A 57,671-nucleotide genomic window follows, 5' to 3' on the forward strand; every position below is an offset into this window, starting at 1 on the left:
GATGGCAGACGGAATCCATGATCAACAAGCACTTGCTTACGTGCTTGGTCCCCGTTATACATCGCTCTTACTTGCGGAACCGATACGTGCGACTCATCCATAACGATTAAGAAACCCTCTGGAAAATAATCTAAAAGCGTATACGGCGTTGAACCTGCTGGACGAAGTGTTAAATGACGGGAATAGTTTTCAATCCCTGAACAAAAGCCCATCTCGCGCATCATTTCTAAATCATAACGCGTTCGCTGTTCTATGCGCTGCGCCTCTAACAACTTACCGTTATCATTTAATTCTTTTAAACGCTCTTCTAATTCTTTTTCGATATTTTCAATAGCGACCTTCAGCTTTTCTTCACGTGTAACGAAGTGAGATGCCGGGAAGATTGCTACATGATCACGTTCTGCTAATACTTCACCCGTTAATGCATTTACTTCTCGAATACGATCTATTTCATCCCCAAAAAATTCAATTCGAATACAATGCTCATCAAGTGATGCGGGGAAGATTTCAACTACATCTCCGCGCACACGGAATGTACCACGCTTAAAATCAATATCATTACGTCCATACTGTACATCAACAAGTTCACGAAGCAATTGATTGCGGTCCTTTTCCATACCAACTCGAAGCGAAACAACTAACTCGCGGTATTCTTCCGGAGAACCTAAACCGTATATGCACGAAACACTCGCAACGATAATAACATCATCTCGTTCAAATAAGGAAGACGTTGCCGAGTGGCGTAATTTATCAATTTCATCGTTAATTTGCGCATCTTTTTCAATAAACGTATCCGTATGTGGTACATACGCTTCCGGCTGATAATAATCGTAATAACTAACAAAATACTCCACAGAATTGTTAGGAAAGAAATCTTTCAGCTCACTATATAACTGTCCTGCTAACGTTTTATTATGAGCCATTACAAGTGTTGGTTTCTGCACTTCTTTAATGACATTTGAAATCGTAAATGTCTTACCCGTTCCTGTCGCTCCAAGCAACACTTGCTTTTTCTTTCCACTATTAATTCCCTCTACAAGCTTCTCTATCGCTCCCGGCTGATCACCTTGCGGGGAATACTCTGAGATAATTTCAAATGGATGTTCCAACTAAAAACCGACCTCCTCATAAAAATCTGTATTATTATTTTACCACGAATGCCCATAAAAAACCTAAAAAAACGAACAGATATTCGGTAAAGTTTTCGACAAGTTATATATAGAAAAAGGAAGGAATAAATACTTCCTTCCTCTACTAACTCTATTTTTTAAGTACATATAATAAGTCATATCCATTGCGCCCATTTTCATTCGTACAATCTATTAACCTATATGCCATTTCTGATTCACGTTGCTCTTTAACAATCCTTTTACAACTATCTTTATGTAACCCTTTATGGTCACCAGCAAATTGATCTTGTCTATTATCTAACACATAAAGTATATCTTTCTCACTATGCTCTAACGTTTGAAAAATCGGGTCACCTTCATGTGTATACTGTGCAATTCTTATTTTATCAACTTCCCCTTGTTCCACATTCCAAACGAACTTCTCGAATTTATCTAGATTAGAAATTTCCGCCCCTTTGCAACGACATCATTCTTCTTATCAATTGCACTGTTAGGTTGTGAACATGCTACTAAACTAAAGAGAAATAAGCATATAAAACTTGTTCTTTTTCCTATTGTTATCCTCTCCTATACAAACTATTGGTATACTAGAAAAAAGCTACTTTCCTCTATGAAAGTAGCTTCTTGTTTCCTTTCTCCTTCTTCGGAAAAATAACATATGAAAATGAAATCGCAGTATCCGCTAAAAGAATAATAGCCCATACTTTGCTTACACGGCTTGCTGTTTTATTTAAAACGATTCCTGACTCTAACCAATTTCCCCACTGTTCTACTGGAATAAGCCCATACATGAAGAAAAAGAATATATGAACCGCAATAAACAAAATAAGATGTAAAATCCAATTTTTTATTTCCTGCTTCGCATGCGCCATCCCTGTTACTTCAAATGGTTCTTCGATAATAGGCGCCGGTTCATTCCGCCACTTCGCAACTAATTTTTGTACATATATATCTAATTTCTTCAAATCCTTTTTCCCATAAAAAACTGCATATAATAAAATGATTACCGTAATGATTTGAAAATTAGAGAACTTCCCTGTTTGATAATAGTCCAATACCCCTAAAGTTAAAATAAACACTTCATTTATGAGTAGCACAATCCCCATAATAAAGCTCGCCTTTTTCAAGCGAAATCCATACCTTAGTAAAAAGAATCCGATAGCTGATAACCAAAATACAATCTCTGCCCCAATTAAAAAATACCAACGATATTCTGCAAGTATACTCATTTATCCCTCTCCCTTTCGTCATATATACGAAAAGCCTCATCCATATATGATAGAAGCTCTTCTTCAATTGGATACATACTCATTTTCTGTGAATCTTCTTTTGACTTTCTTACTTCCCACAATTTATCTAAAAATGCTTCATCACCATTTGCCATCTCTAAACACTTCTGCATTAATTTCTTTGTTGCGCCTTGTACCTCATCACATGATGCTTCCTTACCGTCTTTCATAAAGTTACGTAGTTGCTTTAATAAATTTACCCATTCTAAAACATTCGGGTCTTCTTCACTCATGTTCGGCAAATTATGAAGCAACTTTTGTTCTCCCTTAGAAAAAACTTCATTTTGAAACATCTCACGTATTCGCGGAGACTGTTTCGAAAGCTGAATGAGTTCAAACATAACTTTCCAATCCAGTTCTCCCTCCACATCCACTGAATAAACAACTGCCTGTAAAATACGTTCCATTCGATTAAATTTTTTCTGTTCTTCCTGTACAAATCTAAGTTGCTTTTCAAGCGATATTTTTAAATTGAGCTCATCCGTTATTAACATATTCGTAATCTCTTTTAATGAAAAACCCATTTCTTTTAAAAATAAAATTTGTTGCAAACGAACAACATCTCTCTCGCTATATAACCGATGTCCTCCATCAGTTTTCCCACTCGGCTTTAATAAATCAATTTGATCATAATAACGTAACGTCCTTACTGTAACCCCTGTTTCCCTCGTTAGTTCTTGAATTGAAATCAACTCCATCACCTCTTCTCCTTTATTATAAAAGGTGACGTAACGTAACTTTCAAGTAGTTTGTAAAAAAAATACAAAAAGCTGTTTATACCTTTTGTATAAACAGCTTTTATGGAAATAACCCCTTTTGTATAGCACGCCCACAAAATAAAATAATTGCCCCTACAACAACACTTGTTGCTGTTTTATGATAATGCGCTAAAATTAATAAATAGTATGATAAACCTGCAGCACCAATTATAATACATACACTTGGCACTGGATTACGAGAGAAGTTTTGTATTCCCAAAAACAAAGCAAAAATAGCCGTAGCGACACCTAATACCGGTAATCCCATCCCAGTTCCCCTTTTTCTATCTATTCCTTGTTGCTAACACACTCGTCGATGCCATACTTATTAATAAACCAAAAATAGCAATATATAATAACTCATTTACATGTACTACTTGCCTATCTAAATACTTATTTACACAAAGATACATAATGAACAAAAAAACGCAGCTTGTAATACAAATCGTAAAATATGACTTCATATTGTTCACAACTCGCTCATCAATTGACGATACTCTCTCTTCTTTCAAACGCTTTTGTTCTCTATATTCCGAAATGCCATATAAAATGACTAGTGCTACATTCGATATGAAGATCGTTCCCCACGAAATACTTAAAATCATTAAACTCACATTTAAAACAAGACCCGCTAAAAACAAACTTCCTATAAACCGTATAATATCTTGCTTACTCATACATGATCAGCCTCTTTTTGATTTCTATATTTCCATTTCGGCCAATAGTTCACAAAGAAATAAACAAACTGTCCTAATACAAATAAAACAAACGGCATGCCCGCATTTCCATAAACAATTAAATTATACAAACTCCATACCGCTAAACTCATTGTTAAAAACAACCCTAAATATTTAAACGCTTTATCCGATTGAAATCTCTCAAACTCATCTTGCATTTTCATTCCTCCTATCGCTATGCTCGTTTCCCCGCCATTACTCCTATAGTGAGACTACCAGCAAATAAGAAACTACATACAATGAATATTTCTGGAATCGGTATAGTAATTCGCCCTATCGCTTTGCTTGCAACAATATAAACAATAAGCAAAAGAAATGCGAATATAAATGAGACATTTACATACTTTCTTATATTTTCATTTACCCGCTCATCTATATCTGGAAGTTCTTCTTTTTTGTACTTCCGCTTTTTGCAATTCGTATACAATATCAGAAATACAATTGCTAAAATGTTACTAACTATAAGCGATAACATCGGTATGGATGGGTCCATAATACGAACTAAAACGTCCCCTCACATAATCCTAAGACAGTAGCGATATACAACTTTTTAGTGTCGTTCATTTTCTCTCCCCTTACTCCAGCGTAAATATTTCCTCTACCTTCATCCCAAAATATTTGGCGATTTTTAGGGATAGCTCTAGACTCGGATTATAATGATGGTTTTCAATCGCCACAATCGTCTGCCGCGTCACCTGCATCGCCTTTGCCATTTCCACTTGCGTTATATGATGTTGTTTTCGTAATTCTTTAATTTTATTTTTCACACCCATAGGCTCCACCTTCGAAAGTAAAGATATCTTTACTTTAATTATAAATATTTTCCAAATTCAAGTAAAGATATATTTACAAAAAAAGGTAAAAAAAGAGACATCTATAAGATGCCTCTTTTTTTTGCTACATAAATCCTAAAGCATACACAAGAACATACCCAAGAACAGATAGGCAAACCGAGCCAATCAATCCTGCCATGAATGCCCTACTTCCTAATTTACGGAACGTTTTAAACTCTACATTTAAGCCTAGCCCTGCCATCGCCATTGCAATAAGCATGTACGCAATTACTACAATATAGCCGGCAACAACTTCTGGGATAATCCCAATCGAATGCACCGCACTCATCGCTAAAAATCCGAAGATGAACCAAGGAATCGGAAGGTCGCGCCACGATCTTTTTTCCTTGCTTTCCTCGCTCTTACCAAACCATAATCCAATTAAAATCGCTACTGGCACAAGCATCGCTACGCGCGTTAACTTCACAATAACCGCGATGTCTACAGCCGTGCTACCTCCTGGCGCTGCAGCCGCGATAACGTGAGCAATTTCGTGCAGCGTCGCACCTGAGAACACACCGTAACCGTAGGGTGAGAAGCCAAGCACTGGGTATAATAGCGTATAAATAAGTGTAAATATTGTACCTAAAATTGCAATAATTGCTGCCCCGACTGCTGTTTCTTCATCTTTCGCTTTCACTTGCGGTGCAATTGCCACGACCGCTGCCGCTCCGCAAATTGCAGTCCCGCATGCTGTTAAAATTCCAAGTTTCTGTTCTACTTTAAATACTTTCGTTAGTCCATATACAACGAAAATTGTAAATGTAATAACAACCGCTGCGATGACCAATACTTTCGGCCCCGCCTTCGCAATATCTACAAGATTTAACCTCATTCCGAGTAAGATGATCCCAAAGCGTAGCAACTTCTTACTCGCAAAGTTCGTTCCCACTATCGCTTCTTGATGAATCCCGATTGCCGCGCGCCAAACCATTCCGATTAGAATAGCGATTACTAATTGTCCCATAATATTTAAAAATGGAAGCTCTGCTAAATATTTCGCGGCGATTGCGATTAATAACGTAATCCCAATACCTTGCGAAAATCCAAAGCCCTTCTTCTTTTGTATAACAAGTGTTTGTTCCACTTTGTACCACCCCAATAATCGTATTGGAACATGCATGTTCTTTCTAGTTACATTATAAGAGAGTTTTAATAATAAGTTTAATATCAATATTGAATCCCTATCATCAGAAATACTTATGATAAAATAAAAGCAAAAATAAAGGGGCTAACAAATGAACGTCGACATTTTAAAGATCTTTGTTACTGTCGTTGAACAAAAACATTTTTCGCGTGCTGCGGAACTATTAAACCTTTCACAACCTGGCGTTAGTATGCACATTCGCAACCTGGAAAATGAATTTGGGACTACACTTATTCAGCGCTCCCCAAAGCACGTCCAAGTTACGGAAGCTGGAAACATATTATACATACACGCAAAGCAGATGCTCTCCCTTTATGAAGATGCAAAACAGGAAATTAATGCGCTGCATAACGTCGTAACAGGGACACTTCGCATCGGCGCTAGCTTTACAATTGGCGAATACTTACTTCCAAAAATACTTGCGCGCTTTGCCAATGAAAATGCACACGTCGAAGTTCATACATTTATCTCCAATACGGAAGAAGTTTTGCAAAGCCTCCGCTCTAATCAAATTGATATCGGCTTAGTGGAAGGCCAAGTCGTATACGCTGACGTAGATGTTGAAACTTTTATGCAAGATGAAATGAAACTCGTCGTCCCGCCAAACCACCCATTGCTCCATATCAAGGGGATTAACGAAAATGCATTGCAAGACCAAGTCTGGGTATTAAGGGAGAGCGGCTCTGGCACACGTGCCTATAGCGATCGATTTATACACCAACATCATTTAAAAATGAAACGCTTCTTTACATTTAGCAGTATTCAAAGCGTGAAGGAAGCCGTTGCAGCCGGTCTTGGCATCGCTATCCTTTCAGATTGGACTGTTCGAAAAGAACTGTTGGCACAAGAAATATTCCACATCCCTGTTCCGAACGAAGAGCTAATCCGTCCATTCTCCATCGTGCGCGGCAAATATTTTATCCCGTCTAAAGCTATTCAAGTCTTTTTAAAACACGTAGATTCTTTTGCGAAAAAACAGAGTTGACCTTCACATTAGTGTGAAGGTTTACAATACATGTAAAAGGAGTGAAACACATTGCGAATTGGAGAGTTATCAAAAGAAACTGGGGTTAGCGAAAGGGCACTAAGACATTATGAAGAAAAGGGATTACTCCCTTCGAAACGCCTAGCAAATGGCTACCGTGATTTTGATGAAAGTGCAATCGAAAAAGTAGAGCTGATTCAAATGTACTTGCAAATCGGCTTAAATTTAGAAGAAACAGAACGAATGCTACGTTGCCTTGAAATCGAGCCACATCTCTACGAAAATCCGTGTAGTAGTATCCTTGCACTTTACGAAGACAAACTTGATGAGGTAACGAAGCAAATCACATTACTTTCCAACATTCAAACGAATTTACAAAAACACGTTTCACTCCTAAAACAAGCAAAAGAAAAGGGATGATTACATGTTTGTTATACATGGCAGTTCAAGACAAAACGGAAATACGGAAGCTTTAACACATATGGTGATTGATGGGATTGAAACAGAACAAATTTACTTGCGTGATCATATCGTCCACCCAATCATAGATCAGCGCCATGATGTAGAAGGATTTCAACCTGTAAATGATGACTACGAGCAGTTAATTGAGCGCATGCTAGAGCACGACACGATTATCTTCACTACACCACTATACTGGTACGGAATGAGCGGCCACATGAAGAACTTCGTTGATCGCTGGTCACAAAGCTTGCGTAATAAATCTCTTCATTTCAAAGAAAAAATGAAAGGCAAAAAAATGTACGTTGTCATCGTTGGCGGAGACAGTCCAAAACTGAAAGCATTGCCGCTTATCGCCCAGTTTCAATATATCTTTGATTTTGTTGGTTCATCATTTGAAGGGTATATTATTGGGGATGCGAATGGACTAGATGAAATCAAGAACGATGCTGAGGCGCTGGCAAAAGCACAATTGTATAATAATAAATTCAAAAATAGCAAACAGAAATAAGTTTGACAAATCCATTTGTATGCGCATACAATAAAAATAATATTATGAAAGGAAGGTACTTTGACCAATGAAGTTCTAATTCTCTTATTTATTTCATCCATCACAAATAGTGAACAAAAATGATGAAAACTAGCAGAGGATTAGTCTGTCCATTTGTCGATACTTTCTTTCGATACGATCATGTAAAAAATCGTTTATTTATGTACGATTTTTACATTGAAGGGCGACATTTATCCTCTCTAGTGAAACTAGGGAGGTTTTTTTATGACTATTTTAATCGCACGTAATATCGAAAAGAGCTTTGGTGATCGCACCATATTTACGTTACCATCACTAGAAATTCAAGCAAACGATCGTATAGGGATTGTCGGAGTCAACGGAGCTGGAAAATCTACGTTATTACAAATATTAAGTAAAGAAATAGAAGCTGACAAAGGCACAGTAACTCATCATAGTTCTATCGCCATTATCCCACAGCTTAGCGAGGGGATATCGGAAACCGCTTCTTCCCTCGCTAAGGGCAAATGGAATATTTCAAACGTCGCAAATTCAATGAGCGGCGGTGAACGAATGCGCCTAAAGATCGCCCATGCCCTCGAACAAGATGCAGGCATTCTATTTGCTGATGAGCCAACAAGTCACTTAGATATGTTCGGTACAGAGCAATTAGAAAAGGCACTTTTATCTTATAAAGGTGCACTTGTTTTAATATCGCATGATCGTGATCTTTTAGATGCCATATGTACAAAAATCATCGAAGTTGAAGACGGTACTATTCAAGAATATAAAGGTAATTATTCAAACTATCGAAAGCAAAAAGAACGTGAGCGAATACAAAAGCAAGCAGAATATGATCAATATATACAAGAAAAAAATCGGTTAGAACAGTCAATTTCACAAAGAAAGCAACGTGCTTCTAGCATGACAAAAATCCCAACACGGTTCAGTTCATCTGAATCTAAACTTTATAAGTGCAGCGGGGCTCATGGGCAAGAAAATGTTAGCAAAGTAGCGAAAGCACTAGAAACACGCCTTGAAAAGTTGGAACAGAAAGAAAAACCGAAGGACTTCTCTCAAGCTCAGTTTGACGTACAATACCACACACCAATTCATAGTAAAGCAGTTGTTCAGTTTAATAAAACAACGAAGAAAATAGGGGATCGCACATTATTTAAAAATATGAATGGAACAATTGTCCCTGGGGCAAAGCTTGCTATTTTAGGGACAAACGGAAGCGGAAAAACAACTTTGTTCAAAATGCTTCTCACGAACGAGCGTGGCATTCAGCTTTCGAAAAGTTGTAAAATTGGATACTTTGAACAAACATTATCTATTTTAAAAACAGATAAAACAATTTTAGAAAACGTTCTAGAAGAAACAAACTATACAGAATCGTTCGTTCGAACAATACTTGCACGGCTCCTATTCCGCCGTGAAGATGTTCATAAACCTGTGCACATCTTAAGTGGTGGAGAACGCATGAAGGTTGCACTCGCAAAAGTATTTTTAGGAAACTATAATATGCTTCTGCTCGACGAACCGACAAACTATTTAGACTTGGCAACGCAAGAAGAATTAGAAAGCATGTTACAGGAGTATCCTGGCACAATACTTTTCATTAGCCATGACCGTGCCTTTATTCGTTCTGTTGCAAACCATATTCTACAAGTAGATGAGAGCGAACCAAGAATATTCCACGGCAATTACGAGCAATACACAAAAAGAACCACCCAAGCTTCTGTAAACGTTACTGAACAAGAATTATTACGATTACAAACAAAATTAACAGAAATCATCAGCCGGATTTCTATCCCAAATCAGCATGATGACATCACATTTCTCGAACAAGAATACGAAAAATTATTAGTTCGAATTCGGCAGTGTAAAGAAGCGCTCTAATGTCTTCCCCATATATCGACGGGACCTTCCACATTCCCCAAGAAATATCGAGGCTTCGACATAGAATATCACCCTACCTATAATGTTAGACACAATAACAACAAAAAGCCGTGCACCAGCACGGCTTTTCACTTTATATACGGACAGCAGTCCCACTCACCGCAACCATTAGCATTCCTTCGCGAACTACTTCGTAGTCCACGTCGATACCAACAATGGCGTTCGCATTTTTTTGTCTTGCGAGAGTTTTCATCTCTTCCATTGCAATGTCGCGCGCTTCTTTTAATTTACTTTCGTAGGCGCCTGCGCGACCACCGACAACGTCACGGACAGAAGCGAAAAGGTCACGAACGATATTCGCACCCATGATTGCTTCGCCATTAACGATATCGATATACTCAATAATTTCTTTCCCTTGAATTGTAGAAGTTGTTGTTACAATCATGCTTTATAGCCTCCCATATAAGATTTCCACTTACTTATGGTGCACTAATTCAGCAGAAATTATATTTACGAACTAAACTGCGCCTCATACAATCGGCTGTAACCCTCGCCTCGTTTGATTAGTTCCTCATGTGAACCTTGTTCTGCAATACCGTCTTTATTTACAACGACGATGCGATCTGCATTTTTAATAGTTGCAAGCCTGTGAGCGATAACTAATGTTGTACGGCCAACAGATAGTTCTGCAAGTGATTTTTGGATAGCAAGTTCTGTCTCTGTATCTAGCGCAGAAGTTGCTTCATCTAAAATTAAAATTGGCGGGTTCTTCAAGAACATACGGGCAATTGCTAAGCGCTGCTTTTGTCCTCCTGAAAGTTTCACACCACGCTCACCGATAACTGTATCTAAACCGTCTGGTTGCGAGTAAATTAAGTCCTCTAGCTGAGCACGTTTTACCGCCTGCCAAATTTCAGATTCTGAAGCTTTTAAGTTTCCGTAAGCGATATTTTCACGAATTGTTCCTGAGAATAAGAAAACATCTTGCTGTACAATTCCGATTTGCTTACGAAGTGACGATAACGTCATCTCTTTGGTGTCAATGCCATCAATTTGAATTGATCCAGATGAGTGTTCATAAAAACGAGGCAATAAACTACATAGTGTTGTTTTCCCTGCCCCTGATGGTCCAACGAAAGCAACTGTTTCACCTGCATGTATTTTCAAACTAATATCGTTTAAAATCGGCTCTTTATTTTCATATCCGAACGTGATGTTATTGTATTGAATATCGCCGTGTACATGTTTAACTTCTATTGCATCTTTAGAATCTACAATATCCGGCTCTGTTTCCAGAAGTTCTACATATCTTTTAAAACCAGCGATTCCTTTCGGATAACTTTCAATAACCGCATTAATTTTTTCAATTGGGCGGAAGAAAATATTCGTTAATAAAACGAATCCAATAAATCCACCGTACGTTAATTCACCTTGCAGAACAAACCATGTACCACATATTAATACAAAGAGTGTTACAAGACGCATCAGCATATAACTAATCGATGAATTTAACGCCATAATTTTATACGCCATTAATTTTGTTGTACGGAAACGAGCATTATTTACAGCAAATTGCTCTTTCTCAAACTTTTCATTTCCGAATGCTTGTACAACGCGGATACCACCTACATTGTTCTCGATACATGCATTGAAATCAGCAACGTCTGAGAATAAACGTCTAAACGTACCTGTCATTTTTTTATTGAAGTAAAGTGCCAACCATAATAAGAACGGGATTACGAAGAATGTTAGAAGTGCTAACTTCCAGTTAATCATCATCATAAATGAAAATGCTCCAACTAAAGTCATAATGGCAATGAATAAATCTTCTGGTCCATGGTGAGCAATTTCCCCAATTTCCATTAAATCGTTTGTAAGACGTGAAATTAAATGACCTGTTTTATTATTATCAAAAAATCTGAATGATAGCTTTTGAATGTGATCAAATAATTTCTGCCTCATATCTGTTTCAATGTTAACCCCAAGCATATGTCCCCAATATGTAACGACATATTGCAAACCTGCATTTAACACATAAACTACGAACAAACCGAAACAAGCCCATAAAATAAGCGTCCAGTTTTGTCCTGGTAATAACTTATCAATAAATTGATTTACGATAAGCGGGAAACCAAGTTCGAGTAAACCTGCGATAACTGCACAGGAAAAATCGAGTACGAATAAACCTTTGTACGGTTTATAGTAAGAAAAAAATTTACGTAGCATATCTTTCCTCCCTTTTCCAAATTAAAAGACTCTCTAAATGATAATCATTATCAAATAATTATTCAAGTTATCCGTCTATGAAACTAAAAAAGTGAGAAAATCTATAAAAAAGCCTAATCCCTCATTTATATCAATGAGAAATTAGGCTTCATTTATATATATTACTTATCGTATTCAAATAAATGTGCCCACTTATAGCGTGCGATCCTTCTATTTTTTCACAAATACATCTTGTGAACAATTCGAAACTTGTAATACCTTCAACACACCTTTTGCTTTTCTACGTTCTTATCCGTTTATTTCCCACTGTGCAATAAACAGTTTAACTTGTAGATTTAAAGTTATATATTAACCCTCCCTAAAGTTTCCCCACTACATTTGGATTTGGAAATAGCGACGAACAGTTTCTTCAATCTCATGCTTTTCTAGTTTTTCTTTTGTTTTTTCTTTTCCATCAACGATAATTAGCGTGTCTCCTAACAAAGTGATACGCCCATTTTCTGTCACTCTTGAAAGGAAATACATCTTGTTGAACATTGATTCTGGAGCTGTTTCAGTTAAGACACAGATTGGATGAATGTTCAACAAGTTCCATTTATGGGAAGGCTGCTCAAATCGATATAGAATCTCCCATTCACCATCAGTCTTTTTTTGCAAATGATAAAACGATGTTGTTTCATCTTTATTTACTCGGTAAAGGCCATCACTATCTACAACTTCCTCTCCATTCAGCGGAACAGGAATTCGTGGCGAATTACCGCCCATACCTACATCCACCAAGTATTCTTTATTATCAATTGGTACGATTATGAATAAGTGAGCATTTTCAAGAGCCCAAATCCCTTCTCTTACATATACTGTTCCTGCCATAAGATACGGGTCAAAACCTAATTCTTTTAGCAGAAAATAAAATATTCCGTTTAACTCGTAGCACACGCCACCCTGCTTCGCATGAACAATTTTTTGATATAAATCTTCTTCACGCAAAGATAGCGGTTTTCTTGCCAAAATATCAAGATTCTCAAAATGAACGTTGAGTACATGTTGTTTTTGAAGATGAGATAAGTAAGGGAAACTTACCTCTCTTTTTTCAGATTGAATATGTTCTAAATATTTTTGAATATCCAAAAATCATCCACCTCATTTTTTTATTTATATTTCTTTTTATAATGTTTCTTTTCACACTCATATTATAAAATTGATTATTGATAAACAAAAATATAAAATAACTATCATATTAATAACTTTGAGTATATAAGAGAAGGTGAACACATTTTATGGAATTACTGCAGCTCAAGTATTTTAAGACAGTCGCTCGTACGGAACATATAACAAAAGCGGCACAGGAACTTCATATCTCCCAACCAGCTTTAAGTGTTACTATCGCTCGATTAGAAGAAGAATTAGGAGTTCCCTTATTCGATCGAGTCGGGAGGCAAATTCGTCTAAACACTTTCGGAAAAGCTTTTCTCAAGCAAGTAGATACAGCCCTTGAGGCACTGGAAGTAGGTAAACGACAAGTTACAGACATGGCTGGATTAGAACGTGGAAGTGTTTTAATAGCTACTACGACCTTAAATCGAGTATCTGAATTACTAGCACCTTTTCTAGACTTATATCCACATATTAACTTCCGCATAACGCAGGCATCCACAGAAGAATTGAAAGTTCAACTCCTTGAAAACGGCGAAATCGACTTTTGTCTTACTCCTTCACCTATTGATCGACTAGGAATCTATAGTCTTCCATTAATGACCGAAGAGATTGTACTAGCTGTGCCGAGTACACATCGTCTCAAAAATCGCCACCGTATCAAGCTAAGTGAAGTAGCAGATGATCCGTTCATCTCCCTAAAGCCAGGATACAGCTTCCGTGAAATTACAGACAAGTTCTGCAGGCGGGCTGGGTTTACGCCCAATGTCGTATGTGAAGGGGATGAACCTGCAGCCATCAGCGGCTTAGTGCGCACCGGTCTTGGTGTTGCCTTTTTACCAATTGCAGCAAAAAAGGAATTACCCCCACTGACGCTTCTCCATATTGAAGAGCCCGTTTGCCATTGGACGCCTCATTTAGTGTGGAATGAAAAACACTACTTATCACTTGCTGCACAAACGTTTCGCGAGTTTGTTGTACAACATTATGCTCAAGTAAAACCGTAAATTGTAACAAAAAAGAAGAGTCTGTATAACTACAATGTTATACAGACTCTTCTTTCATTTCATTTTAATGATTATATAGCTTCCGAATCCCACTCGTGCTCTTGCTGAACAAATACAACACCTAATTCATGATGTCCCCCGGCGTATAATGCCGTTTGAGCAAGACGAAGCTCACCATTTGTATCTACTACTTCTAATTTACAAAACGCTCCTGTCGTCTTCGTTTGAAGCGCGTCATAAAACTCTTCGGTACTTCTTGGAATGATTCCATTTACTTTCGTAATAACTTCTCCAGGCTTTAAATTCATCTCTGCCCCAATTGTATTCGGAATTGTATCTAACACAACAAGTCCATCATTACGTGCGGCAAAGTATGCTGGTCTTTTCTCGTCTGCAATTTTCTCTTGCATCGAGATTGTAAAGCGTCCAAGCATTGCGACTCCCATCGCGATAATTGCGAGTACGTGCCACCAGTAACTTGCGATACCTAAAACGAGTACGAGCCCCGCTAAACCATAGACGCGTCTTCCTGTAAATAATAAAGCTTCCGTCGGCTCATAACTTCTAACCTTTCTCATAAATCCAATTAAAAATGGAACGAGGAATAAAGAGTATGTAGTCGAACCTATTGAAACGACAGGCCACCAAGAAATAAATCCTGTCACCGCGTCTCCTGGTATAAGAATAAATACTGGTACAAGCCATAAACGATTGGATTCATGTAGTCCAATTCGTAGCCCACGCTTACCTTTGTTAATTTTCGGCGTAGAATAACGAACTGCATTTTTAGAGATTAATAAACCCTCTACAACGAGCATAACGCCTAGTAAAATAGCAAGGGATACAATCGTACCCTCTTCACCTTCTCCAAGCTGTAAGAAGGAAACTGGCATCTTAGACGATAACAACACGAGTGCAATCGCGATTCCGAAAGTATAAGCTACAGATAAATATCGATACATAGCAGTTAATCCGAATAATAACGTCCAAAGTAAAATTGCCCATAAACTCGCTTTTGAAACAACAAGCCCAAGCCCAATCGTAATAATGGATACGATTAATCCGTACCCAATACCTGCAAATAGAGTTGTTCGTAGTTCAAACCAAATATCATATACTTTAAAAGAAAAATCTTTTCGTTCTCGTAATATACGTAAGTATCCAACGAAGATACTACTAATTAAAAATACATAGACAGCAGGGTGTAAGAAAAAACGTCCAACTGCTCGTAGTATTTCAAAAAGCCATGCCTCCACGAATTCATTCACCACCATTTATATCATTCTTTCTTTTTATCTTATCATATTTAACACATAAAAAAATACAGGCATCAAAGTGCCTGTATTCTTTCTTATTTCGCTATTAATTTCAATGCCGTCTGTAATTGTAAATCATTTTCTCCAGAACGGATTTTTTCAATGATTTTAGTTTGAATCGCTTCAGCTGTCTTTTTATCAAGTTGTCCTGTTGCTTCCATCTCATTCGCATTTTGGAATGCTTTTAGTGCTGATTCTGTCTCTTTGCTAAAGTATCCATCTTCACGTCCTGGTACATATCCTAAGCTCTTAAGCATTTCTTGTGCGTGTTTTACTTGTACATCATTTGAATTGTATGAAAGTGTCTTTTCAATTTGAATTGGTGTCGCATGATAATAATCTGGTTGCTTCACTTCTACAGTTGGCGCGATTCCTTTTTTATGAATCCAATTGCCATCTGGTGTTAACCATTTAAACATTGTTAATTTAATATTGCTGCCATCTTTAAATGGAACAGCCTGTTGAACAGTACCTTTACCAAACGTTTTTTCACCAATTAAATCGTATCCTTCTCCTTCTTTTAGCGCACCAGCTAAAATCTCTGAAGCAGAAGCACTTCCGTTATCAATTAATACTGAAATTGGATATGACTTTCTCTCTTTCAGTTCCGTAGAGAATTTCTTCTTCTCACCATTTCGCTGTTCTACTTGTAGCATTGGTTTTTTATCTGTCATGATGTCTCCTAGTATATCTTCTACACTATTTAAATAACCGCCAGGATTACCACGCACGTCAATAACTAAGCCTTTTATGTTTTTCTTCTCTAGCTCTTTTAACTGATCCTTAAATTCTTTCGCAGTATTTTCAGCGAAAGAAGTAATTTGCATATAACCGATATCTTTTCCGCTATCTTGCTTTACGGAACTAAATACAGTGAAAATCGGAATCTTTTCACGCTTAATTTTAAATTCTATCGGATCAGCCACTCCTGCGCGCTTAATTTCAATTGCAACAGTCGTTCCTTTTTTACCACGAATTTTTAATACTGCTTCTTCACGTGATAAATCTTTCACACTATTTCCATCTACAGATAAAATTTGGTCATTCGGTTTAATTCCTATCTTTTCTGCTGGTGAACCTTTAATTGGCGATACGATAATAAGCTTACCGTCCGTCTTGTTCACTTCAGCTCCAATCCCTTCAAGTTCAGGATCCAGTGACTGACTAAACTGTTTTGCCGTTTCTTTATCCATATACGTGGAATAAGGGTCCTTCAGCGTAGACAACATTCCCTGTATCGCACCTTCGACTAATTTGTCGTCTTTCACGTCTTCCACATAACGTGAATCAATTAGTGCATACGCCTCATTAATCTTTACCAAATTTCCTTGCGCTGTGCCAGCATTACCATTCGATACTGTTTGTGTTACATACGCTGGGTTTATCCCAAACCAGTACATACCACCAAACATCCCGCCAGCACCAATTAAAAATGCAACAACCATTCCAATAATTGCAACTCTACGTTTCAATGCGGAATTCCCCTTTCCAGAACACACAGGTGGTGTAGCAAAAGGCATCACACGATGTGTGATGCCTTTACCTATTTCTACTATATGATAAGCTTGTACGAATTATGTTTGCAACTTTTTATACTTTTAAGAAGCGACGAATTGACATTACACTTCCCCACATACCGATTAATGCACCGATTAACATTAATAAACCAGCTAATTGGAATACGAATGGGTTGTATGGTAGAAGCTCGAAAATTGTTCCGCCAAGTTTTTCATTAAACACACCTTGCAACGAATTATACATAACTAAAATTAGGCCAATTGGAATAATTGATCCTAATACTCCTAGGAATAATCCCTCTAACAAGAACGGCCAACGAATAAACCAGTTTGTTGCACCAACAAGTTTCATAATTTCAATCTCAGTACTACGAGCATAAATTGTAATTTTAATTGTGTTAGAGATTAAGAACATCGCTGTGAATAGAAGACCCGCAATTAACGCAATCCCGATGTTACGACCAGTTTTTACAGTATCAAATAATTTTTCAACTTGACCTTTACCGTATTGAACATTACTTACAAACTGCATTTTCTCAATCTTTTTCGCAATTGTTGCCGTATCTGTTGGTTCTTTCGCCTTTACAACAAATACGTTTTTCAGTGGGTTATCTTGCTCAAATAACTCGAACGTTTTTCCACTATCGCCTAAGCTTTTAATTAAACGTTTCAACTCTTCTTCTTTAGAAGAATATTTAATAGAATCTACTTTCGCAATTTTACTCATATCTTCTTCTAATTTCTTTTGATCAGCTTCTTTTGCTGCTGGATCAACATGCACACGAATTTCTACATCTTGCTCTACTTTCGTCGCAAAATGGTTCATATTCATAATCGCTGTCAAAAAGACACCTACAAGTAATAATGTAACTGTTACTGCACTTACAGAAGCAAATGTCATCCATCCGTTACGGGATAGATTTTTCACACCTTCTCGCAAATGTCGACTAAGGGTTTTAGCCTTCATATCCGTATCCTCCCTCAATCTCGTCTCGAACAATTTTTCCGCCTTCAATTGCAATTACACGATGACGAATTGTATTTACGATATCTGCGTTATGTGTCGCCATAACAATCGTTGTACCACGCTCATTAATACGTTTAAAAATCTTCATAATATCAAGAGCTGTTTCAATATCTAAGTTACCTGTTGGCTCATCGGCAATTACAACCTTTGGCTTATTTACAATCGCTCTTGCAATCGCCACACGTTGTTGCTCTCCACCCGAAAGCTCATTTGGAAGTGCATCGGCACGCTCTTCAAGACCAACAAGACCTAACACTTCTGTAACGCGCTCACGAATCGCTTCCTTCTCTTCTTCAATTACTTCTAAAGCAAACGCAACATTCTCATATACCGTTAATTTAGGTAGCAATTTAAAATCTTGGAAAATCACGCCTAATTGACGACGGAAATATGGAACATCTCTTTCTGCTAATGTTTCAATTACAAGTCCATTTACATTAATTGATCCTGTAGATGGCTTCTCTTCACGATACATCATTTTAATAAATGTAGATTTTCCGGCTCCACTCGGTCCAACTACGTATACGAATTCACCTTGTTTAATGTTAACTGTGAGACCAGCAATGGCTTTCATACCATTTGGGTACTCCTTATAAACATTCGTCATTTTTATCATTATTTATCACCCAATACTTAATGATTTTTTTAGAAATACTTTTCTGTACATTTGAAAATAAAAGAAAAACCTTTATTTTCATTCGACCATTCTTGTTGAAGGTAGCTTCCATACATGCTTTTTATTAGCAACGCTACTCTATGTAATATATTTCATCAAAATTCTACAAACCCCATTGTAACATCAATCGGTTTCCAATTCGGATACAATTTTGTTACATTTATGTTACATCCTAATAAAAGGTAAACGAGCTCATGTAATTACTTAACTCGAAGCACTTTTCGGTCAAGTTATACAATCAGCTCGTTTATTAATTACGTTTCTTATTTATGCTCCGCTAACCATTCAGCTACTTTTTTCGCATCTTCACCTTGAATAATTCCTGGTGACATTGAACCGCGGCCTTTTTCAATAATCTTTTCAATCTCTGCTGCGTCATATTTCTGTCCTACTTTTCGTAAATCTGGTCCAGTTGCTCCTGATAAATCTTTAGCGTGACAACCTATACAACTTTTTTGGTAAATTTGCTCTGCGCTATCTGTGCTTGCAGATTGTTTTGATGGTTTACTCTCTTCTTTATTTCCACATGCTCCTAAAGCAAAAACGACCGATGTCCCCAGCGTAATAGCCAACAATTTCTTTTTCACTTCTATCGCTCCCCATTGTTGATATTCTTTTCATTCATAATTAGGCAATAGTTTTCATAACACATTCAATATTCATTATAAGCATTATCTTTATATAGAAAAACTAAGGTGTATTTCATATTTTTCACAAATATAGTGAGAAGCCTAATAAAATAAGCTTTCATAAATTGTTTCAATTCTGTGAACACCTTAGAAAGTTCTATAAAGAGCCTTTTTCTCCAATCAAAACTGAGAAATTCTATATAAAGTCCTACTCTATTACCACTTTGTTTTACTATTCTCTACCTTTTACAAAACAATATACGGCATTGTATTCTACATATAATCTCATCAAAAAGAGAAGTTGTCGTTTCCAACTTCTCTTCCTCTTTATTTCATCAATATAAATAAGATAAGCCTCTTTATATCCTCTTGGACCTCAGCATGTGCCAACAATTCTGTTGGCTTTTTCTCTTACTAAATACGAGAACGTAAATACGCATCAATAAACGGATTAATTTCCCCATCCATAACTGCTTGTACGTTACCAACTTCTGTATTTGTACGATGGTCTTTCACAAGAGAATACGGGTGGAATACGTAAGAACGGATTTGGCTGCCCCATCCAATTTCTTTTTGCTCTCCGCGAATCTCATCTAATTGTGCTTGTTGTTCTTCTAATTTCTTTTGATATAATTTCGCTTTTAGCATTTTCATCGCATGCTCACGGTTTTTAATTTGAGAACGCTCTGACTGACATGTTACAACCGTGTTTGTTGGTAGATGAGTTATACGAACTGCTGAATCTGTCGTATTAACGTGCTGTCCACCTGCACCACTTGCACGATACGTATCTATTTTCAAATCTTCTGTACGCACTTCAATTTCAACTTCATCATTGAACTCAGGTACAACTTCACAAGATACGAACGATGTATGACGACGACCTGAAGAATCGAACGGTGAAATACGTACAAGACGATGTACACCTTTCTCCGCTTTCAAGTAACCGTAAGCGTTATGACCTTTAATTAATAATGTAACACTCTTAATACCAGCTTCATCGCCTGGTAAGTAGTCAACCGTTTCTACTTTAAACCTACGTTTTTCAGCCCAGCGCGTGTACATACGTAATAACATAGAACCCCAGTCTTGTGACTCTGTTCCACCTGCACCTGGGTGTAATTCTAAAATAGCGTTATTTTTATCATAAGGATCGCTTAATAGTAACTGCAGCTCGTACTCATTCATTTCTTGAATTAAAGTTTTCACTTCTGATTCTAGTTCCTCATGTAAATCTTCATCATACTCTTCTTTAAGTAAGTCATGCGTCATTTCTAAGTTTTCGAACGTCTCATCTAACTGACGGAACCTTCCAACCATATCTTTCAGCGCATTCGCTTCATTAATTACAGCTTGTGCGCCTTGTTGGTCATCCCAAAATCCTGCGCCCATCATCGTTTCTTCTAATTCTGCAATTTGTTTTTCCTTAGTAGGAAGGTCAAAGAGACCCCCTAAAAGCCGCTAATCTCTTAGCCATTTTTTCTAGTTCTTGCCTAATTTCTACTAATTCCATTTCCTTCACCTCTATGTAATTGCTGTTACTTTCATATGAAAACAAGGGAAACTCTCTCCACTTATTACGGAGAGAGTTTAAACCTTTTCATTATACATTTTTGATGTAAAAGTTTGCAAAGCAGCCTGAACTACAGTTCCCTATTACTGCCCAATGCCACAACAGTTTTTATATTTCTTGCCACTACCGCATTTACATAAATCGTTGCGTCCCATTTGGTCACCTTTTACAACCGGTTTTTTCTTCGCGTCTTCGCCATCGCTTGATGGATGAACAGCTTCACCTTGAACAACTTCTTGACGCTCTAAGTTTTGCTCAATTTCAGCTTTCATAATGTAACGAGAGATTTCCTCTTCAATAGAAGCGATCATCGACTCGAACATTGCGAACCCTTCCATTTGGTATTCACGAAGTGGATCGATTTGTCCGTAAGCACGTAAATGAATACCTTCACGAAGGTGATCCATTGCATCGATATGATCTGTCCATTTCGTATCTACAACACGGAATACAACAACCTTTTCGAATTCACGCGTCTGCTCTTCAGGTAGAAGCTTCTCTCTTTCATTATAACGCTCTAACAATTTCGCGATGATTGATTCGCTCATTTCTTCTGGAGCAAGGCGACGTAACTCTTCTTCTTTTACATCTCCTTCTTCAAGAAGGTTTGTATTTAAGTAATCGACAAGACCTTTAATGCTCCAATCTTCTTCGATTTCTTCTTGCGTATGAAGTGCAACAGCACGTTCTATCGTAGATTTCATCATACCTTCAATAATACTGCGTAAGTTCTCTGAATCCATTACTTCTTGACGCTGTTTATAAATTACTTCACGTTGTTGACGAAGTACATCGTCGTATTGCAATAGCTGCTTACGTGCATCATAGTTATTTCCTTCCACACGTTTTTGCGCAGATTCTACAGCACGAGAAACCATTTTACTTTCGATTGGCTGTGAATCATCCATACCAAGGCGATCCATCATCGCTTTCATATTGTCAGAACCGAAGCGGCGCATTAGTTCGTCTTCCATTGATAAGTAGAACTGTGTTACACCAGGGTCCCCTTGACGACCAGAACGACCACGTAACTGATTATCAATACGACGACTTTCGTGACGCTCTGTACCGATAACTGCTAGGCCAACGTTTCTAATATCGTCGCCTAACTTAATATCCGTACCACGACCAGCCATATTCGTCGCAATTGTTACAGCGCCTTTCATACCAGCTTCTGCAATGATATCTGCTTCACGCGCATGGTTTTTTGCATTTAAGATATTATGACGTACACCTTTACGTGTTAACATTTTTGAAATAAGCTCTGACGTTTCAATTGCAACTGTACCAACAAGAATAGGTTGCCCTTGCTTATGACGATTTACAATATCCTCAACAACTGCATTGAATTTACCTTCCATTGATTTGAAGATTAAATCAGCACGATCATCACGAATAATATCTTTATTCGTTGGAATTACGATAACATTCATATTGTAAATACTACGGAATTCTTCTTCTTCCGTTTTCGCTGTACCAGTCATACCAGATAATTTTTCGTACATACGGAAGTAGTTTTGGAACGTAATTGTTGCAAGCGTCATACTTTCATTTTGAATTTCTACGCCTTCTTTTGCTTCAATAGCTTGATGTAAACCTTCGCTATAACGACGACCTTTCATAAGACGACCAGTGAATTGGTCTACGATTACGATTTCGCCTTCTTGTACAACATAATCTGTATCAAGGTGCATAACAACGTGTGCACGAAGCGCCTGATTAATATGGTGAAGAAGTGCTACATGTTTTAAATCGAATAAGTTATCGATATGGAAAGCTTTCTCAGCTTTCGTAATACCATCTTCTGTTAACATTACATTTTTCGTTTTCACATCAAATGAATATTCTTTTTCATTTTCTAATGTACGAACGAATGCATTTGCAAACATGTATAGCTCTGCTGATTTTTGAGCTTGTCCCGAAATAATAAGCGGCGTACGTGCTTCATCGACTAAAATAGAATCGACTTCATCGATGATAGCAAAATTAAGTGGACGCTGAACGCACTGCTCTCTATATAACACCATGTTGTCACGTAAGTAATCGAACCCAAGCTCGTTATTTGTGCTATACGTAATATCAGCAGCATAAGCAGCTTGTTTCTCTTCACGTGACATACTATTTAAGTTAATCCCTACAGTTAGGCCAAGGAACTCATGAAGTTGTCCCATTTCGCTCGCATCACGTTGCGCTAAGTATTCATTGACTGTAACAACGTGAACACCTTTTCCTGTTAATGCGTTTAAATATACAGGTAAAGTAGATGTTAACGTTTTACCTTCACCTGTTTTCATCTCAGAGATATTTCCTTCATGTAAGGCGATACCACCCATTAGCTGTACGCCATATGGACGCATTCCAAGAACACGATTCGCTGCTTCACGAACAACCGCAAAAGCTTCAGGAAGTAGATCATCTACTGTCTCACCTTTTGTTAGACGTTCTTTAAATTCAATCGTCTTTCCTTTTAATTGTTCATCAGTTAGCGGCTTAATAGATGATTCTAATGCATCAATTTGCTCCACTGTCTTCTGCATACGTTTAATTTGGCGTTGGTTGACATCAAATACCTTTTTTAAAATACCGATCATAGGAAATACGCTCCTCTTTTATTAAAATAAAACTTCCGATTGCTTTCTTTTTCTCTTTACAATCAGTCGTTATAAAAATCAAATTTATGTTATGCCAATTTTTCTCCTAATTAAAAAACTAAAATGTATAAACCTAATGATAATTGTAACACTTGTCTTATAACTATGACAACAATCGTCCAAATGTCGAGCCATAGATTCAGAAAAAGTTTTTATTTTATTTTATTTTTTCCAACAAACTACTATCTCTTCGTTACAAATTTTGTATTAAATCTAAGTAGTATTCTTTCAAGTTCTCTTTTAAAGAAGATGGCTCAATTATTTTTATAGTTTTACCAAAACTAGCTAGATATGAAATGATAAAGTTGATTTCAGCAGGCTCATAAGTTCCTATTAAATATGTATCTTCACATTCTTCCCATAATTTCATCGAAGGATATTGTTGTTGCTTGAATATCTCTATCCCCCTCGCAGTAATTGAGCATTTAAATTGAATAGCTTGTTCAGTTGCCTTCCAAAGACTATGTGCGTTATGTATATTTATATTTTCCAAATCCAGACTATCCTGAGCATCTACCATTTCTAACGACCTAATACGATCACAGCGAAACACTCGATAAGTCGCTTTATCTAAATCGTAAGCCTGACAATACCAATAACCTTTCATTGCATAAATCGAAATCGGCTGAATACGGCGCATTGTCGTTTGTTTCGGCGTTACATAGTTTATAGTTAAAGCCCTATTTTGAACAGCAGCTAACAAAATCTCTTCTAGATAACCACATTCATGTGCTTGTTCCAAATGAAAAAGGATACTCTTTTTTGCAAGTTTTCAATTTGCTCACGCTGTTTTGACGAAACACTATCTAAAAATTTCTTATTAATGGAACGAAACGAGATTTGAAAAGGAATACTTACAAAACTACTTAGTGCCTGCATTGCAAAATAAAGTGCAAAAACTTCATGATTTGTAAATGAAATCGGTGGTAATGTCATCGTTTTTATTAAACGATACCCTCCATACCGACCATACTCTGCAAAAAGAGGTACACCCATTTCCTCTAATGATGCAATATCACGTAAAGCTGTCCTTTTTGAAATTTGAAATTCATCCATTAAATCTTTCAATGTGAATATTTGTTTTTGATTAATAAAACGTAGCATCTGATTTAAACGCTCAACTTTTTTCATAAACTCTCCCTATAGGTGCCACATATTGGCACCTTATATTTGTATAGTAATAAGTGTAAACATATATGAAGGAGGCAATACAATGAACTTTGAAGTAATCCCTTTTTTATCATTAAATGGGCAAGGTGCTAAAGCAATTGCATTTTACGAACAGTATTTAGACGCAAAAGTTTTATTTAAAAAGAATTATAAAGAAATGAAAGAAATAGATCCGAATTTCACGTATAAAGAAAGCCAAGAACATTATATTACCCATTCCGTTTTACAAATTGGCACTAATAAAATTATGATTGCAGAACAGGCAGTGGATTCCACACGCCCTTGGCAATTAAGTAATAGCTCATCATTATGCATTCAATCTAAAGATTTCCAAACCATTGAAGCACTCTATCACAATCTAATTCAACATGATGAGGTTTATATTTTAACACCCTTTGAAAAAAACTCCTTCAGCCCTGGTTACGCCATTGTGCGAGATCCTTTTGGAATAGTAATACAATTGACCGTTACAAAACATGACTTCTAAATTTCATTACGAATAAGCCATTTAAATTCATATCAATATTACAAGATAGGAAGGCAAAAACATATAAAAAAAGCGCAGCCATTTCGGCTGCGCTTTTGAATGATTATTTAGTTTCGATTAAACCATATTTCCCATCTTTACGGCCATATACAACATTAGTTTCATTTGTATCAGCATTTGTGAAGACGAAGAAACTATGTCCTAGCATATCCATTTGCAAGATCGCTTCTTCAACGTCCATCGGTTTTAAATCGAATCGTTTTGTACGTACAAGTTCTAATTCATCCTCTTCTACCGCATCCAGAACAGCTACTGCTTCTGGAAGGATAAAGTTAGTTTTCACAGAACCTTTCTCACGTAATTTACGGTTTACTTTTGTTTTATGTTTACGAATTTGTCGCTCAATTTTATCAACTACTAAATCAATCGCAGCGTACATATCACTATTTGTTTCTTCTGCACGAAGTAATAAATCTGTAAATGGAATTGTTACCTCGATGCGTTGCTTGTCAGAGTATACTTTTAAATTAACCTTAATCTCTGGGAATGTATCAAAATAACGCTCTAATTTACTTAGTTTTTTCTCTACATATTCCTTTAATGCTGGAGTTACTTCAATATTTTCACCACGAATGTTGAATTTCATAGATGAATTCCTCCTTTCAAGCCTATGTACTATAATTTCGACATTGGCTTAAAAACTCCTTCTAATTTTTTTGAAAAATTAGTGGAATTGCGATTTTTTTATCGTTTTTTGTTGAAATGAAAAGATGCATCGTTTCTATCTTTATTTTATCCTATTAACATCATGAATAACGAATGTAACTGTGGACAATTAGTTACAGAAAAGAAACAACTTTTTGACAACTTACCCACAACAAAAAAGCCCTTGTTACGAGCAAGAGCTTTCGCCATCTATATAATGCTGTTAAAAATACAGCTCTATCTTTTCCAAAAACTTAATTTTTACAGTTTCACAACATTAGCCGCTTGTGGCCCACGTGCTCCATCAACAATATCAAACTCCACTTGTTGACCTTCTTCTAACGACTTATACCCATCTTGTTGAATAGCAGAAAAATGAACAAACACATCGTCACCATCCTCACGCTCAATAAACCCAAATCCCTTTTCTGCATTGAACCATTTTACTCGTCCTTGCATGTTCATTCCATTCCCTTCACTCTTAAAATCAGGGCATTCGCCCCATATTCTGACTATAGCGAATGACAAGACTGTAAGTCAAAGAAGACCTGTCGTCTTTTTATTACCCCTTTCGACATTCACATATTAACCTCTACAAAGCGTCAAACAAGAAACCTCTCTCGCTCCTCGATCATACAAAAGGCTTCCAATTTGCCTAACAGTAATTCCTGTCGTATACACATCATCCACGATTAAAACATGTTGCTCATGAAACATCTCTTCTCCCTGAAAATAAAAAGGATTAACTCCTGATATCCTTTCTTTACGCTTCTTCTTACTTTGTTTTTCTGTTTCAATTCTTCTTAATGATGTACAAAACATTTTGATAGGCAAACAAGAAGCTAGTAACTCCGCTTGATTAAAACCACGCTCGTATTCTCGCTCTTCACTAAGAGGAACAGGAATGGCAACTGAAACATTCGCAAAATATTTTTGAAAAAGACTTCGAAAAGGCTGATGAAAAATATGCACTAATTCAGCATCTCCTCGAAATTTAAACTGTGCTAATATTTCTTTCATCGCTTCATCATACACATACAACGAACGATTTATGAGAGGCGGAAACCCCTGCTCGTTCGTCCACCTTATGCAGTCCATACAAATATCCCCGTTTTTATATTCAGCTGGTACAAGTTCTAAAGGCCGACCACACTCCTTGCAAATATCTCCTATAATATAGGAAAGTTTTTGTTCACATCTATCACATATATACTTTTTATGAAGCTTAACAAAAAAAGTGTACCAACTAATCGCATATGAAATATACTCATCACAAAGTAGACAATGCATCAATCTATCAATCCTTGTTCTTTAGCATTCTTATTCATACTTTGAATATGTTTTTTCGCACGCACCATCGCCTCTGTCTTTCCATAATGAAAATAGATAACATCTCCATGCGGTTCATCAGAGCTTCTGCCAGCACGCCCTGCAATTTGAACGAGAGCACTTTCTGAAAATATTTCTTCCTCAGCTCCTAAAACTGCAACTTGTAAATTTTTCACAGTTACTCCTCGTTCCAAAATCGTCGTTGTAACTAATAAAGGGATTTCTCCTTTTCTGAAAGCTGCTACCTTCTCTTTTCTCGCCGGATCTTCTGCATGCACACCGTCAATTTGATTGTTTAATGATTTTAATAACTAGCTAATTTCTTCTACATATCGCACATGAGGAATAAATAGAAAAATGGGGTATCGTTTCGATAAGTACAGATTTAACCATTGTAATAAAGCACGAGGAATTTTTTTACGTATAAGACCCTTTTTCCAATTTCCGCACCACTGAAATATCGGAACTGGCAATGGATGACGATGGTATCGCCCTGAAATAATAACCCCTTTTTGCTTACCACTTCGCAACTTACGCTTCCACTTTTCATCTGGAGTTGCAGTTAAATAAATACGTGCTGCCTTCTCTTTCATCGCTTCATTTACTGCATACTGCAACATCTTATCTGCATGATACGGAAAAGCATCTATCTCATCTACAATCATGACATGGAACGCCCTATAATAACGTAACAATCGTTCTCGGCGTTGCAATACAAACTCTTTCTCCCTTTTGTAGTGCCTCTGCAATTCCGCGAAACAACATTTCTGTTTTTCCAGCCCCGCACACCGCCCAAATAAAAAATGATTCTTTCTGCTTAACAGCGTCAACGACACTTTGCGCAGCTAACTCCTGACCGTCAGACAAAACGCCTTCCCACTGTAACGGATTCAAATAACTTTCTCCGCTTATTTCAGCAATCCCGCGAACAAGTACAGTACATTCACTTACCCTGCCCATCGTTATACATTTCCGGCAATACGTACATACTTCATTGCACCTTTTACATAGCAATGATACAAATAGTCGCTGCTCTATATTTCCGCAGCGCTGACACATATATTTTGAAGACTTCTTAATTACCCCTTGTACACAAACGACGTCTCGATTCCTTTTCAGATGATCCAATTTATCCTGCAAATCTGAAGAGAGTTCTTCTAACAGTAACTGTCTACCAGCTAACATCATCAATAGCCACCTCCAGCACTACTATAAATCCTTCTCTTTATCTCGTAAAAACTCAAAAAAGCCGATAACCTACTTATAAAATAGTAAGCTATCGACTTTATACACGTTTTTTATTCAATTATAAATCCTATAATCTACCGTAACCTAAGAAATGTTTTTGGTTGTAAGAGCTATTTACACTACCGTAAGTAACACCTGTTGACTCATCAGCAGCATGAATTATTTGACCGCCACCAATGTAAATTCCAACGTGAGATACGCCTTCTCTGTAAGTACCTTGTAAGAAGATAAGATCTCCTGGCTTCGCTTCAGATGCACTAATTTTTTGTACAGAGCTCCATAAGCTTCTTGTATCTTGACGACCTAAACCGTAAACATAAGAGATTAGTCCACTGCAGTCAAAACCACCATTTGAAATTGACGCACTACCCCATACATATTTTAGGCCCACTAAACCTCTAGCTTTTTCAACAACATCCTGTCTGCCACCTTGAGTATCCGGAACTGGAACTGGAGTTGGAGTTGGAGTTGGAGTTGGCTTTTTCGCTTCTTCTTTTTTAGGCTCTTCTTTTTGAGCTTGTCCAGCATTGTTTGCTGGAGCAGCTTGTTCTGCAGGCGCTTGCGCTGGTGCAGCTTGTTGAGCTTGTGCTTCTTTAGCAGCTTGCTCTGCTTGTTTTTGAGCAGCAGCTTCTTGTGCCGCTTTTTCTTGCGCTTCTTTTTCAGCGATTTGTTGTAATTTTAATGCCTGTTGTTCAAGCTCTTTCAATTGACCTTCCGTACTTGTCATTGTAGTTACAACTGTATCCATTTTACCACTTAAATCGTTTACTGCTGTTGCTTTTTTCTCTTTTTCAACGTCAAGTTCTTTCTTAGCAGTTTCAATTTGAGCTTGTGCTTCTTTTAATTCTTTTTGTTTTTCTTTTACTGTCTCAACATCTTTTTTCACGTTCGTTTGATCTTCTTGTTGTGTTTTCATGATATCTTCGTCAGATTCCATAATTTTAGACACAGAAGCTAAACGATCAACTAAATCTGCAACGTTTTTAGAGTTTACAAGAACTTCTGTTACAATGTTCGTATTTGGCTGTTCTTGTAGTGCAACTAAACGTTTTCTTAATAACTCTTCACGTTTTGCAATCTTTGTTTGTAGTTCTGCAATATTTTTATTTTTATTTTCGATTAATTGCTCAGTATCAGAAACTTTTTTTGTTGTTTCATCAAGTTTTGAAGCGTTCTCTTGAACAGACTTATCCAAACCTTGGATTGTTTTGTTTAAGTCATTCATTTGTTTTTGTAATTCATCACGTTCTAGTTGTTGTTTATGTAAAGTATCATTTTGTGTGTTAATTTGTGATTTCACGTCAGAAATTTTATCTTCTGCAAATACATTTGGTGTTAGCCCAGAAAACATTAACCCTGCAACTAATGCGCAAGATGCCATTTTTAGCTTTTTCATTTTATTTTTTACACCGCTTTCTTTTTTTCATTTTCCGTATATAACCTATTAAAATTTATACCATAATTCGGGAGTTTTTTTGCTAATGTTACGGTTTTGTAAAATAAATGTAATATTACATTTATCTCTATAGCAAAGTATATCTAAATTTGTATATATATGTAGAATTTTAAGAGCCTTACACCGTTTTTTATAGGATTGAAAAAAAACGTAAGGGAACCCCTTACGTTTTGAAAATACTCCAATATGAATGAAATAGAAACGTTACTTCATCCATTTCTCAGCCCAATTTTGGACCTCATCCATAACACTTTCCAACGCTTTCCCTTTATCAGTTACACCGTACTCGATTCTAACTGGTACTTCTGGATAAACATTACGAACTACAATACCTTCGCCTTCTAATTCCTTTAAACGTTCTGACAACATACGATCGCTCATATTCGGTATAATATCTGCGATTTCTCTGAAACGTTTCGGCTCTTCGAGCAAAGATTTAATAATTAAGCCAGTCCATTTCTTACTAAGCATTGTAAAAGCTGACTCAAACTTTGGACATAAACAAGAATTATGCTCCATATGTTTCACCTCTCTTCTATTATAAAATAGTTTCTTGTAAAAAGTAAGTAATAAAACTTTCCTCATTATTTAATTTTACGTACATTTTACCATTTCCAAATATTAACTTGTCAAATCTCCGTAAAATACCCGTGAAAAAACCCTCTTCAAGTAAGAGAGCTTTTATATCTTTATCACTTCGTATACCAACCTAAACCAAGCGCACCTTCACCTAAATGCGTCCCAATTACAGCTCCGAAATAACTCGTACGAATTGTAACATGAGGGTATATCTCTTCTAATTCTTGTTTCCATTCATTAGCTTCCTCTTCACGATTCGCATGAATAATAACAGCTTCCATAGGCACACCTTTATTTGCCTGCTCATCAAAGATTTCAACGATACGCTTTAACGCTTTTTTACGCGTACGAATTTTTTCGAATGGAATAATTACTTTATCTCTAAAGTATAATACTGGTTTTACTTGTAACAAACTACCAATGAAAGCTTGTGCACTATTTAATCTTCCACCACGTTGTAAATGATGTAAATCATCCACTACAAAATAAGCATCCATCGTTTGCTTCATTTCATCAAAGCGAGCGATAATCTCTTCTGGGGCTTTCCCTTCACTTACTAATTCCGCCCCTTCACGCACGTAAAACCCTTGTACTTCACAACTAATTTCAGAGTCGTACGTATATACATCAATACCATCTACCATCTGTCCAGCTGCCGTTGCTGTTTGATATGTACCACTAATTCCACTGGAAAGGTGAATGCTAATAACTGCATCATATTCTTTAGATAACTCTTCATATAACTCTAAAAACTTTCCAATTGCTGGTTGCGAAGTTTTCGGAAGTTCTTCTTGTTCACGTACTTTTATATAAAAATCATTTGCTGAAACTTCAGCCTCTTCTTGATAAGATTCCGTTCCAAACACAACGTTTAATGGGATCATATATATATTGAGTTCGTCACGAATATGCTTCGGTATATATGCTGTACTATCGGTAACAATAGCTGTTTTCATTTTCGTACCTGCCTTATAAAAAATTTTTATCCCCTAATTTTACACGAAAACTAGAAAAGGTGCATCCATACATAAAAATGCCGGCTAGAAACTACAATCACTCGCTCGACAAATTACAACAAAAAGATAAAATACTCACCAAAAATTTCAACATATTTGTAAAAAATGTTTGAATATAAAAACGCTCGCTTTTAAAATGTAAAGTACTAGTTATTTTGAAAGATAGGGGCGTATACCATTGTTATTACAATATTTAACAATCAAAGGCTATGGAGAGCACGAAATTGTGATTCAAAAATCAAGATTCATTTGCTATGTGAATCGCGCCACAACGGAAGAGGAAGCTCAAGCATTTATACAAAAAATAAAAAAACAGCATTGGAATGCAACACATAATTGTTCCGCATATTTAATCGGTGAACAAGATCAAATTCAAAAGGCAAACGATGACGGCGAACCGAGCGGCACAGCTGGTGTACCTATGTTAGAAGTATTAAAAAAGCGAGGTCTAAAGGATACTGTCGTTGTCGCCACGCGCTATTTTGGTGGCATTAAACTTGGTGCTGGTGGATTAATTCGCGCATATGGAAAATGTACAAGTGAAGGACTTAATCACGTAGGCGTTGTTGAGCGAAAACTAATGCGCGTTATGGAAACAGAAATTGATTACACATTGCTTGGCAAAGTTGAAAATGAATTACGTAATTCAGAATATAACATTAAAGATATACATTATCTAGAAAACGTCACATTCGATACGTATGTAGAAGAAAATCGAAAACAAACATTTACAGATTGGATGATTGAATTAACAAACGGGAAGTGTACAATTAAAGAAGGAGATATGTTGTACTTAGAACAAGGTGTTATCTAAGAATAGCTAACGTCTCACCTTTAAAGATTAATGTAGTGAATTAATTCCCTACAAATGAACTAAGGAGATTATATATGGAAGAACGTTATTATCATCTCCAAAATAGCCGAATAAAAAAGAAACGTAGAAGAAAGTTTTTCTTCTTTCTTATTTTCGTATTTTTATTTGGTAGCGTAGGACTTTATATGTTAAATTCCTACACTTCTCTCATGGGGATGTACAGTGGATTTAGCCGTGAAAAATCTAAATTACGAGCAGAAGATGTGGAAATCACAAAAAAACCTTTCACAATACTAATTATGGGTATTGAGGATTACGCAACAGATGGTCAAAACGGCAGAACAGATTCACTCATGTTCGCGACAGTTAATCCAAACTCAAAAAAGGTTTCACTTATGAGTATCCCACGCGATTCTCGTGTTAAGATTGTTGGCAAAAATAAAGAAGACAAAATTAACGCTGCCCATGCTTACGGTGGAGAAAAAATGGCAATCGACACCGTCGAAGAGTTTTTAAAAGTTCCTGTTGATCATTATATTAAAATTGATTTCCAAGGATTTAAAGGTATCGTTGATGCTGTTGACGGTATTACCGTTGATGTCCCCTTCGATTTCTGGGAACGCTCTGACGTGGATTACTATAAAAAAATCCAATTTAAACAAGGTCAACAGAACTTAAATGGTGAAGAAGCACTCGCATACGTCCGTATGCGAAAGCAAGATCCTAACGGTGATTATGGTCGAGCTGCTAGACAAAGACAAGTACTGGCTGCTGTTGCCCAAAAGCTAAACTCTGCTTCTACCGTATTTAAAATTAAAGATTTAACAAAGGTAGTTGGAAAATATATAAAAACCGATATTCCTATTTCAGACGGACTTGCTCTTTACAATAAAATCTCTGGATTCGACCCTTCTACAATACAAACGTTAAAACTTGAAGGAGAAGACAGAAAAATTGGCGGTATTTATTACTTCCTTCCAGATCCAATCAGTGTAGAGACTGTACGTAACGAAATTGAAAAGGAAATAGGAGAAAAAGCAAAAGTTCCAACAGAGACTACGAAAAATGAGAATACAAATTCCGATTCAAATTCTAACTCCAGCGCAAAAGCAAAGAAGGAGCCGAGTGAGAACAAAACACCACCGCCTCCTCCCCCTTCTACAAATGCTCATGCAGAGTGGATTATGAGGAATCATGAATAAAAAAAGAGCCAAATCGTATACGATTTGGCTCTTTTTATTTCACGCAATTGTTGTTACTTCTTAAAGTGTTGTAAAATCGCTTCTACAATACGCTCAGACGCACGGCCATCACCGTAAGGGTTAGATGCTTTCGTCATCTTATCATGAGCTTCTTTATCAGATAACAACTCATCAGCAAGACCAAAGATTGTCTCTTCATCTGTTCCTGCTAATTTCAACGTACCTGCTTCGATACCTTCTGGGCGTTCCGTCGTATCACGAAGGACAAGGACTGGCACACCTAGTGATGGTGCTTCCTCTTGTACACCACCAGAATCAGTTAACATTAAGTATGAACGAGCTGCAACGTTATGGAAATCAATTACATCTAACGGCTCAATTAAATGAATACGACTATGCTCGCCTAAAATATCATTCGCTATTTCGCGAACAACAGGATTCATATGAACAGGGTATACAACTTGTACATCTTCGTGCTTATCAACAAGACGCTTAATTGCACGGAACATATTGCGCATTGGTTCTCCTAAATTTTCACGACGGTGTGCTGTCATAAGTACAAGACGATCATTTCCAAGTTTCTCTAACACCGAATGGCTATAAGTTTCTTTTACAGTTGTCTTCAGTGCATCGATCGCTGTATTTCCTGTTACGAAAATGCGTGACTCATCTTTATTTTCTTTTTGTAAGTTCGTTGCTGATTTTGTTGTAGGTGAGAAATGAAGATCCGCCATTACACCTGTTAGTTGGCGATTCATCTCTTCTGGATATGGAGAATACTTATCCCATGTACGAAGTCCTGCTTCAACATGTCCTACTGGAATTTGATTATAGAAAGCAGCTAAGCTTGCAATAAATGTCGTCGTTGTATCACCATGCACAAGTACGATATCAGGCTTCGCTTCTTTCATTACTTTATCTAAACCTTCTAAACCACGTGTTGTAATATCGATTAACGTTTGACGATCTTTCATGATATTCAAATCGAAATCTGGCGTAATTCCAAAGATATTTAATACTTGATCTAACATTTGACGGTGTTGTGCTGTTACAGTCACAATTGATTCAATCTTTTCTGGGTGCTTTTGCAACTCTAATACAAGAGGTGCCATTTTAATAGCTTCTGGTCGTGTCCCGAAAATTGTCATTACTTTTAAACGTTCAGTCATTTCATTGCCTCTTTTCTTTCACTAGTTAAAACTTCTATTATCGCATATAAAAATATGCATGTGAAAATACATTTTTTAACGCGCCTGAGAAACATTACTATTACAGACGTCTTTTCGCCCAACTGAGTAATAATCTAATCCATGCTTCTCGGCATCCTCATTAGTATAACAATTTCTCCCATCAAATAGAATAGATTCCCTCATAAGCTGTGCATACTTTTCGAGCGGATAATTTCGAATTGATTCCCATTCTGTTACGATAAAAACTGCATGCGCCTCTCTAATCGATTCATCTATACACTCAGCGTACCGTATCGTATTTCCAAATAAACTTCTTACATTTTGAATAGCTTGCGGGTCATATAAAACCACATCCGCACCCATATTAATTAATTCTTCTATTATAATAAGAGATGGCGCTTCCCTAATATCGTCAGTATTCGGTTTGAATGCTGCACCAAGAACCGCAATTCGCTTCTTCTTCATATCTATAATTTTCTTCGCTTTTTCAACTAACAACAACTGTTGTTTATTATTCACTTCAATGACCGCTTTCAACAAGCGAAAATCATGAGAAACATTCCCTGCAATTTGCACAAGTGCTTTCGTATCTTTTGGAAAACAAGATCCTCCATATCCGATGCCTGCATTTAAAAAAGATGCACCAATTCTCTTATCCATCCCCATCCCTGTAGCTACATCTACTATATCTGCACCCACTTGCTCACATATATTAGAAATTTCATTAATAAAACTAATCTTCGTAGCTAAAAAAGCATTAGATGCATATTTAATCATCTCAGCACTTCGAATATCTGTAATATACGTTTGTAAGCTTAATTTACTGTACAAATTCTCTACTTTCCTTGCTTTTTCTTCACTACATGCTCCAATTACGATACGATCACCCTGAAAAAAATCATAAATACCAGAACCTTCTCTTAAAAACTCTGGATTCGATACAATATATAATTCATGTCTACCTTGTAGTTTATCCTCAATCCATTCTCTCATTACATCATTTGTCCCTACAGGAACCGTACTTTTCGTAACAACAATAATATCGTTATTCACATATGTTCCAATATCATCACAAGCGCTACGAATATACGTTAAATCTGCTGTTCCATCTAATAAAGATGGCGTTCCAACTGCAATAAATATAAACTCTACATCATTAAATGCCGCTGATTTACTTGCTGTAAAAGTTAAATGATTATTCTCGTATGCTTCATTTATTAATTCATTTAATCCACATTCATAAATAGGTAACTCGCCTTGTTTAATCCGTTCAATTTTCCCACTATTTATATCGAAACATGTGACTGAATGTCCCAATCTCGCCAATCCTACTCCTGTAATCAATCCAACATATCCGGTACCTATTATCGTAATTTTCATTTTTTTCGCACAGGAATATACATAAGAAAATATACGAATACATAGAACTCCCCCTGTGCTTCCCCCTCTCACACTAAGAATGAGAAAACTCTTTCACTTCTTTATTATATGAATCGTTTTTTTATTATTTTTTAAGATTTTGTAAAGTTAAATGATGCAATATATACAAAATGTAAATTCCCACAATTTAACACGGAACTTACTCATTTTACGTGCAACACTTATAATACTGAAACAAAAGTCATCGCTATATGAGAGGGGAGTACAATGTCATATTACAAGCCACAATATGAGATCAATCTTCTCAAAGGACACAACATTCCATATCCAATTGTCATATATTCTATTCACTCCCCTTTACAGCCAAAAGAAAAAAAGATTGAATTCTAATCTTTTTGTGATACCATATGTTATGAGCCTGTAAATAAACATCATAATTTTCAGATAAATACGATTGAAAAAATTACGTTAAACTATAAAGGGTGGGGTATTAATGGACTCACAAGTGATTTATGCCATTTTGGCATCTTTCATCACTGTACTCGTCGTTACTCCTTTAGTTATTAAATTAGCTTTCAAAATAGGAGCAACAGACAAGCCAAATGCGCGTAAAGTACACCAAAAAATTATGCCTCGTCTTGGCGGGTTAGCAATTTTCATCGGTGTAGCCGTAGGATTTGTTGTCGGTGGATTGTACGAACAAAGAATGTTATCGATAACTTTAGGTGCTATCATCATTGTTATCATTGGGATTTTAGATGATATGTACGAACTATCTGCGAGGGTAAAATTCGGTGGACAACTATTAGTTGCCATCATGATTGTAAAAAGTGGATTATTAGTGCAAGTATTATATATTCCAATTATTGGAGATACTGAACTCGGATGGCTTGCTTATCCAATTACTGTATTTTGGATTGTAGGTATTACAAATGCCATCAACTTAATTGATGGATTAGATGGATTATCCGCAGGGATTTCATCTATCGTACTTGCAACGCTAGCATATATGGCCTTCACTAGCCCATGGGGTACTGGAGCAGCTATTATATTACCTCTAGCACTGATTACATTAGCAAGTACAATTGGATTTTTATTCTACAACTTCCATCCAGCAAAAATTTTCATGGGAGATACAGGAGCACTATTTTTAGGATACTGTATTTCTGTTATATCGTTACTTGGATTATACAAAAGCGTAACGTTATTCAGCTTTATCGTTCCAATTATTATTTTAGGTGTACCTATATTTGATACGACGTTTGCAATTATCCGCCGTATCGTAAATAAAAAGCCTATTTCAGCACCTGATAAGTCGCATTTACATCACCGTTTACTTGCAATGGGATTCTCTCATCGTAAAACGGTACTAATTATTTACGCATTGGGTATTTTCTTTAGTGTAAATGCAATTATTTTCAGTAGTGCAACATTATGGTTATCCATTATTCTTCTTTTCATTTTAATCTTCTTTACAGAAATCATTGCTGAAGTAATCGGTCTTGTACACGAACGTTACAAACCAATTATTTCCTTCTATAAAAAAGTGAAAAAACGCGAAGACTAATTGTAGTATAGCCTTTACTCTTATGAAATATTCAAATAGCATCCTCTTTTCATAAGAGGATGCTATTTTTTATTTTTTAATCCTTATTCCCCATTTCCAAAATATAGATTGTTTGAGAGTCCCTCTATTGGAGAAAGATATACGTATAACGAAAAAAGTATCAAATTTTCATTTTTACATCTTGATTGTCAAACTGAGGGTGAATGTTATGATCAAGCGATTACTTCAATGTATAATTTTATTTTTAACTATTACTATGTACGCATCATCGAATACAAAAGCTACTACAGACATTCAAGTAAAAGATTACCAAAGTACTCAAACTACCTCCCCTACAACAAAAATTGCGTACTTAACATTTGATGACGGACCAAATAAATACACACCACAAATTTTAAATATTTTAAAAGAGAAGAACGGAAAAGCAACTTTCTTCGTTATTGGCGGAAAGGTGCCACATTATAAAAAAACGATGGAGCGATTGATTAAAGATGGGCATTATATCGGTCTCCATAGTATGTCGCATGATGTAAAACGTCTTTATACTGGCGATCCATCTGTTTTAATTGCAGAAATGGAGCAAACCCAAAGCATTGTCCAGCAAGTTACACATTTAAATACACATCTCGTTCGGGTCCCATACGGTAGCATGCCTTACTTAAAAAAGAATTACCGTGACGCACTCGTATCGGCCCAGTATAAAATGTGGGATTGGACAATTGATACATATGACTGGAAAAGCTATGATAATCCTTCCGCAATACTAGAAAGAGTACGAAATCAAAGCGATGAACAAGTAGAGGTTATTTTAATGCATGATTCTAGTGTCACAGTGCAAATACTCCCAAAAGTAATTGATTATTTACACTCACAAGGATATAAACTACTTCCCTACAATCCATCTTCCCATCTCGAAGTGAATTTTTGGAAAGACACAAGATTGTAACGGCTTTAGTGCCTATGTACTAAAGCTGTTTTACCCCGCGTTAACGGGCAATTGGTGAAGGCTAATAATCAGTGGGAATGAACAAAAACCCCACTGATTAAAGTTTCACTTTATTTTTCTCTTCCCACACTTCTCATTTTTGTGTAAAATTTTAAATAGTGATGAAGTTTCGAGGTGAATAGAAATGAAACGAATAGATCTCATTTTTAACGCAATACAAAAAGGGAATTATACAGAAGGTATAACAGCATCAGAAATCGCTACACTTCTACAGTTAGACCGTGCAAATGTTAGTAGCGATTTAAACAAGCTTGTGAAAGATAATCGTTTATTAAAAACGAGTACACGCCCTGTCCGTTTTTATATAGAAACGAACTCTTCATTGGAAACGCATTCAACAAAGGGCACTTCATTAGATACATTTGCTATTGAAAATACAAGCCTAAAAATTGCAATTGAAAAAGCAAAAGCTTCTATTCTCTATCCTCCAAACGGTATGCATACTTTACTACTTGGAGAAACGGGTGTCGGAAAATCGATGTTCGCTTCTTTAATGCACGAATACGCAATTGAAGTGGAACAACTTCCAAAAGATGCACCTTTTATCGTCTTTAACTGTGCTGATTATGCAAACAATCCACAACTACTACTTGGACAGTTATTTGGGATAAAAAAAGGAGCTTACACAGGTGCCAGTGATCAAAAAGGGTTAATTGAAAAAGCACATGAAGGAATCCTCTTCTTAGATGAAGTACATCGCCTTCCTCCAGAAGGACAAGAGATGCTCTTCACATTTATTGATCGCGGAGTATACCGCCGCCTTGGAGAAACGGAAAATGAACGTAAGGCACGAGTATTGATTATTACTGCAACAACCGAAGAACCGAATTCATTTTTATTAAAAACATTTACAAGACGTATTCCGATGACCGTTACGCTTCCACCACTTCGTGAGCGAACACATAAAGAACGGTTTGCTTTACTACAGCTATTTTTCACAAATGAAGCAATTCGTCTAAGGAAAGAGATTCATGTTAGTCCAAATACAATGCGTGCTTTCGTCTTTTACAATTGTCCAAATAACATCGGCCAATTGAAAACGGACGTACAAATTGCCTGTGCAAAAGCTTATTCTGATTTCGTAACAAAAAAACGTGATTCTGTCTGTGTTTCAAGTACAGATTTACCTTGGTATATGAAAGAAGGATTATTTATTGAAAGAAAGAGCCGTCATCTATATCAAATACCAAATGAAACATTTGTATTTACAGGTGATGAAGGTTGGAGTAAACATACAATAAAACCCGAAGGAAGTCGCTCTTCTATTTACGATTATATTGATTATAAATATGAAGAACTTCAAGCACGCGGCATTGAAGAGGAAGAATTAGAATTACTAATAGAAAATGATATTCAAAGCTTTTTCGTCCAATACTTTAACCAAATATCTAAAAAAACAAGTCATGAAAATGTTTTTAAAATTGTGGATCGTAATATCGTTTCCGTATGTGAAAAAATTGCGGAACTAGCTGAAAAATATTTATCTAAAACTTTCGATGAAAAAGTATTTCTCGCTTTAAGTTTACATGTACAGACAACTCTACAACGTTTACAGGGCGGGAAACAAATTCACCACCCACAATTAAATCAAATTCGTACGAAATATAAAGAAGCTTTTTCCGTAGCTATGCAATGTATTCAGCTATTAGAAGAAGAATTACAAATAACAATACCTATTGATGAAGCTGGCTTTTTAACAATGTTCTTCGTTGTTGATCCAATTCCTGCCTCACAAACAGAAGTAAAAGTATTAATATTAGCACACGGTAATGGCATCGCAACAGAAATGGCAAACGTTGCAAACGAACTTCTCGGTATTGATGAAGTAACTGGTATCGATATGCCCTTGCATGAATCACCAAAAGACTTCTTAGAGCGTGTTAAAGTGTATATGAAAACACTTCAAAATGTAAACGGGCTTCTCTTACTTGTTGATATGGGATCTCTCGCTTATATTGGTGATATATTAGAAACTGAATTCAAAATCCCTGTACGTGTTCTTTCCATGACGAGTACACCACACGCACTAGAAGCAGCTCGAAAAGCTCAGCTTGGCTATTCATTAGATGCACTATACGAAACAGTGAAGAACTTAACGCCGTTCTATTTAAACGTACAGGAAGAAAAGAAAAAGCCACTATCGCCAATGAAATCCGTGATTTTAACAGCTTGTTTAACCGGCGAAGGAAGTGCTTTAGCAATTCAAAAAATGTTAGAGAACTATTTACGCTTTGATAAAGACTTAATTGAAATTATTCCGATTAGCATCGTTCATGAAAAAGATTTAACGAAAATGATTGAGAACATAAAAAAAGAGCGTAATATCATTTGTATCGTCACGAATTTCGATATGCAAATACCTTGCTTAACATATCATTTCCAAGACATTGTGAACTACACAGCTATTCAACCAATTCAAGAATTGATTACGTATGAAGAAACCTATGCAAAAATGGCTGATATTCTTGAACAACAAATGCAGCGTAACGATGGAGCATTACTTATTAAAACGATTCGTTATGCATTAAATACAATTCAAGAATTGATTTCTTTACAGCTAACTCCCGACAGTTTAATGGGTGTGATTTTGCATATGAGCTGCATGGTTGACCGTCTTCAAAAAGGCGAAAGTCTCCTCCCTCATCCTGATAAAGAGAAACGAAGACAAGATGAGTACTGGATGTATATGAAAGTGAAAAAAGCATTGCAACCTATTGAAAATACATTTGAAATACAAATCCCAGATGACGAAGTATTTTATATAATGGACTTCTTCATTAAAAATCAGCCTGTAAAAAATTAAACTAGGCAGTTTTTTAAATATATCGACCGTAACGCGAATTATATCAGCGATTTTTCAAATATATCGGCGTAACCCGGATTATATCAGCGATTTTTCAAATATATCGACGTAACCCGGATTATATCAGCGATTTTCAAAATATATCGATTTACTGACAATAATCGCTAAAATTTGCACCTTATAGCAGAAAAGGCTGTTCCAAAATGTTTTTTGGACAGCCTTTTCGCTTACTTCTTTACTTCCCTTATTCTCCCCCTTATTTCTCCCTTTTTATTAGATTTCGTATTAACATTTACATATACATTTGCTTGCATTATCTCTTGAAACAAGCTGTCAAATGCTCTCCCCTGTAGAGGCCCTTCAAAATCCTCTACTCTAGCTACACCAGTAACGACTCCTTCATTCACACTAATTCCTTGCTCTAACGGACCAAACAAACTTAAAATAACTGGACCAATTTGATTCGCTTTTCCTAAATGAATTTGGCATGACGTGATTTTTCTTATATTTTTTAATATGACCCGATATTGCAACTTCTTTAAATCTTCACTAAAAATGAGCTCTGTTACACCGTAAGCTTCTGTATTTACAGGAGGTACTTCCCTCTTCCCTGTTAACCTAGCAAAGAAATGTGTTGTCATACGGGCATTCTCCTCATATAAGTTTCCCAGCACTACTTCTACTACTTTATGGTTTAGACATAATCATTTATGACTTTTTCAGATTTTAATTACAACTAAAAGATTCACAAAATCTTTACATAGAAATCATTTCATTCACTTTACTGCCTCTTGTATAATGCACTTAGAAAAACATTCTAGGAGGAAATTTTGAAAAATAATAACTACTCTTTCCAATCATTAATAGAGATTTTTCTCGTATCATTTAAATTAGGACTTACTTCATTTGGTGGTCCCGTCGCCCATCTTGGTTATTTCCACCATGAATACGTGCAAAAAAGAAAATGGATGGATGAACGAAGTTACGGAGACTTAGTAGCACTATGTCAATTCCTTCCTGGCCCTGCTAGCAGCCAAGTCGGTATGGGAGTTGGCTTATTGCGCGGCGGATTATTAGGAGCCATTATTTCATGGATCGGATTCACTCTCCCATCTGTGCTCGTTTTAGTTTTCTTCGCTTCATTTCTTAACCAATTCGAGCTTGGAAGTACTGGCTGGATTCACGGACTGAAACTTGTAGCGGTCGCAATTGTCGCTCATGCAATATGGGGAATGGCTCAAAAGTTAACACCAGACCGAAACCGTGCAACAATCGCAATTGCAGCTGCCGCAATCGCCCTATTATGGCCAAGTAGCTGGACACAAGTAATTCTCATTATAGTATCTGGTTTCATCGGTTGGTTTTTATATCGTGACCGGCCAGTTAGCCAAGCTCATAAAATAAACGTACCTATTTCAAAAATGGTAGCCATATCTTGTCTCGTCTTATTCTTCGGACTATTAATACTGTTACCGATGTTACGACCATACTCTTATTTCATCTCTTTATTTGACAGCTTCTATCGCTCTGGTGCACTTGTATTTGGCGGAGGGCACGTCGTACTTCCTCTCCTTGAAAGTGAGTTTGTACAAAACGGGATGATGACAAAAGAACAATTTCTTGCTGGATACGGATTAACACAAGCAGTGCCAGGGCCACTATTTACATTCGCTTCTTATATAGGAGCAGTGCTAAATGGAACCGCTGGAGCAGTTGTTGCAACGATCGCTATCTTTCTTCCTGCCTTCCTGCTCGTTGTTGGCGTTTTACCATTTTGGGACAGTGTAAGGAGAGTATCTTACATACAAGGTGCACTACTTGGAGTAAACGCAGCCGTTGTCGGCATTTTACTTGCAGCTTTTTATGATCCAATTTGGACGAGTACAATTATGAATTCTGTAGATTTCGTTTTTGCTTCTCTCCTATTTTGCTTACTCGCTTTTTGGAAAACACCACCTTGGGTTATCGTTATAATCGGGGCCTTCGGTGGATATGTTTTATCCATTTTGTAAGCACAAAAAGCGACGGCCCCATTTAGCCGTCGTTTTTTCTATTAAAACTTCACAAGCTCCATTCCCTCAGGCAACTCGCTCTCCGTTAAAATACGCAACTCTTTCACGCGATCCATTACGTAAGAAGAACGCTTCACAAGCTCTGGGTCAATATAAGCTGGATGCACCATAATTTCTACCGTTTGCTCATCCTGTACTCTTTCTTTTAACTGCACAAAGTAATCTTCCGTCACACCGTCAGCGTAAAAGTCACTGTAAAACACATCTGAAAATGGGCGCACCGCTCGCTCTTCTTCACAACGACGAATTGGAACATTATATTTACTTGCTAATCTCTCAAGAACGTCGTGTAAAAGCGGTAATCCATGCACGTGATGATGACTATCTAAATGAGTTGGTGTTAATCCGTAAGATAAAAACTTCTCAATTTGAGCAGTCCATTCTTTTTCTACCTCTTCTGGATTTATATTTCCTTCCCATACAACACTTTGTTTATGAAACAATCCATCGCTACTTACAAGTGATGGAACATCTTTAAGAAGCGGTTCTCCTGCCGTTAATACGAGATGAACTCCTACTCCTAACGTTTTATACTCTTTCGCTAAGCGTACGGCATGCTCTGTCCCTGGCATATTCATCATCATCGTCGTTGAATTTACAATCCCGTTTTTATGTCCATCAATAATTCCGTAATTTGTACCTTCCGTAAGACCGAAATCATCTGCATTTACAATTAGTTTAATCATCGCAATACCTCCTACTAGAATTAAAAAAAGCGAGCTAAACAGCGCCGCTTTTTATTTCTCTATCTTCTTAAAGAATTGTGGAAGATGTTCTTTATGTGCTTCCAACATTTCATCTAAAATTTGTTTTGCAACTTTATCAGATGGTACAAGTGGATTAATTGTCATAGCAAGCAGCGCCTTATGATAATCCCCTGTAACAGCAGCTTCAATTGTTGTGCGCTCAAATGATTTAATTTGCTGTACTAAACCGCGAACTGGTACTGGAAGATCTCCAACCGCAATTGGTTTTGGACCTTCTTTCGTAATAATACAGTTCACTTCAACAGCCGAATCATGTGGCAAGCTTGCAATTGTTCCGTTGTTTCGTGTATTAACAGGCTGGATATCACCTTTATTATTGTAAATAGACGTAATTAAGCTACATGCTGCATCACTATAATAAGCTCCGCCGCGCTTTTCTAATTGTGGTGGCTTAATATCTAAATTCGGGTCTTTATATAACTCGAATAAATCATCTTCTAATTGTTTTACTACTTCTGCACGTGTACCTTTTTCAATCGAAGCTTCTTTCTCTTCTTCCAACATTTCACGTGTTTTATAGTAGTAACGATGATATGGACACGGAATTGCACGAAGACCGCGAATAAAGTCTGGCTCCCAGTTAAGCGCAGCAATGTTTTCCATCGTAATTTGCTTTTCTGGATCTGTTACAAGTTCTAGTACGCGATCCATCACGCTTACTCCATCTAAGTATACATCTAATCCGTATACCATATGATTTAAACCAGCGAAATCAACGTGTACCCGGCTTGCATCTACTTCAAGTAATCTTGCAAGACCCATACGAATTCCGATTGGAACGTTACATAGACCAACTACTCGTTGAATGTTCGTGTAGCGAAGTACAGCTTCTGTTACCATACCTGCTGGGTTTGCGAAGTTAATAAGCCATGCATTTGGACATAATTCCTCCATGTCCTTACAAATATCTAAAATAACAGGAATCGTTCTCAGCGCTTTGAACAAACCACCAGGACCATTCGTTTCCTGACCAATTACATCATATTTTAATGGAATTGCTTCATCTTTTGCACGTGCTTCTAACAAACCAACGCGAAGCTGCGTTGTTACGAAGTCAGCATCTTTTAATGCCTCACGGCGATCAAGTGTTAAATGAATATCAATTGGTAAACCTGATTTTTTCACCATACGTTTCGCTAAGTCACCAACGATTTCTAACTTCTCTTTTCCTGCCTCAATATCTACTAACCAAATTTCACGAACAGGAAGCTCGTCATAACGTTTAATAAACCCTTCAATTAATTCTGGTGTATAACTAGATCCACCGCCGATTGTAGCAATTTTAATTCCAGTCATGCTTTATTCCCCTTTCGCTTCTAGCTTTTTATAAAGGTCAATAAATTCTGCTGCTAATTCTTTTACTGTAATAGAATTCATTAAATGATCTTGTGCATGAATTAAAAGAACACTAATCTCTGTTTTTTCCCCTCTTGCTTCTGATTGTATGAGCTCTGTTTGGAAATGATGCGCTTCATTAATCGCTTCTTTCGCCTTTACCATCGCTTCATCAGCTTCTGCCATTTTCCCCTGTTTGGCAAATTGAAGTGCCTCCATTGCAAAGCTTCGTGCATTACCACTATTTAAAATCAATTGGAATGGAATTTGTTCTGCTGTAGTCATCATAATTACCGCCCTCTCTATTATGGTTCAACCGATTTAAATACCCCTTCAGTTTGAACATTGCTATTAAATTATTATTTTATGAATGATAGTTTGGTGTTCTTGTAGATGGGTCTCATCTTTTTGAACATGATATAAAAGTTAGTTGTTCTGACGAGCTATAGAAACTCGTCAGAACAATACTTTTTAAAGTGATACTGAATTGTCGCTTCCTTTTGCAGCATCTTTTGACGCTTGTACATACGTACGGTCACACATTAATACGAATGGATAGTAGATTACTACCGCGATTGCAAAGTTTACTAGTTGCAATGCAGCACCAGCGATGCTTCCGCCCGCTACAAGATAACCACTAAAGATTGGTGGCATTGTCCACGGAACTAAAGCAACTGTTTTTGGTACCCATCCTAAGGAAATTGCTGTATAAGAAGTAATAACTAATACAACTGGTGTAAGTACGAATGGAATGATTAACGCTGGGTTTAATACAATTGGTGTACCGAAAATAACTGGCTCGTTAATATTGAAGAAACCAGGACCGATAGATACACGGCCTACACCACGAAGCTGTGCACTTTTCGCAACAAGCATTACTGCTACTAGGAATGCTAATGTCGCACCTGATCCACCGATGTATACATATACATCAAAGAATGGTTTTGTGAAAATATGCGGTACGTCATATGCAGACATACCATCGTTAAATAACTTAATATTCTTTTCTAATGCTGGTAAATAAATTGGGTCAATAATACCACCAACGATATTAGGACCGTGTAATCCGAAGAACCATAATACATGAATAAGTAATGCTACAATAATTGCACTTGGTAATGTACCTGCTAAACCTTGTAATGGTACTTGAATTGTTTCAAATACGATTTTATGAATACTTGTACCTGCTAATTTCACTGCTAATTGAATACTTGCTGTTACGATTAAAATAACGAATGCTGGAACTAATGCTGCGAATGATTTCATTACTGCTGGTGGAACACCATCTGGCATTTTAATTGTAATATCTCTTTGAACAAAGAACCTAAATGCCTCTGTGACAAGAAGAGCTACAATTATAGAAACGAATAAACCTTGTGATCCTGTCCAAGCTAAATCAATACCGCCTTCTTTTGGCGTTGTCGGAGAAATAATAATTAATGCACCGAATGTAATGATTGCTGCTGACAACGCGTCAACGCCGTAAGATTTCGCTAAATTATAACTTATCCCTACCGCGACTATGAGGGCGAGTATAGCGAAGGAACCTGCCCACATACCACCGCCGATATCTTTCCAAACATCTCCGAATGCACCTTTCATAAATTTTTGGAATGCATCCACTGGTAAGTTATTAATAAGTATTGCAAATGATCCAACTAAAATAAGAGGCATAACTGCGATAAATCCATCACGGATTGCAACTAAATGGCGCTGCGATCCGATTCTTCCTGCGACTGGAACTAAATATTTCTCCATAAATGCAATAAACTTTTGCATTTCGCTTCCCCCCTAATTATTTTTTAAGTGTTAATGCGTGATCTAAAACTGCTTCTCCATTCATCATGCCGTAGTGCATTGAGTTAATAACATCGACTCCAACGTTTTTCTCATCGGCAAGCGTTTTCATTGTAGAAAGCATGTAACGAACTTGTGGTCCTAGTAATAATACATCCGCTTGGTCGATATTGTTTTTTACTGCATCCCCAGATACAGCCCAAATCTTACCTTCTAGACCACGAGCTTTTGCAGCCGCTTCCATTTTTGTAACTAGTAAACTTGTAGACATCCCTGCTGAACAACATAATAAAATATTCATTTATAAATCCCCCTTGTGTGGTATAAAAAATTTATGTTTTTTATTTTTCTTTACGCTATTTATTAAAGCAATTACCGTGCCAACTTTTCAAAACGCCTAAAATCAGCGTTTTTTCGAGTGATTTCTTTGTGTGTTACCGCTTTCAATCAGTGTGTCCCCAAAAAAACACACAGTGTGTTATAAAACACCTCACTTTTAACACATAACTGTATGAAAATAGATTAGTGTTTAGTTGTCTAGTTGTGTTTAAACAAAAAAAACACTAAATTATTTTTTAACACATAAAAAAACCTTGCATATGCAAGGTTCACTTATCATCTTCTAATTTCCTATATAATTCTACAAACTCACTCGCCAATTCCTTCACCGTAATTGCGTTCATTAAATGATCTTGTGCATGCACCATCAGAAGGGTAACTTCGGTTTTTTCCCCGGCAGCCTCTTTCTGTATGAGCTCTGTTTGTAAGCGATGCGCCTCTTGCAATTCATTTAAAGCTTCTTGTAGTTTCGCTTCTGCTTCCTGAAATTCACCGCGCTTTGCGCAATCAATTGCTTCCATTGAGCAGCTTCTCGCATTACCACCATGCAAAATTAAGTGAAAAGCTTTCGTCTCTATCGTATCCATGTTATTTCTTTACTCCCCCTTTTCTTCCGCTACTTTTTGTTTATCCCATATTTTTAAGAATGGAAAATAAATAAGAAATGCAAGTGCAAAGTTAATGAGCTGTAAAATAACCCCTGAAATTTTCCCGCCTGATCCTAAATATCCACTAAAAAGAATAGGTGTAGTCCAAGGTACAGCAGCTCCGCTCGGACGTGCAACCCATCCCCATTCCATTGCAAAATAAGAAACAATCGTTAAAACAACTGGTACAAGTATAAATGGAATAAGTAAAAGCGGATTCATTACTATCGGCATACCGAAAGTCACCATTTCATTAATATTAAAAATACCTGGTGCAATCGATAATCGCCCTAAACTTTTCAATTGCTGACTTCGCGCAAATAATAACATTCCTACAACTAAAGCAAGTGTTGCACCAGAACCGCCCATATAAATCCATAAATCAAAGAACTGTGCAGTAATCGTATTAGGTACATCTTGCCCTGCCTGAAATGCAATTCGATTTTGATCCATTAATGACAACCAAATCGGACTCATTACACCACCAACAATTGCAGCTCCATGAATTCCGCACGCCCAAAGTACATGGACAATGATAACTGCGATTATCGCACCCCAAATGCTAGCCCCAAGTACACTAAGAGGCTCCTGTAAAAGCTTTCCTATAACATTATGGATGCTACCGAAAGTCGTATGTTCAAAAATTAATCTAATGATCCAAACAACCGTCACAACAATAAAGCCTGGAATAAGCGCAGCAAATGAACGCGTTACTGCTGGCGGAACTGTCTCTGGCATCTTTATAATCATCTTTTTCTGTACAACAAATCGATAAATTTCAGTAGATATAATTGCAATAATCATCGCTACAAACAACCCTTGGCTTCCCATTAACGCAGCTGGTATAACTCCATCTACAAGTATACTTTCTTTCGTATTTGGTATCATATACATAACTTGGAATGGTGTTGCAAGCAAAAATGCTACAAGTGACAACGCACCTGCCGCTAAAGCATCTACTTTATATTGTTCTCCTAATCTGTAAGCGATTCCAAAAACAGCTATTAAAGACATTATATTAAAAGTAGCCCCCACTGGATACCCTAATGCTACATTCCAATTCTTTCCGAAGATTCCTGCCATAAAATCATTATATCCAGGTATCGGAAGAGCACTAATGATTAGAAAAAAAGATCCAATAATCAAGAAAGGCATCGTTAAAACAATTCCATCACGAATAGCCTGCAAATGCCTCTGCTCTGCAATCTTTCCTGCCACTGGCATCACATATTTCTCTAAAAACCCTATCATCTATCCCACTCTCCTCATGGTTTCATTGACAAAGCTGCTTGCAAGATAGCCTCTCCATTACAAAGCCCGTAATGGACAGATTGAATTACGTCAACGGGTATTCCTTTCTCCTTACATAACTCTTTCATTTTCGGTAATAAATAACGTACTTGCGGTCCAAGTAAAAGTACATCTGCATCATCGATATGATTTCGCACTTCTGAACCTGATACAGCCCAAATCTTTACCTCTATCCCCCTTGCCTGTGCCGCTTTCTCCATTTTTGTAACTATCAAACTGGAAGACATTCCCGCTGCACAGCAAAGCAAAATATTCATCCTGTTTCCCCTCCCTCTTTTTCTAAACCTAAGTTATGGTGCAGCCCTTGCCACCACTAGGTTACAAATATATATGTCTAGATTTCTAACTGTATGCCGAGCTTAAAAACAAAAATTTCTCGGTTTTCACGCTATTCCATCTATCCGTATTTTCCTAGTAAAGAAGTCTCTAACTCGCTATAATGATTCAGTATGATTTTTTATAATCGATAGGAGGGTATATTTATGAAGGCATATCGCTTTCCGCTTATTTTATTATCTTCTATCCTAATTGGTGGTTTCATTGGTTATTTCATGGGTGCCGATGCAGTTGCTTTAAAGCCGCTTGGTGACATTTTCTTAAACTTAATGTTTACGATTGTTGTACCGTTAGTGTTCTTTAGCATCGCGTCATCTATTGCTAATATGGATGGATTAAAACGTTTCGGTAAAATTATGTCTAGTATGGCTGGAACTTTCTTATTTACAAGTATTTTAGCTGCTATTTTTATGATTATTATCGTGAAAGTATTCCCGCCAGCACAAGGTGTTGTATTAGAACTAACGCAGCCTGATAAAGCTGAAAAAGCAGTTAGCGTTGCTGATCAAATTGTTGGTATCATAACAGTATCAGACTTTTCAAAGTTACTATCTCGCGAGAACATGTTAGCTCTTATTTTCTTCTCTATCTTAATGGGGGTTGCAACTTCAGCAGTTGGTGAAAAAGGGAAACCATTCGCTACATTCCTACAAGCTGGTGCAGAAATTTCAATGAAAGTTGTATCTTTCATTATGTACTACGCTCCAATCGGACTAGCTGCCTACTTCGCAGCATTAGTTGGTGAGTTTGGACCACAACTTCTTGGAACTTACTTCCGAGCTGCAATGGTATACTATCCAGCTTCTCTTATTTACTTCTTTGTATTCTTTACATTCTATGCGTACCTTGCAGGTCGCAAACAAGGTGTACAAATATTTTGGAAGAACATGGTCTCTCCTACAGTTACATCACTTGCAACTTGTAGTAGTGCCGCAAGTATTCCATCGAACTTAGAAGCAACGAAAAAAATGGGTATTTCTTCTGACGTTCGTGAAACAGTTGTCCTTCTTGGGTCTACACTTCATAAAGACGGATCTGTTTTAGGCGGCGTATTAAAAATTGCTTTCTTATTCGGTATTTTCAACATGGAATTCGAAGGACCGAAAACATTAGCAATCGCACTTGTCGTTTCTCTATTAGTAGGAACAGTAATGGGTGCTATTCCGGGCGGGGGTATGATTGGTGAAATGTTAATCGTTTCTCTATACGGATTCCCACCAGAAGCATTGCCAATTATCGCAGCAATTAGTACAATCATCGATCCTCCTGCAACAGTGTTAAACGTAACAGGAGATAACGCTTGTGCCGTAATGACAGCTCGCCTTGTAGAAGGTAAAAACTGGATCAAAAATAAATTTGCTTAATATATAGAAAGAGGATGCTCGGTGGAGCATCCTCTTTTTTGTTGTTATTTGTCGAAATGTCGATATAATCCCATCCCGCCACAAATTTGTTATAATCTTCACAAATATTCCACATCCATTATCCATTCTCCGTACTATAATCATGTATGGAAAAGGAGATGGACGTAATGACTCAAAGTGCACCAGAATTCAAAGTTTTGCAAAGCATTGCATTTCTTGCTGTCGTTTTGCAAAGTTCCTTATTATATACAATGAATCAAGGAAATGTCTTACTCGAGCAATCCCTCATTATGGGCATGCTATTTAATCTTGCAAAATTTTCAGCGCCTGCATTCATATTTATCGTCGGCTTCCATTTAATTCGGCTATATACGAAGCAACTCGTTTACAGAGAATATATTTATGAAAAAGCCGCACATTTACTCATTCCTTATTTCTTCTGGTCTATTCTTTACCTATTAACAACAAACGATGTCATTACACTACAAGGCGGAATAAAAAGTTTATTACTCGGAACAGCTGCACCTCATCTTTGGTACGTTATTATGATGTTCCAAATTCACTTATTGTTCCCGTTGCTATGCACACTATTTTATTGGTTTCAAAAACGAACAGAAAATAAAAAAGACATATATAAATATATGACCATTTTCGCTTGTCTATATTTCTTCTTAATGTGGTACTCTTCTCACTACATTTTTAATGGAGAGAAACTGACTAGTTCAACCATTTTACATTATACAGATCGTTCCTTCTTCTTCTACTCATTCTATTTCGTCATGGGAGGAATAGCTGCTGTATCATTAAAAACTTGGCGTATATTTGTCATGAAACATATTCCGCTTATCACAATACTATTTTTCATCTTATTTTTATTCATCAATTATGAATTATTTAGTTTTTACGGCGCCAATTCTATTCATTTAACGGTTTCTACTTATTTAAAACCGTCCATGTTTTTATATATTGTTTGTGAAATTATGATACTGTACGTGTTATCTATTACAATTGTACAGCGACGTGGTTTCTTATATAAAGCTTTACGTTTTATCGGGAATTACACGTATGGCGCTTATTTAGCTCATTTTTTCTTCTTGCAACTATGTACAAAATTTCTTTCCTTATTCGCACTGCAAGAAAACACAATATTATATAGCCTATTACTATTTATATTAACGACCACAATCTCTATTTCAGCAATGGTCATTGGTAGCATACTACCATTTCACACGTGGGTTACAGGGCCTTCCCCTACGACAAATATGAAATGGGCGAAGATTTCCATTCGGAAAAATCATGAAAAAGTATTTAAACCATATATTTGATATAATAAAGTGAAACTTTAATCAGTGGAGGGGTTCTTCATCCCCCACTGATTATTAGTTGAACCAATCGGGCATTTACGGGCAGCCCGACCCCCACCTAACTTCTTTTCTTTTGCTGAATTTTGAGGTAGGGGTCTTACTGCCCGTTAATGCGGGATAGTATTTCATATAAGAAAAGAAAGTAGGACACACCTATGATTAATCAAATTGGGCAAATTATGTTATATGTAAATAACCAAGATGAATCAGTACAATTTTGGACAGAAACAGTAGGATTCCAAATCGTTGCGGAAGAAAATAACGGTCAAGGATTTCGCCGGATTGAAATTGCGCCGGCAAAAGAAGCTGGAACAAGCATCGTCCTTCACGATAAGGCGTTAATTGCGAAGATGCAACCTGAATTAAACTTAAATACCCCTTCACTTATGTTCTTCTCTAATAACTTAGATCAACTGTATAAAGATCTTTCTGAGAAAAATGTTACAGTTGGACAAGTTGTAGATTTACCTACTGGTAGAGCGTTCAACTTTGCTGATAATGAAAATAACTACTTTGCAGTTATGGAAAAGAAATAAGAAAAAGCTATCCGAAAAGGTCATAATAAAACCTTTTCGGATAGCTTCTTTTATTAAGAAACTTGCTCTGCATTCGTTTCCTTATGCTGTATATGACTCGTAACCCATGTGATTCCACCAGCGACAACGAGATAGCATAATAAAATTAAAATTTGCATTCGTAATTGCGACCAATCTCCTAAAGAGATAACATCTTGTAATCCTCTAAGAGAATGAGACATTGGGAGAAACTGTCCAATTTTGCTAAGCACAGCTATATTTAACTCTCCTGGGAAAGTACCTCCGCTCGTCGCTAATTGAAGAACGAGAAGCGTTACCGCTGCGAACTTCCCAACAATGCCGAATACCGTTACTAACATAAGAATAAATGTCATGAACGTAAAGGAAATAACAATACTTGATAAAACAAAGAGTGATACACTTGCAACTTCTAATTTCATAACTCCTAACACTACCACATCTACAAGTAGTGCTTGAATGAGTCCAATTAAATATACTAATCCTAGTTTATTAATAAAATGTACTGTTCCGCTTACCTTCATATTTTGTCTACGGCCAAGAGGTAAAATATTCGATGCCATAATTCCGCCAACATAAAATGCCAGTGATAAAAAGTATGGTGCAATACCTGAACCGTAGTTAGGCACATCAGAAACTGTCGACTTCACTAATTGAACCGGCTCTGAGAACATCGTATTGCGTGCATCATCATTGCGAACATCCGCTATCTTCTCTGCGCCCTCTCCCAATTTCGTAGAAAGTTCTTTCACACCATCGTCAAGTTTAACAAGTCCGTTCGTTAACTTATCAGCACCATGATTCAGCTCTGTTCCGCCACTCGCAAGGTGATTTACACCTTCTTGTAATGATGTAAATCCATTTCCCCACTTCGTAAATCCATCAGCTAAATTCGAAGTACCATCTGCTATCTTTTTCGTTCCAGCGGTAGCTTCGTTTAACTTAACTCCGAATGTATTCATGCCTTCCTCAATCTTATGCTGACCATCAGTAAGCTTCCGCGCACCTTGTGTCAATTGTTGTTGGCTATTATTTAAAGTGTTTGTTGCTTTAGCTAATCCGTTAGAAGTAGCAATGATCTTTTGAAAAGCAGGATCTTGCTGCACTTCTGGATGACTTTTCACGTACTCTTCTAATTGTTGTTTTACACTATTTGCTGCATTGTCCGCTTTCACTTGCCCTTCAGCAAGTTTCTCACTTCCGTTCACCCATTCATTTGTACCAGCACTTAATTCACTAACTCCTGATTGTAAAGTTTTTTCACCTTGAGCTAATAACTCCATACCACTATGAAGTGAGGTCGCTCCTTGACTCAGCTCATTTGCACCGCCACTTAAGGCAGATTGACTAGAGGCAAGCTTATCACTTCCTTCTTTTAACTTCACTGTTCCATCATTTAAACGATGAATACCATCTGCAAGCTGATTCGCCCCATTTTTTGCATCCGTCGTTCCTTCGTGCAACTTCTCAGCACCATTACTTGCATCACTCAACCCTTGTGCCAAATCTTGAAACTTTGAAAAGACACCTTCTGTATAAGATTTCGTAATACTATTTGAGATTTTTGTTTTCATATTTTCAACAGCTGTCGTTCCAATTTGAGCTGCTACAAAGTTTTTCCCTGGATTTACTTTGTACTGCAGCCTCGCCGGCTCTGGTTTCTCATCCATTAGTGTACTTACCTTTTTAGAGAACTCCTCCGGAATCGTAACCACCATATAATACTTATCCTCTTTTAGCCCTTCATCAGCATCTTTTTCTGATACGAAATGAAACGCCAATTCCTTATTCTCTTTTAAATTTTTAACAAAATCGTCTCCAGCCTGGATTGTTTTTTCATCCATCACAGCACCCTTATCTAAATTAACAACTGCAACAGGTAATTTATCTAATTTTCCGTACGGATCCCAATATCCAGCTAAGAAGAATCCTGAATAAATTAAAGGAACGATTAATAAAAAAATTAAAGCGATACGTCCATGTTTATGGTTCCACATCGCCTTCCAATCTTTAAATATAAGTTGAATTCCCTTCATGAAACATACTCCTTCTCCTAATTTAACACCCTTCGAATGGTTTAACAGATTTACTATACACGTCACTTTCCATACTGTATAATACATCTTTAATTATCAATTCATTCCTTTTGGTCTATAGAAAGGAGATTCGAAGTGGAACTTCTTCAATTAAAATACTTTCAGACAGTCGCACGACTAGAACATATGACAAAAGCAGCTGAAGAATTGCATATCGCGCAGCCTTCACTCAGTAAAACAATCGCTAGACTAGAAAAGGACTTAGGCGTCCCCTTATTTGATCGCCAAGGTCGACAGATTACATTAAACTCTTTCGGCAAAGTATTTTTAAAACGAGTAGAACGCATTTTTCATGAATTAAGTGAAGGGGAACGAGAAATTAAAGATTTAGCTGAATTACAACAAGGCTCTATTACACTTGCAGTTTCTATTCCAAGAATATTACCCGAGCTACTCGGTTCTTTTTTACTAGAACACCCTAACGTTCGATTCCAACAATTTCTCGCATCTACTCCTTCTATGAAGCGGCAACTAGATAATATGGAAATTGATTTTTGTATCTCCTCTATACCAATTGAAGGCGAGGAAATGGTTTGGGAACCACTTATCACAGAAGAAATTTTCTTAGCTGTTCCTTCAGGACATCGGTTATCAAACCGCGAAAGTATCTATTTGCATGAAGTAAAAGACGAATCGTTTATTAGTATGAACACTGGTTACGGATTTCGGCACTTAACAGATGAATTTTGTAAAAAAGCTGGTTTCACTCCACATATCGCTTTTGAAGTAGATGAACCAACCGTGATTAGCGATCTCATTAAGCAAGGTCTTGGCATCGCCTTTGTCCCAAGTTTAACTTTATTAAAAAACTCTACTTTAGCATCAAATAAGTTACGTATTATTGAACCTAATTGCGAACGAACTATCGGCTTAAGTTGGTCGAAGAAGCGCTATTTATCAAACACCGCCCAGCAATTTCGTGAATTCGTGATTGATTACTTCTCCAATATTAGGGCGTAAAATTATATCGCTTTACAAACAAATAACGACACAAATAAAAGGTACCATCCCCATAGGGTGGCACCTTCTATTTTTTACTCTTATCCAATTCCATTTCCGCTAAAAGAGGCAATACGTTATCGAAAATATGTGTATTATTATTCTCACCTGTTACATATCCACCATAATATCTACTAAATACATTATCATTTCGGAATGTATTCATCCGCTCATACAATTCCTTCGCAAACTTTGTATCACCTGTTTGTAGTACGTACAAAATTGTTAATCCGTAAGATGCTGGTGATTCATAGTTCACAGCTTGTTTTCCCGTTTCTAAGTTATAACGACCATATAACTTTTCGTCTTCGCGAAATTTCTTCTTTATAAATTCCAAATAAGCGTCTGATGAAAGACCGCCTAAACTACGATGATAAGCAACGTATGATTGGTCAATAAGATTCACTTCTTTATCGTACGTAAATGTCCCATCATCTTTATACTCTTTCGGGAATGCCCAGCCCTGCCTTGGATAATCCGCTAAAAACTGAACAACTTCCTGATACTGCTGTGCAGAAATTTTTCCATACTTTTTCATATAAGAGAATGCATGCGGATTTATGTAAGATGTTGTTGCAAAGTTATTTTGTTTTCCTGTATCTGCATCGTAATAATCAACGTAATAATTACCTTTTTTATTATAACGAAGTACAGAATCACTCAATTGATCTGCAAGGTTTTTATAGCGATCTTCCTTATACATTTCATAAGCACGATATAATTGTTCTATAATACGAAGATCATCGATAAGTGCATTAGTAGCTGACTGCATTTCTCCCTTTTCAGAGATTTTCCATATAACGATGCGATCCTTATGTACAAAGTTATTTTGAATAACCTTCACTTGTTCATCAAATAAAGCTTGATCATCTTTATCAAGTGTATATTGTAGCCATAACCCTGCAGATTCTGATAAAGCTTCACGGCCCTTCGCTTCACCCTTACCTGCCTTTGTATCCTCTAAGCGATACGTTGCAAGTGTTCCATTTTCATTCACCATATGTCGTAAAATAAAATGCTCGGTACGATTTCCTTGTAAAGCTGACCAAAATACAACTCCACCTAAAGCGATTAAGAGAATAACCCCAATCCCTATATATAAACGTTTTCGCAAGCTTTTCACCTCCTTTTAAGGCTAACCTTAATTTTACCAGTACATACGCAAATATAAAAAAGACAATCCTTTAGATTGTCTCTCTCACCTTATCCTTCGCAA

Annotated in this window: 52 protein-coding genes and 6 pseudogenes (2 of these 58 cut by a window edge); 16 read left to right on the forward strand and 42 right to left on the reverse strand. The window is 36.8% G+C overall.

Features of this window, described 5'->3' with window-relative positions; genetic code table 11:
* The 10 genes and pseudogenes from uvrB to NSS97_RS26015 form a co-directional block, all read right to left on the reverse strand.
* Positions 1 to 1,109, reverse strand: the 5' portion of a protein-coding gene (gene uvrB / locus NSS97_RS25970) for an excinuclease ABC subunit B (RefSeq protein WP_107887223.1). It extends 868 nt beyond the left edge of the window; the window shows 1,109 of its 1,977 coding nt (coding positions 1–1,109); the start codon lies at positions 1,107 to 1,109; its stop codon lies beyond the left edge, outside the window.
* A gap of 151 nt (positions 1,110 to 1,260) precedes the next feature.
* Positions 1,261 to 1,691, reverse strand: a pseudogene (locus tag NSS97_RS25975) (DUF4362 domain-containing protein).
* A 47-nt stretch (positions 1,692 to 1,738) separates the two neighbouring features.
* Positions 1,739 to 2,359 carry a hypothetical protein gene (locus tag NSS97_RS25980; RefSeq protein ID WP_107887221.1) on the reverse strand — a complete coding sequence of 207 codons (621 nt, stop codon included), beginning with the start codon at positions 2,357 to 2,359 and terminating at the stop codon, positions 1,739 to 1,741.
* The gene (locus NSS97_RS25985; protein ID WP_131929179.1) at positions 2,356 to 3,117 is read right to left on the reverse strand and encodes a MerR family transcriptional regulator; all 762 of its coding nucleotides are present in this window, start codon (positions 3,115 to 3,117) and stop codon (positions 2,356 to 2,358) included. The genes NSS97_RS25980 and NSS97_RS25985 overlap by 4 nt, the downstream gene beginning before the upstream one ends.
* 100 nt (positions 3,118 to 3,217) lie before the next feature.
* Entirely contained in the window at positions 3,218 to 3,445 is a 228-nt protein-coding gene (locus tag NSS97_RS25990; protein WP_107887219.1) for a hypothetical protein, read from the reverse strand.
* A gap of 16 nt (positions 3,446 to 3,461) precedes the next feature.
* Positions 3,462 to 3,854: an ATPase gene (locus tag NSS97_RS25995; RefSeq protein WP_107887218.1), complete on the reverse strand. Its 393-nt coding sequence runs from the start codon at positions 3,852 to 3,854 to the stop codon at positions 3,462 to 3,464.
* Positions 3,851 to 4,072 (reverse strand): hypothetical protein, encoded by a 222-nt coding sequence (locus tag NSS97_RS26000; protein WP_002089582.1) that lies wholly within the window; start codon positions 4,070 to 4,072, stop codon positions 3,851 to 3,853. The genes NSS97_RS25995 and NSS97_RS26000 overlap by 4 nt, the downstream gene beginning before the upstream one ends.
* 17 nt (positions 4,073 to 4,089) lie before the next feature.
* Positions 4,090 to 4,478: pseudogene (locus NSS97_RS26005) on the reverse strand (hypothetical protein).
* 11 nt (positions 4,479 to 4,489) lie between these two features.
* Positions 4,490 to 4,687 carry a helix-turn-helix transcriptional regulator gene (locus tag NSS97_RS26010; protein ID WP_000538358.1) on the reverse strand — a complete coding sequence of 66 codons (198 nt, stop codon included), beginning with the start codon at positions 4,685 to 4,687 and terminating at the stop codon, positions 4,490 to 4,492.
* Between the two features lie 124 nt (positions 4,688 to 4,811).
* Entirely contained in the window at positions 4,812 to 5,834 is a 1,023-nt protein-coding gene (locus NSS97_RS26015; RefSeq protein ID WP_341114383.1) for a YeiH family protein, read from the reverse strand.
* A gap of 151 nt (positions 5,835 to 5,985) precedes the next feature.
* Here NSS97_RS26015 and NSS97_RS26020 point away from each other — a divergent pair, with 151 nt between their 5' ends.
* The 4 genes from NSS97_RS26020 (at position 5,986) to abc-f (ending at position 9,748) form a co-directional block, all read left to right on the forward strand.
* Entirely contained in the window at positions 5,986 to 6,879 is an 894-nt protein-coding gene (locus NSS97_RS26020; protein ID WP_107887216.1) for a LysR family transcriptional regulator, read from the forward strand.
* Between the two features lie 51 nt (positions 6,880 to 6,930).
* Positions 6,931 to 7,299 (forward strand): MerR family transcriptional regulator, encoded by a 369-nt coding sequence (locus tag NSS97_RS26025; protein ID WP_002016114.1) that lies wholly within the window; start codon positions 6,931 to 6,933, stop codon positions 7,297 to 7,299.
* Positions 7,300 to 7,303: 4 nt separating this feature from the next.
* Complete coding sequence (locus NSS97_RS26030) at positions 7,304 to 7,849, forward strand: NAD(P)H-dependent oxidoreductase (RefSeq protein ID WP_107887215.1); 546 nt, start codon at positions 7,304 to 7,306, stop codon at positions 7,847 to 7,849.
* Between the two features lie 264 nt (positions 7,850 to 8,113).
* Complete coding sequence (gene abc-f, locus NSS97_RS26035) at positions 8,114 to 9,748, forward strand: ribosomal protection-like ABC-F family protein (protein ID WP_341114386.1); 1,635 nt, start codon at positions 8,114 to 8,116, stop codon at positions 9,746 to 9,748.
* Between the two features lie 133 nt (positions 9,749 to 9,881).
* On the opposite strand, the gene NSS97_RS26040 is transcribed toward abc-f, so the two are convergent.
* From NSS97_RS26040 to NSS97_RS26050, 3 genes are all read right to left on the reverse strand, one after another.
* Positions 9,882 to 10,193, reverse strand: a complete 312-nt coding sequence (locus tag NSS97_RS26040) for a heavy metal-binding domain-containing protein (RefSeq protein WP_002068307.1) — start codon at positions 10,191 to 10,193, stop codon at positions 9,882 to 9,884.
* A gap of 65 nt (positions 10,194 to 10,258) precedes the next feature.
* Positions 10,259 to 11,974, reverse strand: coding sequence for an ABC transporter ATP-binding protein (locus NSS97_RS26045; protein WP_012261982.1), 1,716 nt, complete (start codon positions 11,972 to 11,974; stop codon positions 10,259 to 10,261).
* Between the two features lie 372 nt (positions 11,975 to 12,346).
* The gene (locus NSS97_RS26050) at positions 12,347 to 13,102 is read right to left on the reverse strand and encodes an arylamine N-acetyltransferase family protein (RefSeq protein WP_107887213.1); all 756 of its coding nucleotides are present in this window, start codon (positions 13,100 to 13,102) and stop codon (positions 12,347 to 12,349) included.
* Positions 13,103 to 13,251: 149 nt separating this feature from the next.
* Between NSS97_RS26050 and NSS97_RS26055 the strand changes: the two genes are divergently transcribed.
* A complete protein-coding gene (locus NSS97_RS26055; RefSeq protein WP_107887212.1) occupies positions 13,252 to 14,133 on the forward strand; it encodes a LysR substrate-binding domain-containing protein in 882 nt (293 codons plus the stop codon).
* Positions 14,134 to 14,204: 71 nt separating this feature from the next.
* On the opposite strand, the gene NSS97_RS26060 is transcribed toward NSS97_RS26055, so the two are convergent.
* The 8 genes and pseudogenes from NSS97_RS26060 to NSS97_RS26095 form a co-directional block, all read right to left on the reverse strand.
* Positions 14,205 to 15,389 (reverse strand): PDZ domain-containing protein, encoded by a 1,185-nt coding sequence (locus NSS97_RS26060; RefSeq protein ID WP_172798714.1) that lies wholly within the window; start codon positions 15,387 to 15,389, stop codon positions 14,205 to 14,207.
* A gap of 95 nt (positions 15,390 to 15,484) precedes the next feature.
* Positions 15,485 to 16,921 carry a S41 family peptidase gene (locus NSS97_RS26065; RefSeq protein ID WP_012261984.1) on the reverse strand — a complete coding sequence of 479 codons (1,437 nt, stop codon included), beginning with the start codon at positions 16,919 to 16,921 and terminating at the stop codon, positions 15,485 to 15,487.
* Positions 16,922 to 17,039: 118 nt separating this feature from the next.
* Positions 17,040 to 17,933: a permease-like cell division protein FtsX gene (gene ftsX / locus NSS97_RS26070; RefSeq protein ID WP_002089596.1), complete on the reverse strand. Its 894-nt coding sequence runs from the start codon at positions 17,931 to 17,933 to the stop codon at positions 17,040 to 17,042.
* Complete coding sequence (gene ftsE, locus NSS97_RS26075; protein WP_003192357.1) at positions 17,923 to 18,609, reverse strand: cell division ATP-binding protein FtsE; 687 nt, start codon at positions 18,607 to 18,609, stop codon at positions 17,923 to 17,925. The genes ftsX and ftsE overlap by 11 nt, the downstream gene beginning before the upstream one ends.
* 323 nt (positions 18,610 to 18,932) lie before the next feature.
* Positions 18,933 to 19,256, reverse strand: coding sequence for a cytochrome c551 (cccB, locus tag NSS97_RS26080; protein ID WP_002016129.1), 324 nt, complete (start codon positions 19,254 to 19,256; stop codon positions 18,933 to 18,935).
* Between the two features lie 456 nt (positions 19,257 to 19,712).
* Positions 19,713 to 20,811, reverse strand: a protein-coding gene (gene prfB, locus NSS97_RS26085) for a peptide chain release factor 2 (RefSeq protein ID WP_100248371.1) whose coding sequence is annotated in 2 segments (ribosomal slippage) — positions 19,713 to 20,738 and positions 20,740 to 20,811 — 1,098 coding nt in all. Because the reading frame shifts where the segments join, the coding sequence is not laid out codon by codon here.
* Positions 20,812 to 20,954: 143 nt separating this feature from the next.
* The gene (secA, locus tag NSS97_RS26090) at positions 20,955 to 23,462 is read right to left on the reverse strand and encodes a preprotein translocase subunit SecA (RefSeq protein ID WP_002034761.1); all 2,508 of its coding nucleotides are present in this window, start codon (positions 23,460 to 23,462) and stop codon (positions 20,955 to 20,957) included.
* A 253-nt stretch (positions 23,463 to 23,715) separates the two neighbouring features.
* Positions 23,716 to 24,653: pseudogene (locus NSS97_RS26095) on the reverse strand (helix-turn-helix transcriptional regulator).
* Between the two features lie 82 nt (positions 24,654 to 24,735).
* Here NSS97_RS26095 and NSS97_RS26100 point away from each other — a divergent pair.
* Positions 24,736 to 25,179, forward strand: a complete 444-nt coding sequence (locus NSS97_RS26100) for a VOC family protein (protein ID WP_002139133.1) — start codon at positions 24,736 to 24,738, stop codon at positions 25,177 to 25,179.
* A gap of 103 nt (positions 25,180 to 25,282) precedes the next feature.
* Here NSS97_RS26100 and hpf read toward each other — a convergent pair whose 3' ends face one another.
* The 7 genes and pseudogenes from hpf to NSS97_RS26135 all read right to left on the reverse strand — a co-directional run bounded on the left by hpf (position 25,283) and on the right by NSS97_RS26135 (position 31,452).
* Positions 25,283 to 25,825, reverse strand: a complete 543-nt coding sequence (gene hpf / locus NSS97_RS26105; protein WP_002034758.1) for a ribosome hibernation-promoting factor, HPF/YfiA family — start codon at positions 25,823 to 25,825, stop codon at positions 25,283 to 25,285.
* 320 nt (positions 25,826 to 26,145) lie between these two features.
* Positions 26,146 to 26,343, reverse strand: coding sequence for a cold shock protein CspC (gene cspC, locus NSS97_RS26110; protein ID WP_001990088.1), 198 nt, complete (start codon positions 26,341 to 26,343; stop codon positions 26,146 to 26,148).
* A 126-nt stretch (positions 26,344 to 26,469) separates the two neighbouring features.
* Positions 26,470 to 27,174 (reverse strand): ComF family protein, encoded by a 705-nt coding sequence (locus tag NSS97_RS26115; protein ID WP_107887211.1) that lies wholly within the window; start codon positions 27,172 to 27,174, stop codon positions 26,470 to 26,472.
* A pseudogene (locus NSS97_RS26120) lies at positions 27,174 to 28,398 on the reverse strand (DEAD/DEAH box helicase). The gene NSS97_RS26115 and the pseudogene NSS97_RS26120 overlap by 1 nt, the downstream one beginning before the upstream one ends.
* A gap of 130 nt (positions 28,399 to 28,528) precedes the next feature.
* Positions 28,529 to 29,988, reverse strand: a pseudogene (locus NSS97_RS26125) (C40 family peptidase).
* Positions 29,989 to 30,121: 133 nt separating this feature from the next.
* A complete protein-coding gene (locus NSS97_RS26130) occupies positions 30,122 to 30,436 on the reverse strand; it encodes a winged helix-turn-helix transcriptional regulator (RefSeq protein WP_002089608.1) in 315 nt (104 codons plus the stop codon).
* 173 nt (positions 30,437 to 30,609) lie between these two features.
* Positions 30,610 to 31,452 carry a DegV family protein gene (locus tag NSS97_RS26135; RefSeq protein ID WP_107887209.1) on the reverse strand — a complete coding sequence of 281 codons (843 nt, stop codon included), beginning with the start codon at positions 31,450 to 31,452 and terminating at the stop codon, positions 30,610 to 30,612.
* Positions 31,453 to 31,690: 238 nt separating this feature from the next.
* On the opposite strand from NSS97_RS26135, the gene NSS97_RS26140 reads away from it, so the two are divergent.
* Both NSS97_RS26140 and NSS97_RS26145 read left to right on the forward strand, forming a co-directional pair.
* Complete coding sequence (locus tag NSS97_RS26140) at positions 31,691 to 32,326, forward strand: YigZ family protein (protein ID WP_107887208.1); 636 nt, start codon at positions 31,691 to 31,693, stop codon at positions 32,324 to 32,326.
* Positions 32,327 to 32,400: 74 nt separating this feature from the next.
* Positions 32,401 to 33,528, forward strand: coding sequence for an LCP family glycopolymer transferase (locus tag NSS97_RS26145; protein ID WP_107887207.1), 1,128 nt, complete (start codon positions 32,401 to 32,403; stop codon positions 33,526 to 33,528).
* A 53-nt stretch (positions 33,529 to 33,581) separates the two neighbouring features.
* On the opposite strand, the gene wecB is transcribed toward NSS97_RS26145, so the two are convergent.
* Complete coding sequence (gene wecB / locus NSS97_RS26150) at positions 33,582 to 34,697, reverse strand: non-hydrolyzing UDP-N-acetylglucosamine 2-epimerase (protein ID WP_002034751.1); 1,116 nt, start codon at positions 34,695 to 34,697, stop codon at positions 33,582 to 33,584.
* 75 nt (positions 34,698 to 34,772) lie between these two features.
* Positions 34,773 to 36,141, reverse strand: a pseudogene (locus NSS97_RS26155) (UDP-glucose dehydrogenase family protein).
* Between the two features lie 450 nt (positions 36,142 to 36,591).
* Here NSS97_RS26155 and NSS97_RS26160 point away from each other — a divergent pair.
* The 3 genes from NSS97_RS26160 to NSS97_RS26170 all read left to right on the forward strand — a co-directional run bounded on the left by NSS97_RS26160 (position 36,592) and on the right by NSS97_RS26170 (position 41,474).
* Entirely contained in the window at positions 36,592 to 37,665 is a 1,074-nt protein-coding gene (locus NSS97_RS26160) for a glycosyltransferase family 4 protein (RefSeq protein WP_341114394.1), read from the forward strand.
* Positions 37,666 to 37,873: 208 nt separating this feature from the next.
* Positions 37,874 to 38,611 (forward strand): polysaccharide deacetylase family protein, encoded by a 738-nt coding sequence (locus NSS97_RS26165; protein WP_107887206.1) that lies wholly within the window; start codon positions 37,874 to 37,876, stop codon positions 38,609 to 38,611.
* Between the two features lie 184 nt (positions 38,612 to 38,795).
* A complete protein-coding gene (locus tag NSS97_RS26170) occupies positions 38,796 to 41,474 on the forward strand; it encodes a PRD domain-containing protein (protein WP_107887205.1) in 2,679 nt (892 codons plus the stop codon).
* Between the two features lie 227 nt (positions 41,475 to 41,701).
* On the opposite strand, the gene exsM is transcribed toward NSS97_RS26170, so the two are convergent.
* Complete coding sequence (exsM, locus tag NSS97_RS26175; protein WP_107887204.1) at positions 41,702 to 42,115, reverse strand: exosporium regulatory protein ExsM; 414 nt, start codon at positions 42,113 to 42,115, stop codon at positions 41,702 to 41,704.
* A gap of 189 nt (positions 42,116 to 42,304) precedes the next feature.
* Between exsM and NSS97_RS26180 the strand changes: the two genes are divergently transcribed.
* Entirely contained in the window at positions 42,305 to 43,486 is a 1,182-nt protein-coding gene (locus NSS97_RS26180) for a chromate transporter (protein WP_341114401.1), read from the forward strand.
* A 41-nt stretch (positions 43,487 to 43,527) separates the two neighbouring features.
* Here the strand turns inward: NSS97_RS26180 and chbG are convergent, their stop codons facing one another.
* The 8 genes from chbG to NSS97_RS26220 all read right to left on the reverse strand — a co-directional run bounded on the left by chbG (position 43,528) and on the right by NSS97_RS26220 (position 49,999).
* Positions 43,528 to 44,232, reverse strand: a complete 705-nt coding sequence (chbG, locus tag NSS97_RS26185; protein WP_016127670.1) for a chitin disaccharide deacetylase — start codon at positions 44,230 to 44,232, stop codon at positions 43,528 to 43,530.
* Positions 44,233 to 44,283: 51 nt separating this feature from the next.
* Positions 44,284 to 45,609 (reverse strand): 6-phospho-beta-glucosidase, encoded by a 1,326-nt coding sequence (gene celF / locus NSS97_RS26190; protein ID WP_107887202.1) that lies wholly within the window; start codon positions 45,607 to 45,609, stop codon positions 44,284 to 44,286.
* 3 nt (positions 45,610 to 45,612) lie between these two features.
* Positions 45,613 to 45,936 (reverse strand): PTS lactose/cellobiose transporter subunit IIA, encoded by a 324-nt coding sequence (locus NSS97_RS26195; RefSeq protein WP_000989054.1) that lies wholly within the window; start codon positions 45,934 to 45,936, stop codon positions 45,613 to 45,615.
* A 183-nt stretch (positions 45,937 to 46,119) separates the two neighbouring features.
* Positions 46,120 to 47,427 (reverse strand): PTS cellobiose transporter subunit IIC, encoded by a 1,308-nt coding sequence (gene celB / locus NSS97_RS26200; protein ID WP_107887201.1) that lies wholly within the window; start codon positions 47,425 to 47,427, stop codon positions 46,120 to 46,122.
* A gap of 16 nt (positions 47,428 to 47,443) precedes the next feature.
* A complete protein-coding gene (locus NSS97_RS26205) occupies positions 47,444 to 47,746 on the reverse strand; it encodes a PTS sugar transporter subunit IIB (RefSeq protein WP_002089627.1) in 303 nt (100 codons plus the stop codon).
* Between the two features lie 307 nt (positions 47,747 to 48,053).
* Positions 48,054 to 48,371 (reverse strand): PTS lactose/cellobiose transporter subunit IIA, encoded by a 318-nt coding sequence (locus NSS97_RS26210; protein WP_107887200.1) that lies wholly within the window; start codon positions 48,369 to 48,371, stop codon positions 48,054 to 48,056.
* A gap of 9 nt (positions 48,372 to 48,380) precedes the next feature.
* Positions 48,381 to 49,682, reverse strand: a complete 1,302-nt coding sequence (gene celB / locus NSS97_RS26215) for a PTS cellobiose transporter subunit IIC (protein ID WP_107887199.1) — start codon at positions 49,680 to 49,682, stop codon at positions 48,381 to 48,383.
* A gap of 14 nt (positions 49,683 to 49,696) precedes the next feature.
* Complete coding sequence (locus NSS97_RS26220) at positions 49,697 to 49,999, reverse strand: PTS sugar transporter subunit IIB (RefSeq protein ID WP_002198836.1); 303 nt, start codon at positions 49,997 to 49,999, stop codon at positions 49,697 to 49,699.
* 225 nt (positions 50,000 to 50,224) lie between these two features.
* On the opposite strand from NSS97_RS26220, the gene NSS97_RS26225 reads away from it, so the two are divergent.
* The 3 genes from NSS97_RS26225 (at position 50,225) to NSS97_RS26235 (ending at position 53,342) form a co-directional block, all read left to right on the forward strand.
* Positions 50,225 to 51,442 carry a dicarboxylate/amino acid:cation symporter gene (locus tag NSS97_RS26225; protein WP_002089631.1) on the forward strand — a complete coding sequence of 406 codons (1,218 nt, stop codon included), beginning with the start codon at positions 50,225 to 50,227 and terminating at the stop codon, positions 51,440 to 51,442.
* Positions 51,443 to 51,609: 167 nt separating this feature from the next.
* Positions 51,610 to 52,767 (forward strand): acyltransferase family protein, encoded by a 1,158-nt coding sequence (locus NSS97_RS26230; RefSeq protein ID WP_107887198.1) that lies wholly within the window; start codon positions 51,610 to 51,612, stop codon positions 52,765 to 52,767.
* A gap of 194 nt (positions 52,768 to 52,961) precedes the next feature.
* The gene (locus NSS97_RS26235) at positions 52,962 to 53,342 is read left to right on the forward strand and encodes a VOC family protein (protein WP_341114409.1); all 381 of its coding nucleotides are present in this window, start codon (positions 52,962 to 52,964) and stop codon (positions 53,340 to 53,342) included.
* 53 nt (positions 53,343 to 53,395) lie between these two features.
* Here the strand turns inward: NSS97_RS26235 and NSS97_RS26240 are convergent, their stop codons facing one another.
* Positions 53,396 to 55,396, reverse strand: coding sequence for a YhgE/Pip domain-containing protein (locus NSS97_RS26240; RefSeq protein WP_044439409.1), 2,001 nt, complete (start codon positions 55,394 to 55,396; stop codon positions 53,396 to 53,398).
* Between the two features lie 135 nt (positions 55,397 to 55,531).
* Between NSS97_RS26240 and NSS97_RS26245 the strand changes: the two genes are divergently transcribed.
* Positions 55,532 to 56,416 carry a LysR family transcriptional regulator gene (locus tag NSS97_RS26245; RefSeq protein WP_044439411.1) on the forward strand — a complete coding sequence of 295 codons (885 nt, stop codon included), beginning with the start codon at positions 55,532 to 55,534 and terminating at the stop codon, positions 56,414 to 56,416.
* 67 nt (positions 56,417 to 56,483) lie between these two features.
* On the opposite strand, the gene NSS97_RS26250 is transcribed toward NSS97_RS26245, so the two are convergent.
* Both NSS97_RS26250 and NSS97_RS26255 read right to left on the reverse strand, forming a co-directional pair.
* Complete coding sequence (locus NSS97_RS26250) at positions 56,484 to 57,569, reverse strand: hypothetical protein (protein WP_044439412.1); 1,086 nt, start codon at positions 57,567 to 57,569, stop codon at positions 56,484 to 56,486.
* Positions 57,570 to 57,658: 89 nt separating this feature from the next.
* Positions 57,659 to 57,671 carry the 3' portion of a hypothetical protein gene (locus tag NSS97_RS26255; RefSeq protein ID WP_002016173.1) on the reverse strand. 137 nt of this gene lie beyond the right edge of the window, so only the last 13 of its 150 coding nucleotides appear in the window; the start codon falls outside the window, past its right edge; it ends in the stop codon at positions 57,659 to 57,661.

This window comes from Bacillus sp. FSL R12-0074 (genome assembly GCF_038005725.1).
GTDB lineage: Bacteria > Bacillota > Bacilli > Bacillales > Bacillaceae_G > Bacillus_A > Bacillus_A mycoides.

Excerpts from the sequence above, each read along its gene's own strand:
- NSS97_RS26205 (WP_002089627.1), bottom strand. The coding sequence starts at position 47,746 with ATGAATATTTTATTATGTTGTTCAGCAGGGATGTCTACAAGTTTACTA.
- NSS97_RS26210 (WP_107887200.1), bottom strand. The coding sequence starts at position 48,371 with ATGGATACGATAGAGACGAAAGCTTTTCACTTAATTTTGCATGGTGGT.
- ftsX (WP_002089596.1), bottom strand. The coding sequence starts at position 17,933 with ATGAAGGCTAAAACCCTTAGTCGACATTTGCGAGAAGGTGTGAAAAAT.
- NSS97_RS26115 (WP_107887211.1), bottom strand. The coding sequence starts at position 27,174 with ATGCATTGTCTACTTTGTGATGAGTATATTTCATATGCGATTAGTTGG.
- NSS97_RS26045 (WP_012261982.1), bottom strand. The coding sequence starts at position 11,974 with ATGCTACGTAAATTTTTTTCTTACTATAAACCGTACAAAGGTTTATTC.
- NSS97_RS26230 (WP_107887198.1), top strand. The coding sequence starts at position 51,610 with ATGACTCAAAGTGCACCAGAATTCAAAGTTTTGCAAAGCATTGCATTT.
- NSS97_RS26170 (WP_107887205.1), top strand. The coding sequence starts at position 38,796 with ATGAAACGAATAGATCTCATTTTTAACGCAATACAAAAAGGGAATTAT.
- NSS97_RS26000 (WP_002089582.1), bottom strand. The coding sequence starts at position 4,072 with ATGCAAGATGAGTTTGAGAGATTTCAATCGGATAAAGCGTTTAAATAT.
- NSS97_RS26235 (WP_341114409.1), top strand. The coding sequence starts at position 52,962 with ATGATTAATCAAATTGGGCAAATTATGTTATATGTAAATAACCAAGAT.
- NSS97_RS25985 (WP_131929179.1), bottom strand. The coding sequence starts at position 3,117 with ATGGAGTTGATTTCAATTCAAGAACTAACGAGGGAAACAGGGGTTACA.
- NSS97_RS25995 (WP_107887218.1), bottom strand. The coding sequence starts at position 3,854 with ATGAGTAAGCAAGATATTATACGGTTTATAGGAAGTTTGTTTTTAGCG.
- secA (WP_002034761.1), bottom strand. The coding sequence starts at position 23,462 with ATGATCGGTATTTTAAAAAAGGTATTTGATGTCAACCAACGCCAAATT.
- chbG (WP_016127670.1), bottom strand. The coding sequence starts at position 44,232 with ATGATTAAACTAATTGTAAATGCAGATGATTTCGGTCTTACGGAAGGT.
- cspC (WP_001990088.1), bottom strand. The coding sequence starts at position 26,343 with ATGCAAGGACGAGTAAAATGGTTCAATGCAGAAAAGGGATTTGGGTTT.
- ftsE (WP_003192357.1), bottom strand. The coding sequence starts at position 18,609 with ATGATAAAAATGACGAATGTTTATAAGGAGTACCCAAATGGTATGAAA.
- NSS97_RS26165 (WP_107887206.1), top strand. The coding sequence starts at position 37,874 with ATGATCAAGCGATTACTTCAATGTATAATTTTATTTTTAACTATTACT.
- NSS97_RS26040 (WP_002068307.1), bottom strand. The coding sequence starts at position 10,193 with ATGATTGTAACAACAACTTCTACAATTCAAGGGAAAGAAATTATTGAG.
- NSS97_RS26195 (WP_000989054.1), bottom strand. The coding sequence starts at position 45,936 with ATGATGACTACAGCAGAACAAATTCCATTCCAATTGATTTTAAATAGT.
- NSS97_RS26055 (WP_107887212.1), top strand. The coding sequence starts at position 13,252 with ATGGAATTACTGCAGCTCAAGTATTTTAAGACAGTCGCTCGTACGGAA.
- celF (WP_107887202.1), bottom strand. The coding sequence starts at position 45,609 with ATGACTGGAATTAAAATTGCTACAATCGGCGGTGGATCTAGTTATACA.
- celB (WP_107887199.1), bottom strand. The coding sequence starts at position 49,682 with ATGATAGGGTTTTTAGAGAAATATGTGATGCCAGTGGCAGGAAAGATT.
- wecB (WP_002034751.1), bottom strand. The coding sequence starts at position 34,697 with ATGACTGAACGTTTAAAAGTAATGACAATTTTCGGGACACGACCAGAA.
- NSS97_RS26010 (WP_000538358.1), bottom strand. The coding sequence starts at position 4,687 with ATGGGTGTGAAAAATAAAATTAAAGAATTACGAAAACAACATCATATA.
- celB (WP_107887201.1), bottom strand. The coding sequence starts at position 47,427 with ATGCAAAAGTTTATTGCATTTATGGAGAAATATTTAGTTCCAGTCGCA.
- NSS97_RS26100 (WP_002139133.1), top strand. The coding sequence starts at position 24,736 with ATGAACTTTGAAGTAATCCCTTTTTTATCATTAAATGGGCAAGGTGCT.
- NSS97_RS26130 (WP_002089608.1), bottom strand. The coding sequence starts at position 30,436 with ATGGAGCATAATTCTTGTTTATGTCCAAAGTTTGAGTCAGCTTTTACA.
- NSS97_RS26220 (WP_002198836.1), bottom strand. The coding sequence starts at position 49,999 with ATGAATATTTTGCTTTGCTGTGCAGCGGGAATGTCTTCCAGTTTGATA.
- exsM (WP_107887204.1), bottom strand. The coding sequence starts at position 42,115 with ATGACAACACATTTCTTTGCTAGGTTAACAGGGAAGAGGGAAGTACCT.
- NSS97_RS25980 (WP_107887221.1), bottom strand. The coding sequence starts at position 2,359 with ATGAGTATACTTGCAGAATATCGTTGGTATTTTTTAATTGGGGCAGAG.
- NSS97_RS25990 (WP_107887219.1), bottom strand. The coding sequence starts at position 3,445 with ATGGGATTACCGGTATTAGGTGTCGCTACGGCTATTTTTGCTTTGTTT.
- hpf (WP_002034758.1), bottom strand. The coding sequence starts at position 25,825 with ATGAAATTCAACATTCGTGGTGAAAATATTGAAGTAACTCCAGCATTA.
- NSS97_RS26020 (WP_107887216.1), top strand. The coding sequence starts at position 5,986 with ATGAACGTCGACATTTTAAAGATCTTTGTTACTGTCGTTGAACAAAAA.
- NSS97_RS26135 (WP_107887209.1), bottom strand. The coding sequence starts at position 31,452 with ATGAAAACAGCTATTGTTACCGATAGTACAGCATATATACCGAAGCAT.
- NSS97_RS26225 (WP_002089631.1), top strand. The coding sequence starts at position 50,225 with ATGAAGGCATATCGCTTTCCGCTTATTTTATTATCTTCTATCCTAATT.
- NSS97_RS26145 (WP_107887207.1), top strand. The coding sequence starts at position 32,401 with ATGGAAGAACGTTATTATCATCTCCAAAATAGCCGAATAAAAAAGAAA.
- NSS97_RS26240 (WP_044439409.1), bottom strand. The coding sequence starts at position 55,396 with ATGAAGGGAATTCAACTTATATTTAAAGATTGGAAGGCGATGTGGAAC.
- abc-f (WP_341114386.1), top strand. The coding sequence starts at position 8,114 with ATGACTATTTTAATCGCACGTAATATCGAAAAGAGCTTTGGTGATCGC.
- NSS97_RS26160 (WP_341114394.1), top strand. The coding sequence starts at position 36,592 with ATGGACTCACAAGTGATTTATGCCATTTTGGCATCTTTCATCACTGTA.
- NSS97_RS26030 (WP_107887215.1), top strand. The coding sequence starts at position 7,304 with ATGTTTGTTATACATGGCAGTTCAAGACAAAACGGAAATACGGAAGCT.